We start from the raw sequence: 57,671 nt of genomic DNA on the forward strand, positions 1-57,671 counted from the left end.
GGGGGGCGCCGGGCGGGGCGCCGCGGGGGGGGGGCGGGGGGGGCCCCCCCCCCCCCGGGCCCGTCCGGGAGCAGCTGTCAGTCCTTCTTGCGGCCGCCGTCCGGGTCGGCGTCCCCGTCGTGCAGCTCGTCCTCGCGGCGCTTGAGGTCGTCCTCCCAGCGCTTGAGCATGTCCTCGTGGTCCTTGTTGCTCTTGCCGAGCGAGGCGAGGAACTCGGGGTCGTCGTCCGGGGCCACGAACCGGCTCCGGGCGGCCGCGCCGCGCTTGGGGCGGCCCGCCGCGAACCAGCCGACGGCGCCGAAGAGCGGGAAGAACAGGATCACGAACACCCACGCGAGCTTGGGGATGCCGCGCACGTCCTGCTCCTCGGTGCCCAGGCAGTCGATGAACGCGTAGACCACGATCGCGAAGATCACCAGGAATGGCGCGAGCCGCAGCATCGAAACAGAGCTCCTCTGGGGCTGAGCAGTACTACCGGGCAGGACGACCGGGCAAAGCTTGCGCGGGCGGGGCCTGCGCGGAGAGTCCTCCCAGCCTAACCGCCCCCATGGCCGTGCACCGGTGTCACATGCCCTGCACCTTCCCGGACGCCGACAGTTCGTAGACCAGCGTGATCTCACGCCGCTCACCCGGCGCAAGGGTCAACTCGTACCGCACGATCCCCTCGGCGTCGGCTCCCGCCGCCGGCGCCGGGTCGCACTCCTCGGGGCGCAGCCGCACCTCGACCGCGGACACCTCGGAGACCGGGATGCGCTCGCGCAGCACCACGGGCACCGCGGGGCCCTCGCCGGCCAGGTGCGACACGAAGACCTTCACGGTGCGCACGGTGACCGAGCGTCCGGTGAGGGCCTTGGTGGACTTGCGCTCCGAGGTGTGCCGGACCACGCGGAAGGTGTCCTCGCTGCCGAACGGCAGCCGGACCTCCTCGCCCTGGCCGGCGAACTTGAGCCGGCCGCGGCCCACGAACCCGCTGGACCGGACCAGGTCGACCGGCCCCGCCAGCAGCACGTGCCCGGCCTCGTTGGGGACGTGCACGACCTTGGTGACCAGCGGCGACAGCTCGGGCGTGGCGGCGTTCTCGGTGCGCGCGGCGGCCGTGAAGGAGGTCAGGTGCACGCGGTGCGGGCGGCCGTCCGACGGCACCGTCACCGGGGTCGGCGCGGCGAGCACCCGCACTTCGCCGCCGTCGTCGACGCCGGGCAGGTCGGCCGCGTTGTCGGCGACCGCGCCGACCTTGCCGATCTCCTCCTCGCGGATGTCGACCTCGACGGTCTTCTTCTCCTCGTCGCTCTTGTCGCGCAGCGCCAGCTCGTCGTCCACCAGCGAGGGCGGTGCGGCGGCGAGGGTGGGCCGGGCGGTGGACAGCGCCAGGCGTACGCCGGTCCAGTCCTCGCCGGTGCGCTGCCACACCATCGCGTCCGCGGCGAGCGTGAGGGACGCGCCGTCTGCGGCCAGCACCGCGCGGTACGCGGGCCGCCACAGCGCGCACGGCACCAGGTGCACGACGGTCAGCTGCACCGGGCCGGGCTTCTGCGCCTCGACGACCACCTCGATCACCGCGGAAAGGCCCTCCGGCGGCTCCTCGCTCGCGGCCAGCGCGGCGCGCGCCTCGGACAGCCGGGCGGTGGCGCGCTCCTGCTCGCGGTCGATGCGGTAGAGCTCCTCGTGGCGCTCTTCCGCGGCGGCGTCGACCGCCTCCAGGCGGCCTGCCCAGTCCACGGTGTCGAAGCGCACCGCCGACGAGTCGCCTTCGATGCCGGCGAACTCGCCGAGCGCCCGCAGCAGTTCCTCGCGCGCCTGGCGTACGACGGCGAACGCCGCATCGGCGCGCTGCCGGCGCCGGGCGAGCTCGCCCAGCTCCTGCTCGAGGTCGAAGACCAGGGTGCGCAGCTTGGAGGCGTCCTCGGCGGGGGTGGGCGGTGCGACGACCGCGGCGCGCACCACGCGGGCGTCGACCACGGTCACGCCGAGGTCGCCTACGCCGGACACGTCCACGGCGTCGGCGCGCAGCGAGCGGTCCACCGCCAGCGCGGTGACCGGGCCGATGCGCAGCCGCTGCACGCCCGCGGCCACCTCGACCGTGCCGGAGCGCTCGACCTGGGCCCGGTCCTCCAGGCAGGTGACCGACGTGATGGGGAGGGCGAGCGGCGCCTTCTCGGCGGCCTCGCCGCGTTCGCTCGGCCCGCCGGGTGCGCCGGGTCGGATCGTCGTCTCGGTCACGGTCATGCCCTCCGGTTTCCGCCGACGACGGCCTTGCCCGCGGGGATGCGGATCTCGTAGCGGCCCACCAGGGTGCGGGTGGAGTTGGCGGGCAGCCGCAGCCGCCATACGCGGGCGCCGCGCACCAGGCGGCCGTCGCGCAGTTCGTCGTCCACGGCCCAGGCGGGTTCGGCGGCGTGCTCGTCGATCCGGACGTCCTTCTCGTCGCTGACCGGCACGCGTTCGAGCACCTCCACGGCGATCTCGCGGGACAGGTGGTTCGCGAGGTCGATCTCGACGCGGTGGTCGAGCACCGTGGTGCGGTTGCCGAGGCCTGCGGTCGACTCGCGCATGTGGGTGCGCCGGGCGACCTGGACGCTCTCCACCACGCCGACGCCCACCCGCTGGCGTTCGCCCGGGGCGAGGGTCGGCAGCGGCACGGTGGTGAGGAACTCGCCGCCCACGCTGACGTCCGCGGGCCCGGCGAGCAGCGCGTGCGGCGACGCGTTGGTCACGTGCACGGTGCCGAACACCGACTCGTCGATCGAGGGCACGCACACGAACTGCGGTTCCAGGCCCACCTCGACGGTGCATACGGGAACGGTGTGCCAGGCGCCGTCCGCCTCGACGTCGGCCGGTGCGGCGACCTCGAACCGGTAGTCGTACGAGCCGGCCGAGGTGCGCACCAGCACCGCATGCGCGGGCAGCGGCAGGTAGGACACCGACGCGGCCCGGCGCCGGTACTCCTCGGCGGCCAGGTCCGCGCCGCCCGACGCGCGCAACTTGCCGCGCCCGGCGGGCTCGTCGGGGCCGGCCAGGACCAGGCCCGCGTAGTCGAGCAGGTCCGCGCCGGGCGTCGGCGGGCCCAGGTCGGGCTCCGGCGCGAAGCCGGCGGACAGTTCGGCGAGCGGCGGCGCGCCGCCGTAGGCCATGGTGTCCGCTGCCTCGGCCCGGGCTGCGGCGCCGGGGGCGGCCCGGCGGCGGGCCATGCGCGGTGCCGGGGCCGCTTGCGCGGGCGGCGGGGGCGGTGCGCCGCCGGGCTGCGGCATGGCGGATCCGGGGGCGATGGGCATCGGCGGCATCGCCATCATCGGAGCGGGCGGCGGGATGGGGCTGCGCTGCTCGTCCTGCCAGTACGCGCCGTCCGGCGGCCCGCCGGGGCCTCCGAAGGCCGGGACCGCCGCGAACGTGCCGGTCCGGTAGAGGTCTTCGCTGTCCGCGGCGCCGGCCGCGAGCGCGACCCCCGAGTAGCGGGGCGGGCGCTTGGCCGCGGCGGTGTCGTACCCGCCGAACAACTCGTCGAGGCCGACCGGGGGTTCGCGCCATCCGGACGGGGCGGGGGCGGCCTGGCGGCGGCCGATGCGCAGGGACCGCAGCTCGGGCAGGTCGGTACGCCGGTCGAGGTCGGCCGTCGACAGTGCGAGGCGCACCGCGGACCAGTCCTCGCCGGTGCGCTGGGCGACGGCGGCGCGCATCACCAGCGTGCCGGAGGTCATCGCGGTGTCGAGCCGCAGCTGGTACATCGGCACCCAGCAGGCGCCCGGCACCTGGTACTCCAGGTCCACGACCACGTCGGCGGCGTCCTGGACGGCGTCGGGCAGGTCGAGGGTGAGGACGGCGGCGCCGGTGGTGCGGCTCTGCTCGGTGCGCAGTGCGCCGGACGCCTCCTGGAGCCGGTGCGCGGCGACCTGGGCTTCGTGGTCGGCTCGGCGGCATTCCTCGTCGAGCGCCTGCAGGCGCCCGTGCAGCACGTCGAGCCGGTCGGCGACGAAGGCGGCGAGGGCGAGGACCGGTTCGACCGCGGCGGGCCGCGGGTACGGGTCCTCGCGGCGCGGCTTGGCGGGCACCGCGCGCAGGGCGGCGACCGTGTCGATGTCCGCGGCGAGCCGCTTGCGCCGCGCGGTGAGCTTCGCGGCGGCCTCGAAGGCCTCGTCGCGGATCCGCCGCAGCCGGGGCAGGTCCGCGGCCTCGACCACGACCGCCTCGATCCGCGGCCGCACGTCGGCGACCCGCAGCCCGGCCGGCCCGGACACGATGCTGCCGCGCAGCGACGGCGCCGAGGCGGACAGCGGCACGTCCCCCACCCGGATCCGCAGCTCGCCGCGATGCCCGGCAGGCAGCACGAACCGCGCCCGCCGCGTGCACACGGCCCCGCGCGCATAGACGACGACCGCATCGAGAACGGACTCCAGCGCCCGCCCCGACACGTCCGATTCGACCGCGACGACCATGTACGTCCTCCCCGAGGTGTGGCGGTGGCAACCAACGTAGAGGAGTCCGGAGGCCCCCGCTGCTTTCCCACGCAGCCCCGCCTCCCGCCTTGCGCGGAGTGCTCGCCGCGCGGCCGGGTGATGCCGCCGCGGTTCGGGGAGCGGGTGTGACCGATACTGGGTCGCATGGCATACGGGACCTTGCGCGCTTTCCTCAAGGCTTTGGAGAAGGAGGGCGACCTGCGGCGCATCCGCGTCGAGGTGGACCCGTACCTGGAGGTCGGCGAGATCACCGACCGGGTCAACAAGGCCGGCGGGCCCGCGCTGCTGTTCGAGAACGTGCGCGGCAGCTCGATGCCGCTGGCGATGAACGTGTTCGGCACCGACCGGCGGATGCTCAAGGCGCTCGGCCTCAAGTCGTACGCGGAGATCTCCGACAAGATCGGCGGACTGCTCAAGCCCGAGCTGCCGCAGGGCTTCTCCGGGCTGCGCGAGGCGTTCGGCAAGCTCGGGTCGGTGGCGCACATCCCGCCCAAGAAGGTGACCGCCGCGCCGTGCCAGGAGGTCGTGCTCAAGGGCGGCGACGTCGACCTCGGTGCGATCCCCGCACTGCACACCTGGCCCGAGGACGGCGGCTCGTTCTACAACCTGGGCCTGACGCACACCAAGGACCCGGACACCGGCGTGCGGAACCTGGGCCTGTACCGGCTGCAGCGGCACGACGACCGCACGATCGGCATGCACTGGCAGATCCACAAGGACTCGCGCAACCACTACCAGGTGGCCGCGCGGCGCGGTGAGCGGCTGCCGGTGGCGATCGCGTTCGGCTGCCCGCCCGCGGTGACGTACGCGGCGACCGCGCCGCTGCCCGGCGACATCGACGAGTACCTGTTCGCCGGCTTCGTGCAGGGCAAGCGGGTGGAGATGGTCGACTGCAAGACCGTCCCGCTGCAGGTGCCGGCCGAGGCCGAGGTGGTGCTTGAGGGCTGGCTGGAGCCCGGCGAGATGCGCGACGAGGGCCCGTTCGGCGACCACACCGGCTTCTATACGCCGATGGAGCCGTTCCCGGCGCTGACCATCGACTGCGTGACGATGCGCAAGGACCCGGTGCTGCAGTCGATCGTGGTGGGCCGGCCGCCGACCGAGGACGGGCCGCTGGGCAAGGCCACCGAGCGGTTCTTCCTGCCGCTCCTCAAGATCATCGTGCCGGACATCGTGGACTACGACCTCCCCGAGGCCGGCGGCTTCCACAACTGTGCGATCGTCTCGATCGACAAGAAGTACCCGAAGCACGCGCAGAAGGTGATGCACGCCATCTGGGGTGCGCACATGATGTCGCTGACCAAGTTGATCGTGGTCGTCGACTCGGACTGCGACGTGCACGACTACCACGAGGTCGCGTGGCGGGCGTTCGGCAACGTCGACTACGCGCGCGACCTCAGCATCGTGGAGGGCCCGGTCGACCACCTCGACCACGCGTCGTACCAGCAGTTCTGGGGCGGCAAGGCGGGCATCGACGCGACCCGCAAGCTGCCCGAGGAGGGCTACACGCGCGACGGCGGATGGCCCGAGATGGTGGCCTCGGACCCGGCCACGGCCGCACGGGTGACGCAGCGTTGGAAGGAATACGGGCTGTGAGTTCGGCTGCCGCTTTCCCCACCCCGTCGGACGACAGCTCTGCCGACAGCAGAGTCCGGTCGTTCCTGCGGCTGGTGATGATCGAGCACTCGGTCTTCGCGCTGCCGTTCGCGTACATCGCGGCGCTGACCGCGATGTTCGAGGTGAACGGGCATCTGCACTACTGGGAGCTGTTCCTGGTCACCGTCGCGATGGTGGGCCTGCGGACGTTTGCGATGGCGTGCAACCGCATCATCGACCGGGAGATCGACGCCCGGAACCCGCGGACCGCGACGCGCGAGCTGGTGACCGGCAAGGTGTCGGTGCGCACCGCGTGGACCGGTGCGCTGGTCGCGCTGTTCTTCTACCTGGTCGCGGCGGCGCTGCTGAACCCGCTGTGCTTCGCGCTCGCGCCGCTGGCCGTCGTGCCGATGGTGGTCTATCCGTACGGCAAGCGGTTCACGAACGTGCCGCACGCGATCCTGGGCTTCGCGCAGGCGATCGGGCCGATCGGCGCGTGGATCGCGGTGACCGGCGAGTGGTCGTGGGACGCGGTGGTGCTGGGCCTCGCGGTGGGCACCTGGATCGGCGGCTTCGACCTGATCTTCGGCTGCCAGGACGTGGCCGCGGACCGCGCCGAGGGCGTGAAGAGCGTGCCGGCCCGCTGGGGCATCGCGAACGCGCTGTACGCCTCGCGCATCACGCACGTGGTCACCACGGTGCTGTTCATCTGGTTCGGGGTGCTGACCGGGGCCGGGTTCTTCTGGTGGCTGGGTCTGCTGATCGTGGCCGCGGCGTTCGTCTACGAGCACTCGCTGGTCAAGCCGGACGACCTGTCCAAGCTGAACCGGGCGTTCTTCACCACGAACGGCTTCATCGGCATCGCGCTGTTCGTGTGCGCGCTGCTCGACCTGGTGGTCCGCGGCCTGCGGCCCTGACCCTGCGTTCCGCACGACGGCCCGCCTCCGGAGCTCCGGGGGCGGGCCGTTCGCGTTTCCAGGCAGACCAGGCAGACCGGGCAGACCAGGCAGACCGGGCGGGTCAGGCGGGTCAGGCGGCTGCGCCGGCGCCCGGGCCGTCGTCCCCGTCCTCGTAGTCGTCGTAGTCGCCGTCCCCGAAGCCCCCGCCGAAGAAGTCCTCCATGATCGCCTTCATGTCGACGGTCTGCTCCTTCGGCGGGGCCTTGACGGTGCTGTCCCCGTCGAGGGCCGAATAGCGGGTGTCGATCGACGTGTCGACCTTGCCGTCGTTGTCGTCGTCGGAGGTGAAGCGGACCGGCAGCGGGGTGCCGCGGGTGGGGATGTACATGGTCTCCACCCAGCTTTCGCCGTCCTCGTCGTAGCTGCGGATCAGCGGGATGACGTCGATGCCGTCGATGCGCACGGCGTCGCCGACGGAGAGCTTGACGTCGTCTTCGTCCGCGTATTCGTAGTCGTCGGGCATGTCGCTGCCACCGATGAACGAGCTGCCCAGCAGCCAGTCGAAGGAGCCGACGCTGAGGCCGGACTCGCCGGCCTTGGACTTGAGGTACTTGCCCTCGGTGAGCTTGCCGAATTCGAGGAACGACTCGCTGCCTTCGTCGTCGTCCGCGTCGTAGTCGGGCGCCTTCTTGGCGGTCTCGTAGAGCGTCGCGTACGTGCCGTCCTCGAACTTGGTGTACTCGGTCCCGGCGATCGTGAGGACGTGGATGTCGCTGCGGTCCAGCGTGAGGGACGCCTCGCTGTCCCCGGAGGCCGTGACCCGGGTCGAACCGGAGACCGGGACGCCGTACATGTGCCCCTTGAACTCGGTGCGCACGCCGCGGGTCTCGCTGTCCGCCTTGGCGACCCGCTTCATGAGGTCTTCCGCGGATATGCCGGTGTTGGCGTCGCCGGTGTTGCCGACCGGGGACCGGGCGGCCTGGCGGGCGTCGGCGGCCCAGCCGTTCGCGGCGCCGCCGCATGCGGTGGCCAGGAAGGCGAGCGGCAGCAGGGCGATCGCGGCGGGCCGCAGCCGGCCGCTGCGTATGCCGGTTCTCGGCGCAGACGGGGACGGCGACGACGACGGGGACGACGGCGCGGGCGAGGAGGACGGGGCGGGCTGGGCGGGCAAGGACGTCCTCCGGGGAACAGGGCGGGTCGGATGGTTCGGGGCGTTCACAGCAGGCCGAGGTCCTTGAGTTCCTCGGACAGCGGGCGGGGCCCGGCGGCTGCTGCGCGCGGGGTGCCGCCGGACGGCCGGGCTGGCGCGTCCGGGCGGCGGCGGAAGAGGTAGGCGGCGGCGACGCCGCCCGCGAAGCCGCCGAGGTGGGCCTGCCACGACACGCCGGACGCGGTCGGCAGCGCGCCCCACAGCATGGACCAGCCGAAGATCGCGGTGAGCACGAAGGCGAGCAGGACGTCCCGGATGCGCCGGTCGAAGAAGCCGCGCACCAGGAGGTAGCCGAAGTAGCCGAACACCAGGCCGCTGGCGCCCACGGTGATCGAGCCGGACGGCGAGGCCAGCCAGATCCCCAGCCCGCCGACCACCATGATCACCAGGCTGACCCAGGCGAACCGGCCTGCGCCGCGGGTGGCGGCCAGGAAGCCGAGCACGGCCAGGCCGAGGGTGTTGGCGATCAGGTGCGGGAAGCCGGTGTGCAGGAACTGCGCGGTGAACAGGTCCGGCCACAGCTCGCCCGTATCGCGCGGGGTGATGCCGTGCTGCAGGAGCGAATCGCCGGTGGCCAGGTTCCAGAACTGCAGGGCCCACATGACGGCGAGCAGTGCCGCGATCGTGGCGAAGGCGGTCGTCAGGCCCCGGAACGGGACCGGGGACGGAAGCGGTGACACCGCGGCCTCCAAGCGGGGGGAGGGGACCGCCCCCCCGGCGGCCCCGTGCCCCCCAGTCCAGCGGTCCGGGTGGTTTCCGGTCAACAGCCGATCGGCCGCGGGCTGCTTTGCTGTTCCGTTTTGCCGGGGTTTGCTCGGGCGTGTGCCAGGGGGTGGCGGGCGGGCCCGGGCTGGGGTTGGGAGAATGGCGCCATGCATGCACAGCGCCGACCGTGGATCGTCGGAGTGTCCGGTGCCTCCGGCACCCCGTACGCGGCGGCGGTGATCCGCGGCCTGCTCGACGCGGGCGAGGACGTCGACCTGGTGGTGAGCCGCGCCGCGCGGCTGACCATCCTGGACGAGACGGGCATCGGATTCCGCGATGCGCACTGGCGCGAGGACCTCGCCGCGTGGCTCGGGATGAGCGCCGGCGGCGGCGCCGCGGCCGGTTTCGCGGCGGACGCACTCGACCGGGTGGCCTATTGGGCGGCGGGCGATCTGGCGGCCGGCCCGTCGAGCGGTTCGTACCCGGCGAAGGGCATGGCGGTGGTGCCGGCCAGCACGGCGTCGGTGGCGGGCATCGCGCTGGGGCTGTCGAAGGACCTGCTGCAGCGCACCGCCGACGTGACGCTCAAGGAGCGCCGCCCGCTGGTGGTGGTGCCGCGCGAGACGCCGCTGACCGGGACGACGCTGCGGCACCTGGTCCGGCTGGACGACGCGGGCGCGGTGGTGCTGCCGGCCTCCCCGGCGTTCTATGCCGGGGCGCAGGACGTGCAGCGGCTGGTGGACTTCGTGGCCGGGAAGGTGCTGGACGTGCTCGGCGTGCCGCACACGCTCTACCGGCGCTGGTCGGGCGAGCTGGGCGGGGCCCGGCGGGCCGCGGCGGCGGAGGCGGCGGAGGGCGCGGCGTGCGCGTGACCGCGGCCGGCCCCCGGTGCCTGCACCCGTCCGGGTGCTCGTCGCACGCGTCCCGGAGCCTGCCTGGGAACCCGTCCCGGAATCTGCCGCGGAACCGGCCCCGGAGCCGGCCCCGGAACCAGCAAAGGCCCCCACGGAGGCGGGAGCCTGTGGTGGTCGTACGTGTCGCCGCGGTCCCGGGCGGGGGACCGGGCCGGCCGGATCAGCGGCCGGTGGCGCGGGCGACGAACTTCTTGACGCGGGTGAGCGTCGGACGCGGTCCGACCGGGCGCGAGCGCTCGGCCATCTCGTGCAGCTCCTGGATGTGCGCGCGGGCCATCTCAAGGGTGTACATCGCGGGTTTCACTCCTATGTATCAGCCTCGTGGGCTGAATGTTGTATCCACTTCGGAGGCTCGTGACCTCCGATGCCTTAGATTCTAAGGGATTGCCGGACAACTGTCCACTGAATTGCAGGACGATCGAGGAGACTGACATGGATGCGGTGGACCGCAAGCTCATCCAGGCGCTGCGGGTCAACGGCCGCGCCTCGTACGCGGAGCTGGGCCGCCTGGTCGGCCTGTCCGGGCCGAGCGTGACGGACCGCATCAACCGCCTCGAGCAGGCCGGGGTCATCACCGGCTACCGCGCGACGGTCGACCCGGTGACGCTCGGCCTCGGGGTGACCGCGCTGATCGGCCTCCAGCTGTCCGATGCGGCCGACCACGAGGACGTCAGCCGGCGGCTGCGGGACGTCGAGGAGATCGAGGACTGCTGGTTCATCTCCGGCGACGACTCGTTCATGCTCAAGGTCCGGGTGCCGGACGTGGCGGGCCTGGAGCACGTGATCCGGCGGCTGTCCGGCACGCGCGGCGTGGCCCGGACCCGCACCACGGTGGTGCTCTCCACGAAGTGGGAGTACCGCGCCGCCGATTTGCCGGGCGAGGCGGAGGCGTAGGCTCGTCCGCACGGTTCGTCCGGTTCCGACGGTTGGCCACGGCAAGGAGTAAGTGAGCGATGGACTCGGGTCTGCGCAAGGAGATCGAGGACAAGGTCCTCTCCGGCGAGCGGTTGAGCCGCGAGGACGGCATCGCGCTGTACGCGAGCGACGACCTGGCCTGGCTGGGCGGTCTGGCGCACCACGTGCGGACGCAGAAGAACGGCGATCTCGTCCACTTCAACGTCAACCGGCACCTGAACATGACGAACGTGTGCCAGGCGTCGTGCGCGTACTGCTCGTTCCAGCGCAAGCCGGGCGAGAAGGACGCGTACACGATGCGCATCGAGGACGCCGTGCGGCTGGCCAAGGAGATGGAGCCGGACGGCATCACCGAACTGCACATCGTCAACGGCCTGCACCCCACGCTGCCGTGGCGGTACTACCCGCGCTCGCTCAGCGAGCTGAAGAAGGTCCTGCCGAACGTCTCGCTCAAGGCGTTCACCGCGACCGAGATCCAGCACTTCGAGACCATCTCGGGCCTGTCCGCCTCGCAGATCCTCGACGAGCTGATGGAGGCCGGCCTGGAGTCGCTGACCGGCGGCGGTGCGGAGATCTTCGACTGGGAGGTCCGGCAGCACATCGTCGACCACGACACCCACTGGGAGGACTGGTCGCGGATCCACCGCCTGGCGCACTCCAAGGGCATGAAGACCCCGGCCACCATGCTCTACGGCCACATCGAGGAGCCCCGGCACCGCGTCGACCACGTCCTGCGCCTGCGTGAACTGCAGGACGAGACGGGCGGCTTCCAGGTCTTCATCCCGCTGCGCTACCAGCACGACTTCCACGACAGCCGGGACGGCATCGTCCGCAACCGGCTGCAGGCCCGCACCCAGATGGCCACCGGCGCGGAGGCGCTGAAGGTGTTCGCGGTGTCGCGCCTGCTGTTCGACAACGTCCCGCACGTGAAGTGCTTCTGGGTCATGCACGGCCTGTCCACCGCGCAGCTCGCGCTGAACCACGGAGCGGACGACCTGGACGGCTCGGTGGTCGAGTACAAGATCACGCACGATGCGGACGGCTTCGGCACGCCCAACAAGATGACGCGCGACGACCTGCTCGAACTGATCCGCGACGCGGGCTTCCGCCCGGTGGAGCGGAACACCCGGTACGAGATCGTCCGCGAATACGAGGGCCCGCAGCCGGGCCGCCGCGACACCCCCCAGCCGATGAAGTTCTGATCCGGCAGCGCTTTCCCTGTGCCCCCGGCCCGCGCCGGGGGCACAGGCGTTTCACGCTTGCGCTTCACGCTTGCGCTTCACGCTTGCGCTTCACGCTTGCGCTTCACTCCTGGGCTTCACTCCTGGGCTTCACCCCCGGGCTTTATTCCTCCGTGTCACTCCTGCGTGCGGAACCCTCCCGCCACCGCCGCCCGTTGTGGCCGCAGGGGACCCACCCCCTTTGCCTCCACCAGACCTCGCCTTCCACCGCCCGTTGCCCGTGCCCGAAGGCCCTCTCCCGCGGGACCTTTGCCGGATCCGGAGCGGCGTGTCCCCCGATAGCTTGTGAATGCATTCACAAGACCCGCTCCGGCCACCCGCCGGCGCGGCACCGGAAGGGGATTCCGCCGCCATGGCCGCCACCGCCCAGCGAACCGAGGCAGTCGCCGACATCACGTGGGAGGCCGCCGGCGTCGCCCCGCGCAACGCCCCGACTGCCGCCCCCGATCCGTCCCACGCGACCACGCCGTTCGCCCGCCGCGCGCTCGCCGCGCTGCGGATCCTCCTCGGCTGGATGTTCCTGTGGCCGTTCCTCGACAAGCTGTTCGGCCTCGGCTTCAGCACCGAATCGGCGAAGGCCGTGGTGAACGGCGGCTCGCCGACCGAGGGCTTCCTCAAGTTCGGTACGCAGGGCCCCTTTGCCCACATGTTCGACTCGGTGGCCGGCGCCTGGTGGCTCGACGCGGTCTTCATGCTCGGCCTGCTCGGCATCGGCGTCGCGCTGATCGCCGGCATCGGCCTCCGCATCGCGGCGGTCTCCTGCACGCTGATGATGCTCTTCATGTACCTGGTCACCCTGCAGCCGGCCACCAACCCGATCGTGGACAGCCACTGGCTCATGGCGATCGCCGCGATCGTGGCGGCCGCCACCTACGCCGGCAACACCTGGGGCCTGGGCCGCCGGTGGGGCTCGACCGCCCTGGTCCGCCGGTACGCCTGGCTCCGCTGACCCCGCACCGCCACCTCTGAGCAGTCGCCCCCCGGGCAGCCACCCTGCGGCAGCACCGCTTGGAGGTCACTCCCCTGGGGCGCTTGGGCAGCCATCCTCCGGCGGCACCAGCTGGCGCCACCCCGCCGCGGCCCCCAGCTTGCGGCCCCACTGCGCCCCCGCGGCCCCGCCGCCCCTCGTCCCGGCCCGGCCGGACCCTCCGGCACGGCGGTCCCGCCGGGCCGCGGCATGAGCGCGCCCCGCCGAGTGCTCTACTGGATGCCGGGCAGTGCGGCCCGCCGCCGTGCCGCCGAGCAGTGTCCGCCGACCGGCCGAAGGAACCGAACGTGTCCACCACGAACTCCGCCCCCCAGTCCGAGTCCCCGTCCGAGTTCCCGTCCGCGTCCGCGCCCGACCGCCTCGGTCCCGCCGAGCCCGCGGCCGCCCCCGCCGGAGCCTCCACCGGTCACCCCGCGCTGCGCTACACCCTCCTGCGCTTCGGCCTGTTCGCCGTCGTCGGCGCGGTCGTATGGCTGGTCTTCGTGCTGCTCGACGTGGCCGGCAGCGGCGGCGCGTTCGTGGCCATCGCCGGCATCTCGCTCGCGATCTCCGGCCTGATCAGCTACTTCGCCCTGAACGGCCAGCGCGACGCGATGTCCGCCGCGCTCGTCGAGCGCGTCGAGCGCGCCAAGGCCCGCATCGACGAGGGCGCCGCCGCCGAGGACCGGGCCGTCGAACTGGGCAACTCGCCCCGCACCGCCGAGCCTTCCTGACCCCCCGAGCGCGCCGAGCGCGCCCGAGCACCGCGGCCCCGCGACTCCCCCGACCCGCGGTCACCCCCCGACCCCGCCCCGCCCGCCGTCACCATCCGGAATGACTGCTGCGTACGGCGGGGTTGTGACATGTGCATGAACCACCCACCGTGAGCGATCCGTCCGTTCCGGTAATGGTTTTGTCGTTTTACTGATGGACTGCTTACACTCCACCTCATGTTCGGCACAGGCGACACGTATGCGACGCGCACGGCGGTGGGTTTCCCGCTCGTGGCGCGTCTGCACGTCGACCTGGGCCGATGCGCCACCGCACTGTGTTGCGGCGCCGGCGTCAGCTGACCGGTACGCGAACCACGCACCACCGCGCGTACCGCTTCGGCACGCCGCCTCCGACCGCTTCGCGGGCTTGCCGGACCACCGAGCACGACTCGGACTCCGGGCCCCGCACCTGACCGGTGGATGAGCGCAGTCCCGTTCCCCACATGCCACATCAGGCCTTGAAGCGGTCGCTTCCTCCGTCCCGCATGCCACGGTGCCCGGCACATCCGGCCGGCCGCTTCAGGAGCTCCCCTTGTCTGAAACCACTGCTGTGCGCAGGAAATCCCTGCCCAAGGTCCCCTTCTGGGCCCAGACCTTCATCGGCCTCGGCCTCGGTATCGTTCTCGGCTTCATCGCCAAGAACGGCAACGTCGAATGGCTCACGACGACGCTGACCGAGGTCGGCTCGATGTTCGTGCGCCTGCTCAAGCTCGCCGTCCCGCCGCTGGTCTTCACCGCCATCCTCGTCTCGGTGGCGAACCTGCGGAACGTCAACAACGCCGCCGGCCTCGCGCTCCGCACGCTCGGCTGGTTCCTGATCACCTCGCTGATCGCGGTCGGCGTCGGCCTCACGCTGGGCCTGCTGACCGACCCGGGCCAGGGGGTCGACAAGGCCGACCTGCCCAAGCCGGAAAAGGGCACCACCAACGGCGACTGGCTCGACTTCCTCACCGGCATCGTGCCGACCAACATCGTGGACGCGTTCGCCAAGCCGAACGTCCTGCAGATCGTGTTCCTCGCGGTCGTCCTCGGTGCGGCCATCCTGTCGGTCGGCAAGAAGGCCGAACCGCTCATCAACGGCGCCGAGATCGTCCTCGAGGTCGTCCAGAAGGCGCTGTGGTGGGTCATCCGCCTCACCCCGATCGGCACCGCCGGCCTCATCGGCTCCAAGGTGGCGACCTACGGCTGGGACTCGCTCAAGCCGCTGAGCACGTTCGCCATCGACATCTACGTCGGTTGCGCCATCATCCTGTTCGGCGTCTACCCGCTGCTGCTCGCCACGGTCGGCCGCGTCAACCCGGTGAAGTTCTTCCAGGGCGCCTGGCCCGCGATCCAGCTGGGCTTCGTGTCCCGCTCCTCGGTCGGCACCATGCCGGTCACGCAGCGCTCGGTCATCGGCCTGGGTGTCCCGAAGGACTACGCGTCGTTCGCGGTGCCGTTCGGCGCCACCACCAAGATGGACGGCTGCGCCGCGATCTACCCGTCGATCGCCGCGATCTTCGTCGCCCAGTACTACGGGATCGACCTGGGACCGAAGGAGTACTTCCTCATCGTCCTGGTCTCGGTCATCGGCTCCGCGGCCACCGCGGGTCTGACCGGCGCGATCGTGATGCTCACCCTCACCCTCGACACCGTCAACCTCCCGCTGGCCGGCGTCGCCCTGCTCCTCGCCATCGACCCGATCCTCGACATGATCCGCACCGCGACCAACGTCGCCGGCCAGGCGGTCGTCCCGGTCCTGGTCTCGGCCCGCGAGAAGACGCTCGACCTGGAGAAGTACAACAACCCGAAGAGCATCGACGCCGCGGACGACGACGCGTCCGACGCCGATGACACCACCAAGAACGTGCCTGCCCAGACCGACCGTCGGGAGCCGGTCAGCGTCTGAGCAAGCACACAGCAAGCGGCCCCGTTCCCCTCCGTGTCGTGGGGGACCGGGGCCGCTTCATTGTTCGGCCGCGCGGCTTAGTCGACGGGGTCCGGATCTTCGAGGACGGCCAGGGCGCCCAGCACGACGAAGGGCAGGACAAGCGCGGCCCAGACGATGACTCCGAAGGCGACGAACGGTCCACCGATACCGGAATCGATGTAAGCGGCCGTCGTCACTCGGTACGCCCACCCCACCGGAATGCCGACTGCCGCCGCGCCGACCATGACGAACCACAAGCGGCCGTCGAACCATCCCCGAAGGGCGAGAATCAAGATCGCGACGGAGGCACCGACGAACAGGGCCGTCCCCGCCAGTCCGAGTATGGCATCAGTGGCGCCTGCCACCAGTGGCTCGAAGACATACCTGCGGGGCAGGTCGTAGGCGGCTGCCGCCGGATCGTCCTGAACACCGACCTTCCACGCCACGGCTATCGGCAGAAGCAGCGACCACGCGAGAACCGACAGGCCTGGCCCGAAGCGTCGTGTCCTCCGCCAAGGGTCGATCTGGTGCACCGGTGTGTTGTGCGTCTGGCTCATAGGAGCAGCCTGTCGGCCCGGCCCATCGAAGCCCTGAGCACGAGTACTCAATTCGCTTTGCAGCCTGGAGGGGTGTTGCGGGCGCTTCATGCGGTGACTGAGGCTCTTGCCCCCGCCCGCCGAAGAACGTGCCCGCCCTGACCGGGTCGCCGTCGGCAGTGCACCGCGATCTCGATCACCCCATCGCCTTCCGCTTTGACGACGATGGGCGTGTTGTGGGTCGGAGTTGCTGTGACGCGCGGTGTCCCCGCGCGTTCCGTACAAACTGAGTAGCAGCGCTCAGGTGAACGGATGGCGTTGTCGGCACGCTTGGCGGCATGCCCACACCGCAGCCGTACCCGACTACGCCGCCGTCGGGCGCGCCCGCGCCGCTGACCCGGGCTCAGTTGGCGGCGATGCCTCCACCGTCACCGCGTTTGCCGCGGCATCCACCGCCGTCATGGGCGCCCCCGGTCGACGCCCATCAGATGGCGGACGACCTCTCGCCGAACGCCTGGTGGTACCTGCCCGGCCTCCTGATGACGCAGGTGACCCTGCCTGCACTCTTCCTACTGGCGTGCGACTCGCTATCGGTCGGTTTCGGCAGCGAGCCGCATTTCCGACAGCCCATCCTCGTCTGCGGTTTGGTGGCGTTCGCCGGAACCATCGAGCTTGTGGTCGTCTTCGTCCTCCGCATCCGCGCGAAGCGACGGGTCACGGTCGCGTGCCACGGGTGGTGAGCAGACCCTCCCTTACGCTGCGAGTGACTTTGCCGCAGCAACGTGCCTGCCCAGACCGACCGTCGGGAGCCGGTCAGCGTCTGAGCAAGCACACAGCAAGCGGCCCCGTTCCCCCTCCGTGTCGTGGGGGAGCGGGGCCGCTTCAGATCCGGATGAGGGAGCGTACGTGCTCGACTACACCCAGGCCCGCGCCATCGTCGAGGCTCACTTGATCGACGAGTTCGGTCCGCGGGAAGGCAACCCGTTCGTGATCCACCGGGTCGTCCCGCACCGCTGCGGCTGGGAGTTCATGTTCCAGCCGTTGAAGTGGCTGGAGGGCACCAGCACGCACGTGCTCAGGGGCGCTGCGGTCGGCGTCGGCCACTGCACCGTCACGCGCCACGATGCAAGCATCGAGCACACCGGTGTCGACTGGGACTTCCTCGCATGGCATCGCGCCTACGATGCCGCCACGGGTGAAGAACCGTCATGGGGCCGCGACTGCGGCTGCTGACGTACCGGGCGACTCACCTGCCGCCCGGACGCTTCGCATGCGTGATTTCTGCCGCGACAGTGACGGGTCACCCACCCTCTGTGCGGAGCGCCGGACCGACGGTTGGAAGTGCGTGGACAATCGGCTGCGCGGCCGATACCGTCCCGGTTGCCTTGAGGCGTCGCGGCGCCGGATGACATGCGCGGCGGGGGTTTCTGCGCATGCCCGGGCGGGACACCGGCTCTCGGCACGCGCCCACCGACGGGCGTCCGATTCCACCGGTCCGCACTTCGTCCGAGACCGGGACAGCCAGCCGACTTTCTGGGGGGACCTGTGAGTTACCAGCAGCCTATGAACCACCAGCAGCAGCCCATGAACTACCCGCAGCCGGGATACCAGCAGCCGATGGGCTACGGGGCGCCGGTCATCGGCAAGACCCGCAGCCCCTGGGGCACTTGGGGCCTCATGCTGGCCACCCTCGGCATCTACGGCCTGGTCTGGTACTACAAGATCAACCGCGAGATCCGGGACTTCGCCCGCGTCGAGGTCTCCCCGGGCGTGGCGGTCCTGGCCATGTTCCCCGGCGGCTACATCATCGTCCCGCCGTTCATCTCGCTGGCCAACACCGCGGGGCGCGTACGGCAGGCGCAGGCCGTCGGCGGCCGGCAGCAGGACTGCGGCGGGGGCATGGTCATCCTGCTCGCGATCCTCATGGCCACCCACATGCCGTACATCCAGCGCCGCCTGAACGACGTCTGGGCGATGTACGGCGGCGGCCAGCACCACTGATCCCCGTACCAAACTGATCCACGTACCAGTCGAGAAGCGGGCCGCTGAACCGGCGGCCCGCTTTTTGTCGGCCCCCTCCGGTTCCGCACCGGGTGATCGGCCCTCGAGCCGGCCGTTTCTGCACGGCCGACTGTCTTGTTCCCGTCAGGTGGTACGGCGATACTGCTCCGGACCTTAGAACGTGTTCTATCCACGATGCGGGTGGGGGCCGAGCAGATGCGGTCGATCGGCACGGAACGGGTGAGACCGGCAGGGCGCGCGGGCGGCCGGAGCCGGAGGCGGAGCGTGCGGCGCGTCGCGGTGCTGGCGGCGGTCGGGATCCTGGCGGCGGCCGGCTGCAGCCGCAGCGGGGACGACCGGCGCCCCGAGCGCTACGGGCAGGTCGCCGCCTCCGCGGCGCCCGCCCCCGCGGCCACGCCGACCACCGGGGCGCCGTCGCCCTCGGCCGGCGTCTCCTCGTCCACGAGCCCTGCCCCGTCCGGCAGTTCCTCCTCGGCGCCGCCGTCCGGCGACGTACCGGCGGGCGAGGCGTTCTTCGACGCGCCCACCCCGCTGCCCGGCGCCAACCCCGGCGACGTGGTGCGGCAGCGCCCGGTCGAGGCGAATTCCGAGGCCATCCAGGGCGCCGGCAAGGAACTCCTGGTCATGTACCGGACCACCGGACCGGACGGTCAGCCGGTGGCCGCCACAGGCACCGTCGCGCTGCCGAACGGCCCGGCGCCCGAAGGCGGCTGGCCGGTCATCGCCTGGGACCACGGCACCACCGGCATCGGGGCCAAGTGCGCGCCGTCGCGCGGGTTCGGGCCGTACCGGCAGGGCGCCGGCGAGATGCTCGCCGAGTTCGTGAAGCGCGGCTATGCGGTCGTGCAGCCGGACTACGTCGGCATGGGCGTCAACGGCGTCAAGCACCCGTACCTGAACGGGAAGTCCGCGGCGTACGCGACGTTCGACCTGGTGCGCGCGGCCCGCTCGATCGATCCGGGCGTCGGCAAGACCTGGTACGTCGCCGGCCACTCGCAGGGCGGCCACGCCGCGCTGTGGAGCGCGACCTACGCCGCCGAGTACGCCTCCGAACTCGACCTCAAGGGCGCCGTCGCGGTCGCGCCCGGCAACGCGTTCCAGCTGATGCCGGGCCTGGTCGCGAAGCGCGACGCCACCGCCGAGCCGTACATCGGCATCTTCCTGCTGCTGGTCAACGGCGCCTCCGCGGTGGACCCGTCGGTCAAGCCGGAGGACATCCTCGCGCCGGCCGGGCTGACCGCAGCCGAGGCGGCGTGGACCGGGTGCGCCGGCGAACAGGAGGCCGCGCTGCCGCCTATCGCGGACATCCTGAAGGCCGACGCCGACCTCGGCCCGATCACCGCGGTACTGGAGGCCAGCGCGCCGGAGAAAGCCAAGCCGGCCGTGCCGGTCTTCATGCTGCAGGGCGGACAGGACCCGCTCGCGGCCTTGAACCTGCCGATGGCGCAGTCGCTGTGCGCGGGCGGTGCGCAGATCGAGTACCGGCCGTACCCCGAACTCGCGCACGACCCCACCGAAGTGTCGGTGGCCGGCCTGGACATCGTCGCGTGGGTGGAAGCCCGGCAGGCCGGAACGGCACCGGAGAACGTCTGCACCTTCGCGTCCTGACGCGCCGCGCCCCGCGACGCGACACAACGTGGCCCTCGGCCCCGACTACGGGGACCGAGGGCCACTTGTCGTCGATCACGTCGATCACGTCGTTCAGGGATCGGATCGATCGGTGGTCGTGATCAGGCCGATCTTCCCGAGGTCCCACGCACGTTCAGCGCGCCGTACGCCGCTGCCGCAGCACCGCCCCCGCGATCCCCGCGCCCGCCAGCCCCACGAGGCTGATCACCACCACGGTCCACGAGTACGTCACCAGCGAGTCGGTGAAGACGTCGAACACCGCACCGGTCGCGTCCGAACCCAGGGTCGAGCTCTTGGTGGCCTCGTCGACCACCGGCGAGCGCGCCAGGTTGGCCGCGATCAGCAGGACGCCGGACGCCACCAGCGTGCCCATCGCGGCGAGCGCGAGCGCGCGCAGCCGGTGCACCGCGACCGCGACGCCGACCACGAGCAGCGCGATGGCCAGCGCGGGCAGCATCCAGCCCGCGTCGTCGATGCCCTTCAACGAGTCCTGCACGGCGGCTTGTTCGGGGATGTCGGCGAGCGACACCGGGATCTCGCGGGGCACCAGGGTGCGGTCGACCTTGACGCCGGCCTTGTTCAATTCCGCGAACAGCGGTTCAAGCGGCGTCTGGACCTTGATGGTCAGGTTGTCGCCCTGCACGTCGGTGACCGCGGAGTCCTTGCCGAGCAGGGTGGACACCACGATGTCGTGCGCGGTCGCGGCGCCCTGCCTCCAGGCCTGCCGGAACTCCTCGGTCTCCATCAACTGGCCGACCGCGGTGTCGACCATGCTCCGGGTCTCGGCCGGCAGCCGGGTCTTGACCAGGATCTCGTTGGAGATGCGGCTCCGGATCTCGTCGCGGATCGCCGGCTTCTCGATCAACTGGGCCGCGTTGTCGGCGAACCCGGACTCCGAGATCAGCTCTTCCTTCAGCCACGACGCGGTGATCGCGGGGATGGTCAGCAGCACGGTGAGCAGCAGGCACAGGAACGCCACGACACCGCGCAGCACTCCGTACTGCGGACGCCCGCCCGGCGCCCGCGTGCCGCGGCCCCCGCCCTGGCCACCCGACCCACCCGGTCCACCCGGTCCACCCGGTCCACCGGGCCCGCCCGCGCGTACCGGTCCCGGGACCCCGCCCGGCGCCGCGCCGTACTGCGGCTGCGGCGGGTAGCCCGAGTCGGACGAAGCCGGTGCGCCGGCCGGGGAGTACGCCGGTGCCGGGGGCGCCGCGGACCCGGACGGGCCGTACGGCGATCCCGAAGGCGTGCTGCCGCTGCCATAGCCGCCGTACGCCTGGGTCGGCGCCTCGTACACGCCCGGCCCCGAACCGCCGCCCTGCCCGCCCTGCTGCCCGGCCGGCCCGGGCCAGCCCGGCTGCGCCGGCGGCTGCTGCGGAGGCGGCGGGCTGCCGGGCGGCCGGTACCCCGAGCCGTGGTCGGGACCGGAGCCGCTCCGGGGTGTTCCGCCGTCGCCCGGATAGGACGTGGGACCGGGGTGCATGGAGGCCTCCGTCGGTGATCCGGGCTGGTCCCGGGTGCGTACGTCGGTGCAGCGGGTGCGGCGCCGCAAGCCGCGGTGCCGCACCTCGGCGCCGCAAGTCGCGGCGCCGCGGGTCGGTGCGGCTGTTCCGATGCCGCAGGGTCGTCTGCCGGCAGGTCGGAGGAGGCGTGCCGATGCCGTCCCCGTACCCCCTTGCCGTCGAGAATGCCAGGTTGCGGCCGGTCCTGGTGGGCCGCGGCCCTGGTTGTGGCAGGGCGGTGACACTCGCGGGGCCGCCCCTCGAAGTGCGCGGCGCGGCAGCGGGCATAGTCTCAAGGGGTGGACAACATGGACACGGCGCCCCGCGATCCGGGTGCCGCCGGAGCGCACGCCGGGCCGAACGCGAACGCCGACGGCAGGGACCACCTGCGCCGGCCGCGGGTCGGCCACATCCAGTTCCTGAACTGCCTCCCGCTGTACTGGGCGATGGCCCGCACCGGGGCGCTGCTCGACATGGAGCTCACCAAGGACACCCCCGACCACCTCAACGACGCGCTGGTCCGCGGCGACCTCGACGTGGGCCCGATCAGCCTCGTGGAGTTCCTGCGGCACGCCGACGACCTGGTGCTGCTGCCGGACATCGCGGTGGGCAGCGACGGCCCGGTGATGTCGGTGGTGATGGTCAGCCAGGTGCCGCTGTCGCATCTGGACGGTGCCAAGGTCGCGCTGGGCTCGACCTCGCGCACCTCGGTGCGGCTGGCCCGCCTGCTCCTGGAGGAGCGCGACGGGGTGCGCCCGGATTACTTCACCTGCCCGCCCGACCTGCCGCTGATGATGCAGGAAGCGGACGCCGCGGTGCTGATCGGCGACACCGCGCTGCGCGCCTCGCTGCACGACGCCCCGCGGCTGGGCCTGCGCGTCCACGACCTGGGCCAGGAGTGGAAGGAATGGACGGGCCTGCCGTTCGTCTTCGCGGTGTGGGCGGCCCGCCGCGACTTCCTGGCCGCGCACCCGGAGCGGGTCCGCGAAGTGCACCGCGCCTTCCTGGACTCCCGCGACCTGTCCATGGCGCAGGTCGACAAGGTGGCCGAACAGGCGGCGCGCTGGGAGGCGTTCGACGCGGCGACGCTGGAGCGCTACTTCGCCACCGCGCTGGATTTCTCGCTCGGGGAGCGCCAGTTGGCCGGCATCGCCGAGTTCGCGCGGCGCACCGCGCACGACACGGGTTATCCCGCGGATGTGCGGGTCTCGCTGCTCGAAGCATGAGATGTCGGTCATAAAGGCTTGTCCTGGTTGACGCGCGTCAACCAGGCTGGCCGCCCATGGGCAAGGTTTATCCAGAAGGCATCAGCGGACGGCTGAAGACGTTCATCCTCGATCAGCCGGTGTACTTCACCGCGACCGCGCCGCTCGACCCCGACGGCCACGTCAACGTGTCGCCGAAGGGCCACGCCGGTTCGTTCGCGGTGCTCGACGAGTGGACCGTGGCGTACCTGGACTGGACCGGCAGCGGCGCCGAGACGCACGCGCACCTGCGCGAGAACGGCCGCATCACGCTCATGTGGACGGCGTTCTCCGGCCCGCCCACCGTCGTCCGCCTGCACGGCCGCGGCGAGACGATACGCCCCGACGACGCACGCTGGCCCGGCCTCGCCGAGCACTTCGCGGACGCCGACCAGCCGGGCATCCGCGCCATCGTCGTGGTCCACGTCACACGCGTGTCGGACAGCTGCGGCTTCTCCATCCCCTTCATGGACTACGTTGGCGAGCGGCCGCTGCTGCGCAGCTACTGGGACGGCAAGAGCCCCGACGACGTCGAGGCCTACATGGCGAAGAAGAACCGCGACAGCATCGACGGCCTCCCGGCCCTGCCCGCGGCACAGGACTGCCCTGCGGCCGGTTAGGCTCGGAGCCGGTCCGAAGTCGTCCGTGGAGGGTCGTCCCGTGAGTGCAGTAGCCCCCGAGTCCGTAGGGTCCGACCTGCAGCCGGTGCTGGACCGGGCCGCCGCGGGCGGGCGGATCTCGCCCGAGGAGGCGCTGGAGCTCTACGTCCGGGCGCCCCTCCATGCGCTGGGCCGCGCCGCGGACGAGGCGCGCCGCCGCCGCTACGCGGGCACCGAGCACATCGCCACGTACATCATCGAGCGCAACATCAACTACACGAACGTGTGCGTCACGGCGTGCAAGTTCTGTGCGTTCTACGCGCCGCCGAAGAGCGACAAGGGCTGGTCGCGCGAGCTCGACGAGATCCTGCGCCGGTGCGCCGAGACCGTCGAACTGGGCGGCACCCAGATCATGTTCCAGGGCGGCCACCACCCGGACTACGGCGTCGAGTACTACGAGCGCTCGTTCGCGGCGATCAAGGCGGAGTTCCCGCAGCTGGTCATCCACTCGCTCGGTGCGTCCGAGGTCGAGCACATGGCCAAGGTGTCGGGCGTCTCGATCGAGGAGGCCATCACCCGCATCAAGGCGGCCGGCCTCGACTCGTTCGCCGGTGCGGGCGCCGAACTCCTGCCCGCCCGCCCGCGCCAGGTCATCGCGCCGCTCAAGGAGTCCGGCGAGCGCTGGCTCGAGATCATGGAGACCGCGCACGGGCTCGGCCTGGAGTCGACCTCCACGATGCTGATGGGCACCGGAGAGACCAACGCCGAGCGCATCGAGCACATGCGCATGATCCGCGACGTGCAGGACCGCACCGGCGGGTTCCGGGCGTTCATCCCGTACACCTACCAGCCGGAGAACAACCACCTGAAGGGCCGCACCCAGGCGACCCTGCTGGAGTACCTGCGCATCATCGCCGTGGGCCGCCTGTTCTTCGACAACGTGAACCACCTGCAGGGCTCGTGGCTGACGGTGGGCAAGGAGGCCGGCCAGCTGTCGCTGCACTACGGTGCGGACGACCTGGGGTCGGTCATGCTGGAAGAGAACGTGGTGTCCTCGGCGGGCGCGAAGCACCGGTCGAACCGCATGGAGCTGATCCACCTGATCCGCGCCGCGGGCCGTGTGCCGGCGCAGCGCGACACGACGTACAACCACCTTGCGGTGCACGAGGACCCGGCGCAGGACCCGGTCGACGACCGCGTGGTCTCGCACCTGGCGTCCACCGCACTGGAGGGCGGCACGGCCCACCCGGAGCTGACCATCGTCGAGGCCCGCTGACGCATCGACCGGCGGTGCGGCCGACCGCACCGCCGGTGGTCCGGCTGCCGATCCGGTACGTCCGCGGCGGGACTCCCGGACGGCCGCCCGCCCCGGCACACTGAACCCATGCCGCTCACCCTGCACGCCGCCCCCGTCGTCCTCTCCATGGCCGGCGGGCCGCCGCTGCGCGACGGCGCCGTGCTGGTGGACGGCGACCGGATCGCCGCCGTCGGCCCGGCCGCCGGACTCGCCGAGCGCTTCCCGGCGGCCCGCGTACGGCAGTGGCGCGGCGTGCTCACGCCTGGCCTCGTCAACGCCCACGCGCACCTGCAGTACACCGACTTCGGGCATCTGGCGGAGTCCGGCCTGCCGTTCCCGGAATGGCTCGCGGCCATCAACCGCGAGCGCGCCGGCTACTCCGAGGCCCGCTGGCAGGAGAGCGCGCGCCGCGGCGTGCACCTGATGCTCAAGTCCGGCACCACCGCGGTCGCCGACATCGTCACCCACCGCTGCGTGCTGGTCCCGGTGGCCCGCTCCGGCATCCGCGGGATCTCGTACATCGAGGTCATCTCGGACGGCCCGCGCTGGACCGAGAAGCGCCGCGCCCGCCTCTTGGACGCGCTCGCCACGCCGCTGTCCCGCACGCTCGGGGTGTCGCCGCACACGCCGTACACGGTCGGCACCGCGGTCTTTGCGGAGTCCGTGGCGATCGCCCGCGAACAGGGCCTGCGCGTCCACCCACACCTGGCCGAGTCGGCGCACGAGCTGGAGTTCGTCCGGTCCGGCACCGGCCTCTTCGAGACGGTCAACCGCGTCGTCGGCTTCGACCACGAACTCCTGGACGGCGGAAGCGGGCTGGCCCCCGCCGCTTACCTCGACTCGCTCGACGTCCTGGGCTCCGACGTGCACGTCGCGCACGGTGTGCACCTCGACGCCGCGGACCGCGAGATCCTGCGCAAGCGCCAGACGCCCGTCGCGCTGTGCGTGCGCTCCAACAAGATCCTGCAGGCCGGCGAGGCCCCGGTCGCCGACTACCTCGCCGAAGGCTCCCCGCTCGCCATCGGCACCGACTCGCTGGCCTCCTCCCCGTCCCTGGACCTCTGGGAAGAGGCAGCGGCAGTAAGGGAGTTGGCGGTACGCCAGGGCTACACCGCAGCGGACCTCGACCGCCGCCTCGTCGAGGCCGCGACGCTCGGGGGCGCCCAGGCCATGGGCCTTGCCGACGCCGGCCGCCTCGCCGAGGGCCTCCCCGCCGACTTCGCCGTCTTCGACGTCCCCGCCGACCCCGCCGACCCGGACCTCGACCCGTACGCATCCCTCCTCGCCCACGGCGCCGGCGCCTGCATCGGCACATCCCTGAACGGCCGCCTGGTCCACCGCCGCTGAAGTCCCGCCCGGACCGCGGCCGCAGCCCGTGCGCAGGCCGCGCGACGGGCCGCGGCGGAGGGTTGCAGGGGCGTCACGCTGCGGCACGCGGGACCCGCGTGTGCGGGCCGAGGCGCCCGACAGGCGAAGATGGTCCGGTGACCCGAGCCTCCCTGGACAAGAAGCCGCGCGACGTCGCCCAGATGTTCGACGACGTCGCGGAGAAGTACGACCTGACCAACACCGTGCTGTCCCTCGGCCAGGACCGCTTCTGGCGCAAGGCCGTGACCAGAGCCGTCGACGCCCGCCCCGGCGAGCGCGTCCTGGACCTCGCGGCCGGCACCGGCACCAGCTCGATGCCCTTCCACGAGGCGGGCGCCACCGTCGTGCCGTGCGACTTCTCCGTCGGCATGCTCCGCGAGGGGAAGCGCCGCCACCCCGAACTCCCGTTCACCGCGGGCGACGGCATGCGCCTGCCGTTCGCGGACGGCGTGTTCGACGCGGTCACCATCTCCTTCGGGCTGCGCAACATCGCCGACCCGGGCGTCGGCCTCGCCGAGATGCTGCGCGTCACCCGTCCCGGCGGGCGCCTGGTGGTGTGCGAGTTCAGCCACCCCACCTGGAAGCCGTTCCGCACCGTCTACATCGAGTACCTGATGAAGGCGCTGCCGCCGGTCGCCACCAAGGTCAGCAGCAACCCGGAGGCGTACGTCTACCTCGCCGAGTCGATCCGCGCCTGGCACGACCAGCCCGGGCTCGCCGCGCTCGTGCGCGACGCGGGCTGGGAGCGCGTGGCCTGGCGTGACCTGTCCGGCGGCATCGTCGCCATGCACCGTGCCTTCAAGCCCCTGGATCGTTAGGCACGGCATCGGACGCCGCGGCCCGGCCACCGGGGCCGGGCCCGGGCGTCCGCCGAGGAGATGCCGATGCGGCCGAAGCGGCCCCTGCGCCGGCCCGCGCTGCTGGTCGCCGCCGTACTCGCCCTGTCCGGCAGCACCGCCGCCTGCTCCGCGGGAGACGGCCCCGGACCGCACCCGCCCGGCGGCTCGGCGTCCGCACCGGGCGCCGCAGCCAAGGCCGGCGGGGCCTTCGACGTCGCCGCCGAGAACGCCCGGCCCGGCACCGACGCCTGGAAGACCGGCCTGCGGCTCGACCCGGCCCGGTCCATCGAGGGGTACGCGGACCGCATCGCGGTCCGGCCGGGCGAGGAGTTCCGGCTGTTCGTCTCGACCACCGCACCCGGCTTCACCGCCACCGCGTACCGCATGGGCTGGTACGGCGGCGCCAAGGGCCGCGAGGTGTGGAAGTCCGCCCGGGTGCCCGGCGCCAAGCAGCCCGCGCCCGTCGTCGACGCCGGCGTCAACACGGTGCACGCCGACTGGAAGCCGTCCCTTGCCGTGTCCACCGCGGACTGGCCCGAGGGCTCCTACCTGCTGCTCCTCGCCTCCGACGCGGGCTTCTCCACGTACGTGCCCGTGACGGTCCGCAGCGGCCAGGCCCGCGGCCGCACCGTGCTCCTCAACGCGGTGACCACCTGGCAGGCCTACAACGAGTGGGGCGGCCACAACCTCTACAACGGGCCCAAGGACTACAGCGACCGGGCCCGCATCGTCAGCTTCGACCGGCCGTACGACAGCAGCGGCGCGTCCGGGTTCCTCAACATGGAACTCCCGCTCGTGGCCCTCGCCGAGCGCATGGGCCTGCCCGTCTCGTACGCCACCGACGTCGACCTCGACGCCGATCCGGCGATGTTCGAGGGCGCCGCCGCGGTCATCACGCTCGGCCACGACGAGTACTGGTCCACCGGGATGCGCGAGCACGCCACCGCACTCCGTGACACCGGCACCAATCTGGCCTTCCTCGGCGCCAACGCGGTCAACCGGCATATCCGCTTCGGCCGGACCGCGCTCGGCGACCGCCGCCTGGTGGTCTGCTACAAGTCCGCCGCAGAGGACCCGATGCGCGCCGACGACCCGGCCGAGACCACGCAGGACTGGCGGCTGCCCCCGCACTCGCGTCCCGAGAACGTTCTCACCGGCACCTACTACCAGTGCTTCCCCGGCAACGCGGCGTTCGTGGTGTGGGACCCGGACGCTTGGATGTTCGCGGGCACCGGCGCGCAGCGCGGCAGTTCGTACAAGGGCCTGGTCGGCGTCGAGTACGACCGCGTGGTGCGCGACCCCGCACCGCCGCAGCCCCTCCAGGTGCTCAGCCACTCGCCGGTGGTGTGCGGCGGCAAGAACGACTTCGCCAACGCGTCCTACTACACGACCCCGTCCGGCTCCGCGGTCTTCTCGACCGGCACGATGCGCTGGGTGTGCGCGCTGGGCACCGGATGCGGCCAGTACCTCGACGACGCGGCCCGCCGGTTCGCGACCCAGGTGACCGAGAACGTGCTGCGCGTCTTCGCGGCCGGCCCGGCCGGCAAGGCCCACCCGGCGCGCGCCAACGCCGGGGAACTGCCCGGCTGAACGGACCACGCGGGAAACCCGGGGCGGATCGGCGCCGGGCGCAGCCGAATCCGCTTGTCCCGGTCGGTAGCGTGTCGGCATGCCTGAGCTGAAGTCCGTCAAGTCCGTCAACATCGGCACCGCCACGCCGACCGAGCACTCCGACATGGCCGTCACCGGCATCGACAAGCGCGCGGTCGACGGACCGGTCCGGCTCACCGCGCCCGCCGAGGGCAGCGGCGTGGCCGGCGACGCGATCTGTGACCTGCGCCACCACGGCGGTCCCGACCAGGCGGTGTACGCGTTCGCCTGGGAGGACCTCACCGCGTGGTCCGACCGCATCGAGGCGGAGATCCGCCCCGGCATCTTCGGCGAGAACCTCACCACGGTCGGCATCGACGTCACCGGTGCGGTGATCGGCGAGCGCTGGCGGGTGGGCAGCGCGCTGCTCGAGGTGTCGGTGCCCCGCATCCCGTGCCGCACCTTCGCCGGGTTCCTCGGCGAGCGCGGCTGGATCAAGCGCTTCACGCAGGACGCCCGCCCCGGCGCCTACCTGCGCGTCCTCGAACCGGGCGAGGTCCGGGCCGGCGACACCGTGGAGATCGTGCACCGCCCCGGGCACGGGGTGGACATCGGCACGGTCTTCCGCGCGGTGACCAGCGAGCCCGACCTGCTCGGCAAGCTGGTCGACATCGAGGAACTCCCGCAGAAGATCCGGGACAAGGCCCGCAAGCGCACCGACGCGGATTCCGGTGCGGACGGCGCCGACCAGGACATCCCGTCCCGCCTCACCGACGCGGACTGAACCGCGGCGCGCCCCGGTCCCGCACCCGCCCGCCGGGGCGAGGACCGGGGCGCACCTCCGCCCGCCCTAGACTTGGCAGCGCCGCACCGCAGCACGCGCACCACCCCGCGGCACCCGAAGCACCCCCGAGCCGCCGCCCGGCACACCTCAGGAGAGTCGAGTTGACCGAGTCCGTGTCTGCCGAGTCCGCCGCAACCGGTGCCGAGCGGGCCGATTCCGCGCATGAAGCCGACGTCATCGTCGTCGGCGCCGGCCCCGCAGGGTCCACCACCGCGTACCACCTGGCCAAGGCCGGGCGCAGCGTGCTGCTGCTGGAGAAGACGTCGTTCCCGCGCGAGAAGGTGTGCGGCGACGGCCTGACGCCGCGGGCCGTCAAGCAGCTCGTGTCGATGGGCATCGACATCTCGCCGGAGGCCGGCTGGCTGCCGAACCGCGGCCTGCGCATCCTCGGCGGCGGCATGAAGCTGGAGCTCGACTGGCCCGACCTGGCCGCGTTCCCGAACTACGGCCTGGTCCGCAAGCGCACCGACTTCGACGACATCCTGGCCCGCCAGGCCGCCGCGGCCGGCGCCAAGGTGCACGAACTCACCAACGTGACCGGCCCGGTGCTCGACGAGCGCACCGGCCGGATCGTCGGGGTCCGGGCCAAGGTCGGCCCGGCCAAGGAGGAGCAGGTCTTCCGCGCCCCGATCGTGGTCGCCGCGGACGGCAACTCCACGCGCCTGTCCCTCGCGATGGGCCTGCACCGCCGCGAGGACCGCCCGATGGGCGTCGCGGTGCGCACGTACTTCAAGTCGCCCCGCCACGAGGACGACTACCTCGAGTCCTGGCTCGAGCTGTGGGACAAGCGCGACGGCCGCAACGACCTCCTGCCGGGCTACGGCTGGATCTTCGGCATGGGCGACGGCACGTCCAACGTCGGCCTCGGCCTGCTGAACACTTCGGACTCCTTCAAGGACATCGACTACCGCGAGCTGCTCAAGGCGTGGGTCGCGGGCATGCCCGAGGAGTGGGGCTACACCGAGGAGAACCAGGAAGGCCCGATCCGCGGCGCCGCGCTGCCGATGGGCTTCAACCGCCAGCCGCACTACACCAAGGGCCTGCTGCTGGTCGGCGACGCGGGCGGCATGGTCAACCCGTTCAACGGCGAAGGCATCGCGTACGCCATGGAGTCCGGCGAGATCGCCGCCACGGTCATCGCGCAGGCCCTGGCCCGCAAGACCGCCGAGGGCCGCGAGCGGGCGCTGTACGACTACCCGCGCATCCTCAAGCAGACCTACGGCGGCTACTACACGCTGGGCCGGCTCTTCGTGAAGCTGATCGGCGAGCCCAAGGTCATGAACTTCGCGACCAAGCACGGGCTTCCGCACCCGCTGATGATGAAGTTCGTACTCAAGATGCTGGCCAACCTCACCGACCCGCGCGGCGGCGACGCGATGGACCGCATCATCAACGGCATGGTCAAGATCGCCCCGGCGGCCTGACCCTCCGCAGACGCAGAAGCGGGCCCTCCGATCCGTTCGGAGGGCCCGCTTGCGCTTTCACCTCAGGTTGTCCGCAGGCCCCGCCTTCACCTCAGGCTGTCCGCAAGCCCCGCCCTCGGGCCGTACTCACGCCGCACTTTCCACCGCGACGCCGGCGTCCACCGGCTCGGCCACCGACGCATCGTCCTCGCGCCGGCTGTGGAAGTACGCCCGTACGCCCGGCTCGACGGCCGCCATGCCGCACGCGGACCAGCGCAGCACCCGTCCCGGCTCGTCCACCAGATGCTCCGCGGGACGCAGCCCGGACAAGAGGTAGTTCCGGTCGCCGTACTGCCGCAGCTCCGGCGGCCCGTGCTCCAGTACCTCGACCGTGGTGTCCGCCGCGGCGACACCGCCGTCGCCCAGCCAGGCCCCGGCCCGCGCGACCCACGCGTCGTACTCCGCGACCAGTTCCGCCGACCACTTCAGGCCCAGGTTGCTGCGGTAGGAATCCAGCCACGGTGTGGACGGTGTGTCGTACCGCTGCCTTACCGCCCAGCCGAGCACCGAGTCGCCGCCGCCGACGATCGCCCGGTCGAACAGCCCTGGCCCGCCGCCCTCTTCGAACAGCGAACGGCAGGCGCCCCACACCAGCCCCATCGCACCGCGGCCGCCGGGCACCAGGGCACTGACCCGGGTCATCGACAACTCGTCCCGGGTGTCCCGGTGCCGGACCACCCGGAAGCCCTGCACCAGCCGCGCCCGCCGCAGCGCGTCCGCGACCGCGGCGGCCCACTCGCGGTGCACGATCACATCGCTGTCCGCCCACACCACATGCGTGTACTCGGCCGGCAACTGCCGTACCGCCAAGTTGATCAAGCGTTCCTTGTGCCATAGGAACGGGCATTCGGCATCCCAGAACGCGACCTGGGCGTCCAGCGGGTGTGTCCCGCCCGCGCCGGCCAGGTAGACGTCCTCGGCCAGGCCGGCCGATCGGTACGCCGCAAGAGTGCGGGACAGCTTCCGCTCATGGGAGCCGTAGCCCGCGGGGTTGAAATAAGGGATGACGACCGCAAGTCTGACCATGCCGAAACCGCCCCTCGCCCGGATTCGTCGCGTGCCGGAACGACCCTCGGCCAAGCCCTCTGCACAGGCCGACAAAAGCCGCAAAAAGCACACGCGGCCGTCGCCTGCCCCCAGGCATGCCGAACGTCGGGAAACATCGCCTACACGGCGGAATGATCAACGGAGAAAACGAACATGACCTGCGACGAAACCCCTGGCCAAGGTCCGCCGCAGGTCCATGATGACGCATCGGTCTCGGCCTAGGTAATAGCTTTCACTCCGGTTATCGCAAAGTCCGCCGCGCACCGATCCGACCCGCCCCCGAACCCACCCCGAACCGGACCGGAACCGACCGGACACGAGCACCCGGACCCCCGCGAATCCGTTCGCGTGCGGCCCTCCCGAAGGCGAGGATGGGCGCATGGTCCGGATCGAGCTGGTGCAGGGCGACATCACCGACGAGCGCGTCGACGCCATCGTCAACGCCGCGAACTCCTCGCTGCTCGGCGGCGGGGGAGTGGACGGCGCCATCCACCGCAAGGGCGGCCCCGCGATCCTGGCCGCCTGCCGCGACCTCCGCGCCTCCCACTACGGCCGCGGCCTCGCCACCGGCCAGGCAGTAGCCACCACAGCGGGCGACCTGGCCGCCCACTGGGTCATTCACACCGTCGGCCCCGTCTGGTCGAAAGACGAAGACCGCTCCGCCCTCCTGGCCTCCTGCTACCGAGAATCCCTCCGGGCAGCCGACCGACTCGGCGCCCGCACCATCGCCTTCCCGGCCATCTCGGCCGGGACGTTCGGCTGGCCCCTGGACGATGCGGCACGCATCGCCGTGCAGACCGTCGCCCCGCTGCGCGCTCCCGAAACCGCAGTCGAGCTGGTGCGGTTCGTCCTGTTCGACGCCGCTGCCTTCGCGTCCTTCACGCAAGCCTGGGAGGACTACTACGGCTGACCGGAACCGGCCCCTCCGAGGGCGGGTCTACAGGGCTGCGGCCCGCCGCAGGAGATCATCGCGGCGGGCGCGGACCTCGGCCAGCAGCGGAGCGTTCGCTTCGATCCAGCGCTTCTCGTACGCGATCGCCACCGCGTTGAAAATACCGACCAGGTTCGTCGCCAACTTGCACTGGGTGTCAGCGCGCGCAGTGGCTCGCTCTTCCTCGCCTACCGGCTCGGAGGGGCCGTCGCTCCACTTTTCCTGCCGCGAGGCCTCCGCCGGATTCGGGTAGTCGAACCCCTTCTGCTTCATGCACTTGCTCCATGCCGACTCGGCCGCCACCAGGCGCGGGTCCTCCACAGGAGTCACCGTCTCCAACGTGGGGCTGATGTCGACACCCAGCGCCGACGACGCGTCCGAGCGCACCTTGTCGCAGCCGCCTTCAGGGACGGGCTTGCCGGCGAACTCGGTGAGGCGCGTGAAGCCGTCGGTGGTACCGCTGGCCAACCGGTCCACGTCATCACGTTCCTTCGGCGGCGGTGGTGACGTGACCTCGGGCGGGTAATGCCGTAGTCGAAACCCTTCGTGCCACGTCTCCGACGGATCGAAAATCCCGTAGTCCCCGAACGAATTCGGATGCACATCCCACGGGCCGGCCTGCCGCGGGGGCTCTGCGGCAGGCGAGTAGTCCACGCCGTAGCTCCGGATGCAGTCCGCGAAGGCCTTGGCCGCCACCTTGCCAAGCGCGGCTTTCTCGGCCTCGCTCAACTGATAGGCATCCACCGGGTGGACCACTTGGGACGGGTCGGTGATCACGGATATCGGCCCGATTTCCGGCACATCGGCTTTCTTCTCGGCATCCGCACACCCGGCGGCGCCGACCACCAGGGCACCGATTGCGATAGCCGACCAGACTGATCGAGGCGATATCAACACGCACTCCCCTCACATGATGGCGGTCGCTCAGACCGCGGGTTTGGCCTGCCGCAGGACTTCGTCCACGCGCTTGCGATAATCGGAGAGTGCCACCGCGTTGCGCTCGATGTACAGGTTGTCGTACGCGATTGTGACCGCCAGTACGACCCCGACGAGATTGGTCGAGACTTTGCATCCGTTGTCAGCCGCTGCTGTGGCGCGCTGCTCCGAAGTGATCTCGGCTGTATGCCACTTGTCGTCCAGGTACGCCGCCGAAGGGTCCGGGTATTCGTACCCGTGCTCGCGCATGCAGCCGCGCCACGCATCCACAGCCGCCTTGATGCGTGGGTCGTCGGCCGGGACTTTTGGACCTCCAAACGGAAGAACGCCCACGTTCGGGGAGACAGAGATTCCGCCGATCGAGTCCCGCCCGACCTTGAAGCATCCACCATCGGGAACGGGACGCCCGGCAAATTGGGCAACCTTGGATTGCGTGACGGGGTCCACGCCATTGAACACGCCGGCTTCGGCCGGGCTCAGCCCCGGCTGCTCCGGCATCGGGCCCGCGGGCCCACTGAGCTCGGCACGAACCCGGTAGCCGTCCATCCAGACCTGCTGCGGATCGAATGCACCGAAGACCTCGTCGATGGTGCGGCGTATGTGCTCCGCGTTTTCGAGACCGATGACCTGTGCGGGGGTGAAAGTGATTCCGAAGCTGCGCATGCATTCGGCCATCGCGTCGTTCGCGGCCTGATTGACCAACTGCGATTCCCAGCCGGTCGGGATGTAGCGGTCGATCGGCCGCAGGATCTGCGCGGGATCGGTGACGGTCGTAATGCTGCCGATCGGAGGCGCCTGCGGTTCCCGCTCGGCACCGCCGCCGCACCCAGCGACGGCAAAAGCCGTCAAGGTCAGGGTGCAGAGAGATGTCACAGTCCTTTTGCGCACGCTTCTTCGACCTCCTTTCGACTGCAGGACCGAGAATCGGGCGTGCGGGTGCACCGCCGCGATTCGCGTCGCGGCGGTGCACCCGCACGTCGTAATCAGCAGGGCTGTGTGCATCCACCGCGGCTGTTAATCCACAGCGCGGTCGTCACGGCAGTGTCTGCCGAGTTGGGGTCGTACCACTGCCCGGGATAGATGTGCGGGCTGTAGTACGAGGACCCGATGTGATACCAGACGAACGCATCCTGCGTTCCGGCAGAGTAGTGCCGGGTACTGGTGTAGTACTTTCCGTTCACGCCGCCTGCGCCCTTGTAGCAGATGTCTCCTGCCATGGTCCAGATGCGGAACGGGGTGGTGTCCGATGCAGTGCACCTGGGGTTGGTAATCGCCGAAGCCGGTGTCGAAGCGATTACTCCGGCCGTCGCCATGGTGCCTGCGATCGCCACGACCGCGGTCGCCTTGCGCATTCCCATAAAGTTCCCCCGAACTATGGTCTGCAGCGGGCGTCGGAGCCCGCCGATGCAACGGACAGGTTGTCGAGGTGCGCGTGACGGTGTCAAGTGCCTGGAATTCACCGGTGACCATCTTGGGAGGCATTCGTCGGGATGGTTGGGGCGGCCCGCAACTACGAGCGTTTGTCCCGGTATCAGCAGCGGCAAACGCTTGCTTCCTGGGTTTGCCGGAGGCATAATTCGACGCTCTTTGGCGACTGTCCGGATGGATGGTGGCGGCACGATGATCTTCGGGGAGAGATTGTGCGTTCATCCGATTCCGCCGGGGTGGCCGACGTCGGTGAGGATGCCATCGAAGTGAGCGACAGGGAATTCGGAATACCGGACTCCGCTTCACGCATGATCCGGCGCCAGCGGGTGGTCATCGGTATTGCGGTGGGTGCGGCGGTGCTTTCCCTTGCAGGGCTGGTGGCGTCGACGTTTGTGAAGTCGCCGGCGCAGGCGAAGTCCGAGGCCGGGCCGCCGAAGGCGTCGGTGCTGACGGCGACGGTCGAACGGCGGTTGCTGACGGACACGTTGGCCGTCCGGGGCAACGTGGTGACGACCGCGCAGATCGAGGTCACGCCGACTGCGCCGGTCGGGGCTGCTGCGCCGTTGGTGACCGGCACGCGCGCGCAGGCCGGTGCGCGGCTGCAGGGCGGGGACGTGGCCGTGGAGGTGTCCGGGCGGCCGGTGATCGTGCTGGCCGGTGCGGTTCCGGCGTACCGGGACCTCAAGCCGGGGGGCGAGGGGGCGGATGTCGCCCAGTTGCAAGCTGCGCTCACGGCCATGGGGCTCGGTGTCGGTGCCGATACGCGCGGGCACTTCGGTCCCGGGACCAAGGCGGCGCTGACCAAGCTGTACGAGCGTCTCGGATACGCGGTCCCGACCACGGGCGGCTCCGACCCACAGGCCGACCGGAAGGCTCTTCAGGCGGCGCAGACTTCGGTCGACGAGGCGCAGCGGGCGGTCGACAACATGAAGCGGCAGATCGCGGCGGGTGCGGGTACGCCTTCGGGGGCGCCGAGCCCGGGGGCGCCCGGAGGAACGCCCGGGCCTTCGGGTGACGGCAGTGAGCCTCTGTCCGAGCAACTGCGCTACCTGCAGAAGGCGTTGACGGCCGCCAAGCAGAATCAGGCGGAGCTGGTCGCCACCACAGGCCCGTATCTCCCGGTCGCCGAAGCGGTGTTCGTTCCGCAATTTCCGGTGAAGCTGGTGAAGTTGAACGCCAAGGTCGGCGACAAGGTGACCGCACCTCTTCTCACGCTCTCCTCGGGCAGCCTGGAGATCACCTCGGAACTGCCCCAGGACCAGGTGGGCCTGATCAAGCCCGGCATGGCGGTGCGGATCGACGCCGAGTCGATCGGCGGGCACGCGACCGGGACGGTCGCGCGCATCGGTGGGGGACAGGCAGCTGCAGGCCAGCATGCCGGGCCGAGCGCGGGCTTCCCGGGTGCCCCGACCGCGGCACCCGCGAACCAGCAGGGCGGCTCCTCCCGCACCCCGTTCACCGTGGCCCCGGAGAAGGCTCTCGAGCCGAACTGGGACGGCCAGAACGTCCGGCTCACCATCACTCAGGCATCGACGCCCGCTCCGGTGCTGGTCGTCCCGGTCTCGGCGCTCTCGACAAGTGCCGACGGCCGCACGACCGTCACCAAGCGCGACGCAGCCGGACGTACCGCCCAAGTGGAGGTCAAGGCCGGGCTGTCGGGCGATGGCTACGTCGAAGTGATCGCGGCGGGACCGGCGCAGCTGGAGGCCGGCGACACTGTCGTGGTCGGCGCATGAGCCTGCTGCGGCGGCGGAACCGGCAGGCGCGGTCTGCCGGAGACGATGCCCTTGGTCGGCCGATGACGGACACCCCGGTCATCCGCTTCGACGGCGTCGGCCTCACCTACCCGGGTCCGCCGCCCGTGACCGCGCTGCGCGACTGCCGGATGACCGTCGAGCGCGGCGAGTTCGTCGCTGTCGTCGGCCCTTCCGGCTCGGGCAAGTCGACGTTCCTCAACCTCGCCGGCCTGCTGGACCGCCCCACCACCGGAACGTACGAGCTCGACGGCATCGACGTCCGCTCGCTGTCCGAGACCGAGCGGACCGCGCTTCGCGGACGCCGCCTCGGCTTCGTCTTCCAGGCGTTCCATCTTCTTCCCTACCGCACCGCGCTGGAGAACGTCGCGCTCGCGCAGCTCTACAGCCGTGTCTCCGCCGCCGACCGCCGCAAGGCCGCCGCCGAGGCATTGCGGCGTGTGGGCCTCGGCCACCGCATGCACGCACTGCCGACGACGCTCTCCGGCGGTGAGCGCCAACGCGTCGCCATCGCAAGGGCGTTGGTCAACCGTCCCAGTCTCCTCCTGTGCGACGAGCCGACCGGCAGCCTCGACACCTCAACCGCAGGGACCGTCATGGACCTGCTCGCCGAGCTCAACTCGGCCGGACTCACCATCGTCGTGATCACCCACGACCTGCACGTCGCGGGCCGAGCAGACCGCATCCTCGCGATCCGGGACGGACGGCTGAGCGCCGACCGACCGTCCGGGCAGGCCGCCTCAGCCCCGCAGGAGCCGCATGCCCACGCCGGATAGCCGTCGCGGACGACGCGCACGCGGCATCGAACCCTCCGGAATCCGGCGCCGCGACCTGGCCGCCGAAGCGCTCGCCGGGGTTCTGCAGCGACCTGCCCGCTCGGTCCTCACCATGCTCGGAACGGTCCTCGGCATCGGGGCCTTCGTGGCCGTCCTCGGCCTGACCGCGACGGCCGGCGGTCAGATCGACAAGCGGTTCGACGAGCTCAGCGCCACCCAGGTCACCGTCGCCGACGTCGGCACAGGTGTCCCCGACGACCCGACGCTGTCCTTCCCTGCCGACGCGGACCAGCGCATCGGCGCCCTCAACGGCGTCGTCGCAGGCGGCGTCTTCTGGCCGATCGACCAGGCCCGCCCCAGATTCGCCGCCACCCCCGACGCGGACGCCCCCGGTGCCGGGTACGGAGACGGCATCCGGCTCTACGCGGCCAGCCCCGGGGCGCTGGCCGCGATGGAGCCCACCCTGCGCACCGGCCGGACGTACGACCGGTTCGCCGAGAGCCGCCGCGAACGCGTCGCCGTGCTCGGCCCCGGGGCCGCCCGCAAACTCGGCATCACCCGGCTCGACGGCAACCCGGCCGTGTTCGTGAACGGCAGCCCCTACACCGTGGTCGGCATCATCGCGGACACCCGCCGCATGCCGGAGCTGCTGTCCTCGGTCTTCATCCCCGCCGCCACCGCCGTCCAGGGCTTCGGCGAACCCGTCGGCCCGCGCGCGTCGATGATCGTCCACACCCGTATCGGCGCCGCCCGGCTCATCGCCCGCCAGGCACCCGTGGCCCTGCGCCCCGACGGCCCGCAACTGTTCAGCGTGACGCCGCCGCCGGACCCCCGCGACCTGCGCGAGGACGTCGGCCGCGCGCTCGACAGCCTCTTCCTTCTTCTTGCCTCGGTCAGCCTCGTCATCGGCGCGGTCGGCATCGCGAACACCACGCTCGTCGCGGTCCTCGAGCGGACCCCCGAGATCGGCCTGCGCCGCACGCTCGGAGCCCGTCCCCGGCACATCGCGCTGCAGTTCCTTGCCGAATCCACCGCACTGGGCACCCTCGGCGGCCTCATCGGCACCAGTTGCGGCGTCGCTGTCGTCCTGGCCACTGCGGTCGGCAATGACTGGACGGCCATCCTCGAACCGTGGGTGGTCGTGCCCGCGCCGCTGATCGGCAGCGCCGTCGGCCTTGTCGCCGGCCTCTATCCCGCACTGCGCGCCGCCCGCATCGAACCCGCGGACGCCCTCCGCCGCTGAGCTAGTCCTTCCTAGTCCTTCGGCATCGTGGCGAAGGCGCGTTTGAGGCCGGTGGAGAGGCGGGGGGCGACGCGCTTTTCGACGAGGACGTGGATGAGCCAGGCGACCACGAGGACCCAGAGCATCACCATGAACACGACCAGGTGCGGATTGAAGCGGCCGCGGAGGGCGATGATGAGCGCCCAGCCTGCCTCGCAGTGGATCAGGTAGACGGGGAACGTCAGGGCGCCGAGGGTGGTGAGCCAGGGGTAGCGGATGCGGTCCAGGTAGCCCAGCGCGAGGACGGCCATCACGACGTAGAAGAGCGTCACCAGTGCATGCGTCGGCCAGGACGGCATGTTGTGGTGCATCATCCACTCGGTCGACTCCTGGCGGGCGATCACGCTGTGCTGGGAGAACGCGAAGGCGAAGGCGACGATCCCCCAGAGGAGCAGGGTCGGGCCGTTGCGGCGCATCAGGAAGAAGGCGATGCCCGCGATGAAGAAGGGGGCGGACTCCGGGATCAGCAGGATCTCGAGCGTCCTGTTGTCGATGGCCGTGGCGAGCGTCGCCGCGGTCATCCAGAGGGCGCAGAAGACGATCACCCGCTGGTAGGTGACGCCCCGCCAGACGACGATCGCGAAGAGCAGGTAGAACCTCAGCTCCACCCAGAGTGTCCAGTAGACCGCGTCGACGGCCGGTGCCCCCAGGGGTTCCTGGAGCATCGTCAGATTGAGCAGCCGGTCCCAGACCGAGACGGCCGAGACGCCCTTGCCCTCGGCGACGGTGTACACGATCAGTGTCGTGACGACGATGGCCGCCCAGTAGGCGGGGTAGAGGCGCGTGATGCGGGACGTGACGAACTGCCCGATGCTCCGGCCCCATGAACTCATGCAGATGACGAAGCCGCTGATGAGGAAGAAGAACTCGACGCCGAGCCAGCCGTAGCCGCTGACCACCACGAGGGTGCTGTCGAAGAGCCGCTGCGGTTCGCCGATGCCCCACGCGTACGGCGCGATCACGAAGTGGTGCAGCATGACGATGGCCGCTGCTATGAACCGCAGGCCGTCCAGGGCCGCGAGCCGGCCCCCTGCCGCCCTCGGCGCCGCCGGGGCCGTCGGGGACTTGGGGGTCTCCGGAGCCGATGCTTCCGCCGGTGCCGGCGCATCCGCCGGGGCCGCCGGGGGCGGCGATATCTGGCGGGAACCAGGGGACTTCAGCCTGGCTTCACGCGACAGCAGCGAAAAGTTCACGGGGGATTTATATCGGGCCACTAGCGAATCCACAGTGCATGTCGGAACTGTTACATATCCGAGCTGCGCGGTCGGGGTGCCTCCGGGGTCGGCGGATCGGCTCTGGGAGCGGCATCCCGCAGGTTCGCGGGCTTCCGGGCGGCGGGACGAGTGTGAGCGGGAACACCCGGCGCCCTGCCCGGGATCGGGGCCGATGCCCCTCTGTCCAGCCGTAAGCAAGTTGAAACCACAAATGCCTTCTTATTGACCTGCAAGTTGGCTAGCTTCTGATGCCCCATGCTGCTATACGGGCGCATGGTCACAGGGGGTTGTTCCATCAACACGCACAGACGCCCGCGGTTCCAGTACAGGTCGGCGGGACAGCTGATCACCGCGTTGGGCATCGTTCTCACACTCACCGCAGGCCTGTTCTGGTACACGCTGGCGGAGCGCGGCGAGGCCGCGCAGACCCTTCCGCCCGGGTTCTCGGTCCGCGAATCGACCACCGGACAGCAGGGCCTGACCACGGACTTCGTGTTCACTCCCGACGGCGGCTACATAACCATCGGCAAATCGGGCCACGTCGCGTACGTGTCCGCCGGCGGCCAGGTCACCCCGCTGAAGGACATACCGGTCGACGACACGCTCGACCTCGGGCTGACCGGCATGGCGCTCGCACCCGACTTCGCGACCAACCGCACCATGTACACCGCGTACACCACCACGGACGGAAAGCTGCGCCTGAGCCGCTGGAAGGTCGACGGCCAATCCGCGCCCACCGGGCTCAGCGACGAGTTCGTGATGGTCGAGGCCCCGGCCCGCTTCACCGCCCACGCGATCACCGGCGTCCTCGCCGACGCGGACGGCTACGTCTGGCTGAGCATCGGCGACAACGCCGACTTCGTGCCGGTCGACCCGCGGGCGTTGGACGCGCAGAAGCCCGATTCCCCGTACGGCAAGCTGATGCGCCTGGACAACCAGGGCCGCGGCGTCCCCGGCAACCCGGGCTACAACGCCGCCGCCCCGGACTCGTGGGCCAGCCGCATGTACGCGTCCGGCTTCCGCAGCCCCTTCCGGCTGTCCCTCGACCCGGTGACCGGCGCCCCGCTGGTCGGCGACGTCGGCTGGGGCACGTGGGAGGAGATCGACCTGGTCCGGGCCGGCGACAACTACGGATGGCCCTGCTGGGAAGGCGACTTCCCGACCGCCGGCTACACCGACCTGCCGGGCTGCAAGGGCGTCGCGGCCAGCAAGCCGCTGTACGCCTACAACCACGACGGCAAGGGGGCGAGCGTCACCGGCGGCGTGGTCTACACCGGTATCTCGTACCCGGAGCAGTACCGCAACAGCTACTTCTTCGGCGACTACTCGCAGCGGATGATCCGCACGATGAAGATCCGCGACGCGCAGGGCGCGCAGCTCGCGAACCCGGTGGCCGAGGTGTTCAGCCACGACCCGAACACGGACTGGCGGTCGACCAGCACGGGTCCGGCCAAGTTCGCCGCGGCCCCGGGCAACGGCGACATCGTCTACGTCGACCTGTACACCAACTCGGTCAAGCGCCTGGTCTACGAGGCGGGCAACCGCGCGCCGGTGGCCAAGGCCACCACCACCGTCGACCCCGCGCAGCTGACCGTCACCTTCGACGCGAGCGACTCGAACGACCTGGACGGCGACCCGCTCACCTACGCCTGGGACTTCGGCGACGGCGAGTCCGGCACCGGCCCGGTGGTGACGCACAAGTACGAGGAGCCGGGCGACTACGAGGCGACCGTGACGGTCACCGACACCGGCGGCAAGACCGGTACATACAAGGTGAAGGTCGTCCCGGCCAACCACGCGCCGAAGATCGAATGGACCGCGCCCGCCGCGGACCGCAAGTTCAAGGTCGGCGAGAAGGTGCGCATCGAGGCGCAGGCCACCGACACCGAGGACGGCGCGCTGAACCTGCGCTGGGAAGTCGTCATGGCGCACTGCTACGGCGGCACCTGCCACGCGCACAATGACAGCGGCCACGAGGGCGGCACCTTCGACCGGGCGTTCCCGGACCATGGCGACGACACGCACATGCAGCTGACCGCGATCGCGACCGACTCCAAGGGCGTGACCACCCAGCGCGTCTACGCGGCCTGGCCCAAGCTGGTGACCCTGACGGTCAAGGCGGACACCCCGGTGACCGTGACGCTCAACTCGCACCAGGCCGCGAGCGTGCCGGTCGTGGTGGGCTCCAAGGTGACGATGACCGCGCCGGAGACCGCCACCGACGGTGTGGCCACCTTCGCCCGCTGGGGCGACGACGAGACGGAGCGGGCCCGCGAGGCGGTCATGCCCGACCACGACTGGGAGCTGACGCTCGACTACGCGACGCCGATCGACAAGCGGCTCGCCGCCGAGCCCGCGGTGGCCGCCCTGCTGGGCGCCCCGACCGGCCCCGAGGTCGGCGACGCGGACCTGCGCTCCCGGGAGTTCGCCAAGGGGCGCGCGTACTGGAGCCGGGCGGCCGGCGTGCACGTCATCCGTGGCGAACTGCTCGCGAACTACCTCGCGCAGGGCGGCGCGGCGAACTTCGGCCCGCCGACCACCGACGAGCTGACCGCCCCGGACGGGGTCGGCAAGTACCACCAGTTCGGTCCGGGGGCCTCCGCGTACTGGAGCCCGCGCACCGGATCGCACATGGTGTGGGGTGCCATTCACGCCAAGTGGCGGGCGCTCGGCGGCGAAGGCGGTTCGCTGGGGTACCCCGCCACCGACGAGGGCAACACCGGCAGGCCCGGCGGCCGGTACAACAACTTCGAGAAGGGCAGCATCACCTGGTCGGCGACGACCGGGGCGCACGCGGTGAGCGGCGCGTTCGGTGCGAAGTACGCGCAGTACGGCTGGGATGCGGGGATCCTCGGGTTCCCGGTCAGTGACGAGGCGCCTACCGGGCGTCCCGGCGGCCGCTACATCAACTTCCAGAACGGCGTGATCATCGTGTCCGACGTCGGCGGCGCCCGCGCCGTCTACGGCGGCATCTTCACCAAGTGGGGCCAGACCGGCTGGGACGGCGGCTACTTGGGCTTCCCGCTGACCGACGAGGCGAACACCGGGCGCCCGGGCGGCAGGTACGCCGTCTTCCAGGGCGGCACCATCTACTGGTCGGCGCAGACCGGCCCGCAGGTGGTCATGGGGGCGATCGCGCAGAAGTACGCGGAGTACAACTGGGATTCGGGCGGCCTCGGCTTCCCGACCACCAGTGAGGCCTCGACCCGCAACGGCGCGGCCCGCTTCAACCACTTCCAGGGCGGCGCCATCTACTGGTCCCCGCAGACGGGCGCGCACGCCATCTACGGCGGCATCCGGGTGCGTTGGGACGCCAAGGGCGCCGAGACGTCCTACCTCGGCCTGCCGACCAGCGAGGAGTACTCGGTGAACGGCGGCCGGCGGCAGGACTTCCAGTTCGGCTACATCGTCTGGACGCCGGCGAACGGCGGGACGCTGACCGACCGGAGGTACTGACGCGGCGGCCGCGTGCGTTCCCGCGCACGCGGCCTGCCGGAACCGCGGAAGGCGGTCCTGACCAGGCAGTCGAGCAGGAAACCGAAGAACCCCCGGGCGGCCCGCCGCCCGGGGGTTCTTCGCGTCCGGGGTGGTGAGGCTCGCCTAACACGTCGTCCGATGTTGATCAAATTTGATGATCCGCCAAATCCCCTGATATAGGCGCGAGTCAAGCGTTGGTCAAGATCGACATCTAACGGGTTGCTTCCCTAGCACTGTGTGTCCGAATCCTTGCGGTAGGTCGAAACAAGCTCGGGCGCAATCGTTTCTGATCGATCATCAGGTGGTGAAGATCACACCATGATCGAATTGGGCTCGTGTCGCAGATCACATCGGAAGAGGCGTAGGATCGGCGCCGTTCCGGGTGCTTGTGAACCTGGTCACATGCTCACAAGCGGGTGGGCGTGACCGGTCCCGATGGACGGAAGGGAGCAGTGCGGCAATGAACCTGTACGCGCCGATCCTGGTGCTCGGCGGCATCGCCGCGGCCTTCGGTGTCGTCTCCCTCGTCGCCGGCGCGCTGACCGGGCCCAAGCGGTACAACCGGGCCAAGTTGGAGGCGTACGAGTGCGGCATCGAGCCGACACCGCAGCCGGCCGGCGGCGGCCGCTTCCCGGTGAAGTACTACCTGACGGCGATGCTCTTCATCATCTTCGACATCGAGATCGTCTTCCTCTACCCGTGGGCGGTCTACTTCGACGCCCTGGGCATCTTCGGTCTCGTCGAGATGGCCCTGTTCATCCTCACCGTGTTCGTCGCCTACGCCTACCTGTGGCGGCGCGGCGGCCTCGAGTGGGACTGACGGGCGACCGAGCCCAGCGCACGCACGACAGATCCGCATCCCGCAGGTACTGACGGCAGAGGTCCAGATGTTCCACGTGATCCAGGCGATCCAGGTGCTCCAGGAGAGGCCATCCGATGGGTATTGAGGAGAAGCTGCCCAGCGGCTTCCTGCTCAGCACGGTCGAAGATCTGGCCGGCTACTTCCGCAAGAGCTCGTTCTGGCCCGCCACCTTCGGCCTGGCGTGCTGCGCCATCGAGATGATGGCCACCGGGGCCGGCCGGTACGACCTCGCGCGGTTCGGCATGGAGGTCTTCCGGGCATCGCCGCGGCAGGCCGACCTGATGATCGTGGCCGGCCGGGTGAGCCAGAAGATGGCGCCGGTCCTGCGCCAGATCTACGACCAGATGGCGGCCCCGAAGTGGGTGCTGTCGATGGGCGTCTGCGCCTCCTCCGGCGGCATGTTCAACAACTACGCGATCGTCCAGGGTGTCGACCACATCGTGCCCGTGGACATCTACCTCCCCGGCTGCCCGCCGCGCCCCGAGATGCTGATGGACGCCATCCTCAAGCTCCACGAGCAGGTGCAGCACATGCCGCTCGGGGTGAACCGCGAGCAGGCCGCGCGCGCCGCCGAGCAGGCCGCACTGACGGCGGTGCCCACCATCGAGATGCTGCCGCTCGTCGAGACGAGCAGCGGGATGAAGGGGCTGCCGCGATGAGCGACGCACCCGGCGCGGAAAACGCGTCGCCCGGAAGCGGAGTTCCCGTACCGCGCGGTTCGGCGAGCGAGGTGCTGGACGTCCGGCACGGCATGTTCGGCCCGAAGGGCACCGGCGACACCTCCGGCTACGGCCGCCTGGTACGCACCGTCGCCCTGCCCGGTGCCGCGGTGCGCCCGTACGGCGGACCGCACGCCGCGGACGGCGACGAAGGCCGCGCCGAAGGCGAATTCGACGTCGTCGCCGACGAGTTGGAAGGCGCCCTGGCCGAGGCCGGGATCGCCTACGACGACGTCGTCGAGCGCGTGGTCGTGGACCGCGGCGAAATGACGCTGCACGTACGCCGCGACGGCCTCGTCAAGACGGCGCTGACGCTGCGCGACGACGCCGCACTGCGCTTCGAACTGTGCACCGGCGTCAGCGGCGTGCACTACCCGACCGACGAGGGCCGCGAGTTCCACGCGGTCTACCACCTGCGGTCGATCACGCACAACCGGCTGGTGCGCCTGGAGGTCGCGGCCCCGGCCGCGGACCCGCACATGCCCTCGCTCGTGAAGGTGTACCCCACCCTCGACTGGCACGAGCGCGAGACGTACGACATGTTCGGCATCGTCTTCGACGGGCACCCGGCGCTCACCCGCATCCTCATGCCGGACGACTGGCCCGGCCACCCGCAGCGGAAGGACTACCCGCTCGGCGGTGTGCCCGTCGAGTACAAGGGCGCCCAGATCCCGCCGCCCGACCAGCGGAGGTCGTACAGCTGATGGCCGAGCAGACCAACACCCACGCCACCGCGCCCGGCGCCGCGGAGACCGAGGCGGCCGCCGAGGCCAAGGCCCGGGAGACCACCGAGGGCCGGGTCTACACCGTCACCGGCTCCGACTGGGACGAGGTGGTGCAGGCCGCCGCCGACGCGGACGAGCGCATCGTCGTCAACATGGGCCCGCAGCACCCGTCCACGCACGGCGTGCTGCGGCTGATCCTGGAGATCGACGGCGAGACGGTCACCGAGGCCCGCTGCGGCATCGGCTACCTCCACACCGGCATCGAGAAGAACCTCGAGTACCGGACCTGGACCCAGGGCGTCACTTTCGTGACGCGCATGGACTACCTCGCCCCGCTGCACAACGAGGCGGTCTACTGCCTCGGCGTCGAGAAGCTGCTCGGCATCGCCGACCAGATCCCCGAGCGCGCCGAGATCATCCGGGTGCTCCTCCTGGAGCTCAACCGCATCTCCTCGCACATGGTCTGCCTGGCCACCGGCGGCATGGAGATCGGCGCGCTGACCGTCATGACGTTCGGCTTCCGGGACCGCGAACTCATCCTCGACGTCTTCGAGATGATCACCGGCCTGCGCATGAACCACGCGTACATCCGGCCCGGCGGCCTGGCCCAGGACCTGCCGCCCGGCGCGGTCGACAAGATCCGCGAACTGGTCGACGTCCTGCCCGGCCGGATCCGCGAGTACGAGCTGCTGCTCAACGACAACCACATCTTCAAGGGCCGCACCGAGGGCATCGGCTACCTGGACCTGGCCGGCTGCATGGCGCTCGGCGTCACGGGCCCGTGCCTGCGCTCCACCGGCCTGCCGCACGACCTGCGCAAGACCCAGCCGTACTTCGGCTACCAGAACTACGAGTTCGACATCCCCACCGCGGACACCTGCGACGCCTACGGGCGCTACCTGGTCCGCATCGCGGAGATGAAGGAGTCGCTCAAGATCGTCGAGCAGTGCCTGGAGCGGCTCAAGCCTGGTCCGGTCATGGTCGAGGACAAGAAGATCGCCTGGCCCGCGCAGCTCGCCCTCGGCCCCGACGGCCTGGGCAACTCGCTGGACCACATCCGCACCATCATGGGCACCTCCATGGAGTCCCTGATCCACCACTTCAAGCTGGTGACCGAGGGCTTCCGGGTCCCGCCCGGCCAGGCGTACGCCGCGATCGAGTCGCCCAAGGGCGAACTCGGCGTGCACATGGTCAGCGACGGCGGCACCCGGCCGTACCGCGTCCACTACCGCGACCCGTCCTTCACCAATCTGCAGGCCATGGCCGCCATGTGCGAGGGCAGCCAGGTCGCGGACGTGATCGTGGCCGTCGCGAGCATCGACCCCGTCATGGGAGGTGTCGACCGATGACCGACCTGGGCATGCCCCGCCTGCCCGCGCCGGGCTACCCCGCCGACGTACGCGCCCGGTTGGAGACCGACGCGCGGGAACTCATCGGCCGATACCCGCAGTCGCGGTCCGCCCTGCTCCCGCTCCTGCACCTGGTGCAGGCCGAGGAAGGGTACGTCAGTCCCAGCGGCATCGAGTTCTGCGCCGAGATGCTGGGCCTGACCACCGCGGACGTCACCGGCGTCGCGACCTTCTACACCATGTACCGGCGGCAGAACGGCGGCGACTTCCACGTCGGCGTCTGCACCAACACGCTGTGCGCGGTCATGGGCGGCGACGAGATCTTCGCGACCCTCAAGGACCACCTCGGGGTCGGCAACAAGGGCACCACGCCCGACGGTTCGGTCACCCTCGAACACATCGAGTGCAACGCGGCCTGCGACTACGCCCCGGTGGTGATGGTCAACTGGGAGTTCTTCGACAACGCCACCCCGGCGTCCGCCAAGGACCTCGTCGACGAACTCCGGGCCGGCAAGCAGGTCAGCCCGACCCGCGGCGCACCGCTGTGCACCTTCAAGGAGACCTCGCGCATCCTGGCCGGTTTTCCGGACCCGCGCGCCGAGGCGGTCGACCAGGGCGGCGCGGGCGGCACGCCCAGCCTCGTCGGCCTGCGCATCGCCAAGGGCCAGGACCCCGACGCACCCGCCACCACGCAGACCGGGAAGGGGGCGTGACCGACATGACCGAAGCGACCGACCCCGCGATCCTCACCCCGGTCCTGTCCGCGCCGTGGGACGACATGCAGCCCTGGCGGCTGGACACGTACCTGAAGCACGACGGGTACCAGGGCCTGAAGAAGGCCCTCGCCAAGCACCAGGACGAGGTCATCCAGACCGTCAAGGACGCCGGCCTCCGCGGCCGCGGAGGCGCGGGCTTCCCCACCGGCATGAAGTGGGGCTTCATCCCGCAGGGCGACGGCAAGCCGCACTACCTCGTGGTCAACGCGGACGAGTCCGAGCCGGGCACCTGCAAGGACATCCCGCTCATGTACGCCAACCCGCACGTCCTCATCGAGGGCGTGATCATCGCGGCGTACGCGATCCGCTCCAACCACGCCTTCATCTACCTGCGCGGCGAGGTCGTACCGGTACTGCGCCGCCTGCAGGAGGCGGTCAAGGAGGCGTACGCCGCGGGCTACCTCGGCGAGAACGTCCTCGGCTCCGGGTTCGACCTCGAACTCACCGTGCACGCCGGTGCCGGCGCGTACATCTGCGGCGAGGAGACCGCGCTCCTCGACTCCCTCGAAGGACGCCGCGGCCAGCCCCGCCTGCGCCCGCCGTTCCCCGCGGTCGAGGGCCTCTACGCCTCGCCGACCTGTGTGAACAACGTGGAGTCGATCGCCTCGGTGCCCGCCATCATGCACAAGGGCGTCGAGTGGTTCCGGTCCTTCGGCTCGGAGAAGTCCCCCGGCTTCACGCTCTATTCGCTCTCCGGGCACGTCAAGCGCCCCGGCCAGTACGAGGCGCCGCTCGGCGTCACCCTGCGCCAGCTGCTCGACCTGGCCGGCGGCGTCCGCGAAGGCCACCGCATCAAGTTCTGGACCCCGGGCGGCTCGTCCACCCCGATGTTCACCGACGAGCACCTCGACGTGCCCCTCGACTACGAGGGCGTCGGCGCGGCCGGCTCGATGCTCGGCACCAAGGCCCTGCAGATCTTCGACGAGACGGTCTGCGTGGTCCGCGCGGTGCTGCGCTGGACCGAGTTCTACGCGCACGAGTCCTGCGGCAAGTGCACCCCGTGCCGCGAGGGCACGTACTGGCTGGTGCAGATCCTGGAGCGGCTGGAGAAGGGCGAAGGGACCGAAGCGGACCTGGAGACCCTGCTCGACGTCGCCGACAACATCAACGGCAAGTCGTTCTGCGCCCTCGGCGACGGTGCGGCGAGCCCGATCTTCTCCTCGCTCAAGTACTTCCGCGACGAGTACGTCGAGCACCTCGCCCATCGCGGCTGTCCCTTCGACCCGGCGGCCTCGACCGTCTGGGCCTCGAACCTGACAGGAGCGCAAGCCTGATGACCGTCACCACCAACGCTCCGGCGGGCGGCGCACCGGCGCCCAAGCCGCAGGAGGACCTCGTCACCATCACGGTCGACGGGATCGAACTCAGCGTGCCCAAGGGCACGCTGGTCATCCGGGCCGCCGAGCTCCTGGGCATCCAGATCCCCCGGTTCTGCGACCACCCGCTGCTCGACCCGGTCGGCGCCTGCCGCCAGTGCCTGGTCGAGGTCGAGGGCCAGCGCAAGCCGCTCGCGTCCTGCACCACCACGGTCACCGACGGCATGGTGGTCCGCACCCAGCTGTCCTCGCCGGTCGCCAAGAAGTCCCAGGACGGGGTGATGGAGCTGCTGCTCATCAACCACCCCCTGGACTGCCCGGTGTGCGACAAGGGCGGCGAGTGCCCGCTGCAGAACCAGGCCATGACCTCCGGGCGTTCGACCTCCCGGTTCGGCGAGGTCAAGCGCACCTACCCCAAGCCGCTGCCGATCTCCTCCGAGGTGCTCCTCGACCGCGAGCGCTGCGTGCTGTGCGCGCGCTGCACGCGGTTCTCCGAGCAGATCGCGGGCGACCCGTTCATCGCGCTGATCGAGCGCGGTGCGCTGCAGCAGGTCGGGATCTACGAGAACCAGCCGTTCGAGTCGTACTTCTCCGGGAACACCATCCAGATCTGCCCGGTCGGGGCGCTCACCTCGGCCGCGTACCGGTTCCGGTCCCGGCCGTTCGACCTGGTGTCCGCCCCGACCGCGTGCGAGCACTGCGCGTCCGGGTGCTCGCTGCGCGCCGACCACCGGCGCGGCCGCGTCATGCGGCGCCTCGCGGGCGACGACCCCGAGGTCAACGAAGAGTGGAACTGCGACAAGGGCCGGTTCGCCTTCCGCTACCCGACGCTCGGCGACCGCATCACCGGGCCGCTGCTGCGCAATGCGGAGACCGGCGAACTGGAGCCCGCGTCCTGGCCGGAGGCACTCGCCGCCGCGGCGGCCGGCCTGAACGCCGCCCGGGAGCGGGCCGGCGTGCTGGTCGGCGGCCGGGTCACCGTCGAGGACGCCTACGCGTACGCCAAGTTCGCGCGCGTCGCGCTGGGCACCAACGACATCGACTTCCGGGCCCGCGAACACAGCACCGAGGAAGCCGAGTTCCTGGCCTCCGAGGTGGCCGGCACCGGCATGGGCGTCACCTACGCCGACCTGGAGCGCGCACCGATCGTGCTGCTCGCCGGGTTCGAGCCGGAGGACGAGTCGCCGATCGTGTTCCTGCGGCTGCGCAAGGCCGCCCGCAAGGGCACCCTCAAGGTGTTCTCGATCGCCCCGTTCGCCAGCGCCGGCCTGGTCCGCATGGACGGCGCGCTGCTGCGTGCCGCACCCGGCAGCGAGACCGACTGGCTCGATGCGCTGGCCACCGGCGCCGGACTGGACGAACTCGGCCAGGACGCCGCCGACCTGCTGCGTACCGGCGGCGCGGTGATCCTGGTCGGCGAGCGCCTCGCGGGCATCCCGGGCGCGCTCACCGCCGCCCTCGCCCTGGCCGAGGCCACCGGAGCCCGCCTCGCGTGGGTGCCGCGCCGGGCCGGCGAGCGCGGCGCGCTGGAAGCGGGCGCGCTGTACAACCTGCTGCCCGGCGGCCGGCCGGTCAGCGACCCCGAGGCCCGCGCCGAGGTCGCGGCCGCCTGGCGGGTGCCCGAACTCCCCGGCGGCTACGGCCTGGACACCGCGGCCATCCTGCGCGCGGCCCGGGACGGCAAGCTCGCCGCCTTGGTGGTCGGCGGCGTCGAGCCCGGCGACCTGCCGGACCCGGCCGGTGCGCTGGCCGCGCTGGAGGCCGCCCCGTTCGTGGTCAGCCTCGAACTGCGGCACAGCGAGGTCACCGCGCGCGCGGACGTCGTCTTCCCGGTGGCCGCGGCCGCCGAGAAGGCCGGCACCTTCCTGGACTGGGAGGGCCGCGAGCGGCCGTTCGCCTCGGTGCTCAAGCACGACCAGGTCGCCGGCGGCACCGGGACCGCGATGCCGGACCTGCGCGTCCTGCACGCCATCGCCGACGAGATGGACCACGTCCTGGGCCTGCCCGACGTCAACGCCGCCCGGCGCGAACTGCGCGCCCTGGGCGGCTGGGCCGGCGAGCGCGCGGCCGGACCCGAGGCCCGCGAGCGCCGCCCGGCCCCGCGTCCGGCGGCCGGCGAAGCGGTCCTGGCGTCCTGGCGCCTGCTGCTCGACGACGGCCGCGGCCAGGACGGCGAGTCCGCGCTGGCCGGCACCCGGCGCCGCCCGACCGCCCGGCTCAGCGCCGCGACCGCCGCCGGGATCGGCGCCGCGGACGGCACCGAGGTCACCGTCTCGACCCGGCACGGCGGCGAGATCACGCTGCCGCTCGCGGTCACCGAGATGGCCGACGGCGTGGTGTGGCTGCCCGCCAACTCGCCCGGCTCCGCGGTGCACCGCACGCTCGGCGTGGTGCCTGGCGAGGTCGTCCGGCTGAAGGCCGCGGTCCTCCCGCAGCAGCGGGCCACCGACGGCGCGGCCGGCCGCACCGAGCTGGGCCCGAACGGGTACGGCGGCGACGGTCCGCCGAACGGCACCGGGGCCAACGGCGCGACCGCCCGGCAGCCCGGCGAGGGTGACGGCGAGGAGACCCTGTGAACGTCCAACTTGCGGCCGGACCGGTCGGGTTCGGCACCGACCCGTGGTGGCTGGTGGCCTTCAAGGCGCTGCTGGTCTTCGCGTTCTGCGTGGTCATGACGCTCTTCGCCATCTGGTGGGAGCGCAAGGTCGTGGCCTGGATGCAGATGCGCATCGGCCCCAAGCACGTCGGCCCGCAGGGTCTGCTGCAGTCCCTCGCGGACGGCGTGAAGCTGGCCTTCAAGGAAGACATCATCGTCAAGGCCGCGGACAAGCCGGTGTACATCCTGGCCCCAGTGGTCGCGATGGTCCCGGCGTTCATGGCCTTCGCCGTCATCCCGATGGGCGGCGAGGTGTCGATGTTCGGGCACCAGACGCAGCTGCAGCTCACCGACCTGTCGGTCGGCGTGCTGTACATCCTGGCCACCGCGTCCGTGGGCATCTACGGCATCGTGCTGGCCGGCTGGTCCTCCGGCTCGACGTACCCGCTGCTCGGCTCGCTGCGCAGCACCGCCCAGATGATCTCGTACGAGGTCGCGATGGGCCTGTCGTTCGCGGGCGTCTTCCTCTACGCGGGCTCGATGTCCACGTCGGAGATCGTCCTCGCGCAGAGCGACACCTGGTACGCGGCGCTGCTGCCGGTGTCGTTCGTCATCTACGTCATCGCGATGGTCGGCGAGACCAACCGCGCCCCGTTCGACCTCCCCGAGGCCGAGGGCGAGCTGGTCGGCGGCTTCCACACCGAGTACTCGTCGCTGAAGTTCGCGCTGTTCTTCCTCGCCGAGTACGTCAACATGGTGGTCGTCTCCTCGCTGGCCACCACGCTGTTCCTGGGCGGCTACCGGGCGCCCTGGCCGATCACCGAAGTGTGGGCGGGCGCGAACAGCGGCTGGTGGACGCTGCTCTGGTACTTCCTCAAGGTCCAGTTGTTCCTGTTCTTCTTCATCTGGCTGCGCGGCACGCTGCCCCGGCTGCGCTACGACCAGTTCATGAAGCTCGGCTGGAAGGTCCTCATCCCGACCTCGCTGCTGTGGCTGATGCTGGTCGCGACGGTCCGGGCGATGAAGAACGAGGGCTACGAGTACGGGAAGATCCTGCTCGGCATCGCCGGTGCGATCGTCGTCCTCCTCGTGCTCTCCGTGGTGTGGGACATGATCCGCGGCGCCGAGGACGAAGAAGAGAAAGCCGAGCCGCTGCCCGGTACGCCGGGGGCGAGCGAACCCTTCGACCCGATGGCCGGCGGCTTCCCCGTACCGCCCTTGCCAGGACAGCAGTTGCCGCCGGTGCCGCGCCGCAATGTGCGGCGCGCGGTGCCGGTCGGCGTGGGCGCCGCCGGTGCCGCGGACGAATCCGCGGCGGACGCGTCCGCCGAACCGGGCCCGTCCACTCCGGGCGCCGACCCGAACCCGACCCCGAACGCGACGGACAAGGAGGTATGACCGTGGGCAACTTCCTGGGACCCGTCGCCGGTTTCGGTGTCACCTTCGCGACGATGTTCAAGAAGGCGAACACCGAGTTCTACCCCTTCGAGAAGAAGCCGACCGCGCCGCGCTACCACGGGCGGCACCAGCTCAACCGGCATCCGGACGGCCTCGAGAAGTGCGTGGGCTGCGAGCTGTGCGCCTGGGCCTGCCCGGCCGACGCGATCTTCGTCGAAGGTGCGGACAACACCGAGGAAGAGCGCTTCTCGCCGGGCGAGCGGTACGGGCGCAACTACCAGATCAACTACCTGCGGTGCATCTTCTGCGGACTGTGCATCGAGGCTTGCCCGACCCGCGCGCTCACCATGACGAACCAGTACGAGCTGGCCGACAGCACCCGGGCCAGCCTCATCTTCACCAAGGAGCAGCTCCTCGCTCCGCTGCACGAGGGCATGGTCGCCCCGCCGCACGCGATGTACCCGGGCATGGAGGAGCGCGACTACTACCTCGGCAAGGTCACCGAGGCCGCGCCGGGCACGGTGACCCAGGGGGCCGCCGCCGGGGACGCGGCGGTCGGGGACGTCCCCGACGAGCATGAAGCGGGTGTCCGATGAGCATGGCCAGTGGCGGGTTGTCCGAGGGCGTGGTCCTCGCGGAACAAGTCACCCGCACCTCCACCGGCGAGGCCGTGCAGTTCTGGGTCCTCGCCACCATCGCGGTGCTCGGCGCGCTGGGCACGGTCTTCCTCAAGAAGGCGGTGCACAGCGCGCTCACGCTGGCCGCGACGATGGTGTGCCTGGCCATCTTCTACATGGCCCAGGGCGCGGTGTTCCTCGGCATCGTGCAGATCGTCGTCTACACCGGCGCGATCATGATGCTGTTCCTGTTCGTCCTCATGCTGGTCGGCGTCTCCTCGGCGGACTCGCTCAAGGAGACGCTGCGCGGCCAGCGGGTCGCCGCGGTGCTCTGCGGGCTCGGCTTCGGGATCCTGCTCATCGCGGGCATCGCGAACGCCTCGCTCGGGGACTTCGCCGGCTACGGCGCCGGCGGCGTCTCGCCGTCCGGTGCGGTGGAGACCGACCAGGAAGCCGTCGCGCTCATCAACCAGGGCGAGAACGTCAAGGGCATCGCGCACCTCATCTTCACCCGCTACCTGTGGGCCTTCGAGATCACCAGCGCGCTGCTCATCACCGCGGCGCTGGGCGCGATGGTCCTGGCGCACCGCGAGCGCCTCACGCCGCGCAAGACGCAGCGTGAGCTGTCCGAGGAGCGGGTGCGGGACAACGTCAACCTCGCGCCGCTGCCCGCGCCGGGCGTCTACGCCCGGCACAACGCGGTCGACATCCCCGCGCTGCTGCCGGACGGCAGCATCTCGGAGCTGTCCGTCAACGCCACCCTGCGGGCGCGCGGCCAGGTCCGCGACGTCAGCCGCGAACCGGTGCACCAGGTGGCGGAGTTGGAGGAGAGCGCCGAGGTCTGGATGGAGCAGCGCGGCGACGTCCCGACGGCGCGCCACGAGGGCGAGGAAGCGGGCCCCGAGGCGGACGGCACCGGGGAGGGCGCGGCGGACGTGGACCCTGACGAGGCCGGGGCGGAGCGCACCGACGGCGACTCCGTCGCGGCCGGCGCCGGATCGAAGGAGTCGCGGTCATGAACCCGGCGAACTATCTGTTCTTGTCGGCCTTGCTGTTCACCATCGGGGCCGCCGGCGTGCTGCTGCGCCGCAACGCGATCGTGGTGTTCATGTGCGTGGAGCTGATGCTCAACGCGACCAACCTGGCGTTCGTGACGTTCGCCCGCATGCACGGCAACTACGACGGCCAGATCATCGCGTTCTTCACGATGGTCGTCGCGGCCGCGGAGGTCGTGGTCGGATTGTCCATCATCATCGCGATCTTCCGGTCCCGCCGGACGGCCTCGGTGGACGACGCCAACCTGATGAAGTGGTAGGGGACTGGTGACGCAAACCTCGGTTTCCTCCGTGTACTTGGCCTCCACCGAAGGCGGCGCGGGGATGCACTCGGTCGCCGCGAGCGGCGTGTTCTCGGCCACCTGGCTGGTGATCGGGCTGCCGCTCCTGGGCGCGGCCGTCCTGCTGCTCGGCGGCAGGCGTACGAACCGGTTCGGGCACTGGCTCGGCACGCTGTTCGCGCTCGGCTCCTTCGCGGTGGCCGCCGCGCTGTTCGCGGCCATGCTCGGCGAGTCCGGCGCGGACCGGTCGATCGACCAGCACCTGTGGAACTGGGTGGCGGTCGGCGACTTCCAGGCCGAGATCGGCCTGCACCTCGACCAGTTGTCGATGGTGTTCGTGCTGCTGATCACCGGGGTCGGCTCGCTGATCCACATCTACTCGATCGGGTACATGGAGCACGACGAGAACCGGCGCCGGTTCTTCGCGTACCTGAACCTGTTCCTGGCCTCGATGCTGCTGCTGGTCCTGGCCAACAACTACCTGCTGCTGTACGTCGGGTGGGAGGGTGTGGGCCTCGCCTCGTACCTGCTCATCGGCTTCTGGCAGCACAAGCCTTCGGCGGCCACCGCCGCCAAGAAGGCGTTCATCATGAACCGGGTCGGCGACTTCGGCCTGGCCGTGGCGATCTTCCTGATGTTCACCGCGTTCGGGACGTTCTCCTTCGACGAGGTGCTCGGCGGCTCGGCCGCGGCGTCGGACGGCACGATGACCGCGATCGGCCTGATGCTGCTGCTCGCCGCGTGCGGCAAGTCGGCGCAGTTCCCGCTGCAGGCCTGGCTCGGCGACGCGATGGAGGGCCCGACCCCGGTCTCCGCGCTGATCCACGCGGCCACCATGGTGACCGCGGGCGTGTACCTGATCACCCGGTCCGCGGAGATCTTCAACGCCTCGCCGGACGCGCAGCTGGTGGTCACCATCGTCGGTGCCATCACGGTGCTGTTCGGTGCGATCGTCGGCTGCGCCAAGGACGACATCAAGAAGGCCCTGGCGGCCTCCACGATGTCGCAGATCGGCTACATGATCCTGGCGGCCGGCCTCGGGCCGATCGGCTACGCGTTCGCGATCATGCACCTGGTGACGCACGGCTTCTTCAAGGCCGGGCTGTTCCTCGGTGCGGGCTCGGTCATGCACGGCATGAACGACGAGGTCGACATGCGCCGCTACGGCGGCCTGCGCAAGTACATGCCGGTCACGTTCGTCACGTTCGGGCTCGGCTATCTGGCCATCATCGGATTCCCGCTGCTGTCCGGGTTCTTCTCCAAGGACAAGATCATCGAGGCGGCGTTCGCGAAGGGCGGCACCACGGGCTACGTGCTCGGCTCGGTGACGCTGGTCGCGGCCGCGCTGACCGCGTACTACATGACGCGCGTGATGCTGATGACCTTCTTCGGGCGCGAGCGCTGGAAGGAGGCCCCGGTCGGGGCGCCGGCCGACTGGCACGAGCCGCACCCGCACGAGTCGCCGGTGTCGATGACGCTGCCGATGATCGTGCTGGCCTTCGGCTCGGTGTTCGCCGGCGGGCTGTTCGTGCTGAACGACGCGTTCGTGAACTGGCTGACCCCGGTCACCGGCTTCAGCCACGGCGAACTGCCGTTCAGTGTGTGGGTGGTGACCGGCATGGCCACCGCGATGGTGGCCCTCGGCGTGGCGGTGGCGTACGTGCAGTACGCCCGCCGCGAGGTGCCGGCCGTCGCCCCGCAGGGCTCGCTGGTCACCGTCGCGGCCCGCAAGGACCTGTACCAGGACTCGATCAACGAGGGCCTGGTCATGCGGCCCGGCCAGTACCTGACCCGGCTGCTGGTCTGGCTGGACGGCCGCGGCATCGACGGATTCGTGGGCGGGCTGGCCGCGTTCATCGGCGGCACGTCCTCGCGGGTCCGCAAGGTCCAGACCGGCTTCGTGCGGTCTTACGCGCTGTCGATGTTCGGCGGCACGGCCGTCGTGGTGGCGGCGACCCTGATGGCGAGGATGGCGTGATGGCCCGTCGGTTCGGTTGCAGGGCAGGACTCGGCGCAGGACGCGGCGCGGCGGAGGGATTGCGATGAACGGCGACTTCCCCTGGCTGACCGTGATGGCCGCCCTGCCCTTCGTGGGCGGCCTCGTGGTCGCCGCGCTGCCGGCCGGCAAGCGGGTGCTGGCCAAGAACACCGCCCTTGCGGTGACCCTGGCCGAACTCGTGCTGGCCATCATCGTGACGGTGAAGTTCTCGCCGGACGGCGACCGCTTCCAGTTCACCGAGTCGTACGCGTGGATCAAGTCGTTCGGCGTGCACTGGTCGCTCGGCGTGGACGGCATCGGCCTGGTGCTGATCCTGCTCACCGCGGCGCTCATGCCGATCCTGGTGCTGGCCTCGTGGCACGACGCGGACACCCCGCAGGTCTCCGCGTCCGGCGAGGCCCCGTCGGGCAAGGCCGCGCCGCGCTCCACGCACGCGTTCTTCGCGCTCATGCTGATGGTCGAGGCGATGGTGGTGGTGTCGTTCGCGGCCACCGACATCTTCGTCTTCTACATCTTCTTCGAGGCCATGCTCATCCCGATGTACTTCCTCATCGGCGGCTTCGGCGGGGCGCAGCGCTCGTACGCGGCAGTGAAGTTCCTGCTCTACAACCTGCTCG

At 71.0% G+C, this 57,671-nt stretch carries 51 protein-coding genes (1 of these 51 cut by a window edge); 38 read left to right on the plus strand and 13 right to left on the minus strand.

From position 1 onward, the window contains the following. Positions 1-77: 77 nt before the first annotated feature. The 3 genes from LZ495_RS20180 to LZ495_RS20190 all read right to left on the minus strand — a co-directional run bounded on the left by LZ495_RS20180 (position 78) and on the right by LZ495_RS20190 (position 4,430). Positions 78-440, minus strand: coding sequence for a PLD nuclease N-terminal domain-containing protein (locus LZ495_RS20180; protein WP_235053833.1), 363 nt, complete (start codon positions 438-440; stop codon positions 78-80). A gap of 124 nt (positions 441-564) precedes the next feature. After that, on the minus strand, positions 565-2,226 hold the full coding sequence (locus LZ495_RS20185) for a DUF4139 domain-containing protein (protein WP_235053835.1): 1,662 nt from the start codon (positions 2,224-2,226) through the stop codon (positions 565-567). Next, the gene (locus LZ495_RS20190) at positions 2,223-4,430 is read right to left on the minus strand and encodes a DUF4139 domain-containing protein (protein WP_235053836.1); all 2,208 of its coding nucleotides are present in this window, start codon (positions 4,428-4,430) and stop codon (positions 2,223-2,225) included. The genes LZ495_RS20185 and LZ495_RS20190 overlap by 4 nt, the downstream gene beginning before the upstream one ends. 165 nt (positions 4,431-4,595) lie before the next feature. Between LZ495_RS20190 and LZ495_RS20195 the strand changes: the two genes are divergently transcribed. Further along, positions 4,596-6,047 (plus strand): menaquinone biosynthesis decarboxylase, encoded by a 1,452-nt coding sequence (locus LZ495_RS20195; protein WP_235053837.1) that lies wholly within the window; start codon positions 4,596-4,598, stop codon positions 6,045-6,047. Beyond that, positions 6,044-6,964, plus strand: coding sequence for a menaquinone biosynthesis prenyltransferase MqnP (gene mqnP / locus LZ495_RS20200; protein WP_235053839.1), 921 nt, complete (start codon positions 6,044-6,046; stop codon positions 6,962-6,964). The genes LZ495_RS20195 and mqnP overlap by 4 nt, the downstream gene beginning before the upstream one ends. Before the next feature lie 112 nt (positions 6,965-7,076). Here mqnP and LZ495_RS20205 read toward each other — a convergent pair whose 3' ends face one another. Together LZ495_RS20205 and LZ495_RS20210 are read right to left on the minus strand one after the other, a co-directional pair. After that, entirely contained in the window at positions 7,077-8,117 is a 1,041-nt protein-coding gene (locus LZ495_RS20205) for a hypothetical protein (protein ID WP_235053840.1), read from the minus strand. Positions 8,118-8,161: 44 nt separating this feature from the next. Then, positions 8,162-8,836: a rhomboid family intramembrane serine protease gene (locus tag LZ495_RS20210; protein WP_235053841.1), complete on the minus strand. Its 675-nt coding sequence runs from the start codon at positions 8,834-8,836 to the stop codon at positions 8,162-8,164. Positions 8,837-9,028: 192 nt separating this feature from the next. Between LZ495_RS20210 and LZ495_RS20215 the strand changes: the two genes are divergently transcribed. Further along, on the plus strand, positions 9,029-9,733 hold the full coding sequence (locus LZ495_RS20215; RefSeq protein WP_235053842.1) for a UbiX family flavin prenyltransferase: 705 nt from the start codon (positions 9,029-9,031) through the stop codon (positions 9,731-9,733). Positions 9,734-9,935: 202 nt separating this feature from the next. Here LZ495_RS20215 and LZ495_RS44110 read toward each other — a convergent pair whose 3' ends face one another. Then, positions 9,936-10,067, minus strand: a complete 132-nt coding sequence (locus tag LZ495_RS44110) for a hypothetical protein (protein ID WP_268823073.1) — start codon at positions 10,065-10,067, stop codon at positions 9,936-9,938. Positions 10,068-10,207: 140 nt separating this feature from the next. On the opposite strand from LZ495_RS44110, the gene LZ495_RS20220 reads away from it, so the two are divergent. The 5 genes from LZ495_RS20220 to LZ495_RS20240 all read left to right on the plus strand — a co-directional run bounded on the left by LZ495_RS20220 (position 10,208) and on the right by LZ495_RS20240 (position 15,559). Beyond that, entirely contained in the window at positions 10,208-10,669 is a 462-nt protein-coding gene (locus tag LZ495_RS20220) for an Lrp/AsnC family transcriptional regulator (RefSeq protein ID WP_235053843.1), read from the plus strand. Between the two features lie 59 nt (positions 10,670-10,728). Further along, entirely contained in the window at positions 10,729-11,892 is a 1,164-nt protein-coding gene (gene mqnE / locus LZ495_RS20225) for an aminofutalosine synthase MqnE (RefSeq protein WP_235053844.1), read from the plus strand. A gap of 391 nt (positions 11,893-12,283) precedes the next feature. Further along, a complete protein-coding gene (locus tag LZ495_RS20230) occupies positions 12,284-12,880 on the plus strand; it encodes a DoxX family membrane protein (protein ID WP_235053846.1) in 597 nt (198 codons plus the stop codon). Positions 12,881-13,206: 326 nt separating this feature from the next. Beyond that, the gene (locus LZ495_RS44930) at positions 13,207-13,632 is read left to right on the plus strand and encodes a DUF4229 domain-containing protein (RefSeq protein ID WP_235053848.1); all 426 of its coding nucleotides are present in this window, start codon (positions 13,207-13,209) and stop codon (positions 13,630-13,632) included. 571 nt (positions 13,633-14,203) lie between these two features. Further along, entirely contained in the window at positions 14,204-15,559 is a 1,356-nt protein-coding gene (locus LZ495_RS20240) for a dicarboxylate/amino acid:cation symporter (protein ID WP_235053850.1), read from the plus strand. A gap of 77 nt (positions 15,560-15,636) precedes the next feature. Here the strand turns inward: LZ495_RS20240 and LZ495_RS20245 are convergent, their stop codons facing one another. Then, positions 15,637-16,137, minus strand: coding sequence for a hypothetical protein (locus LZ495_RS20245; RefSeq protein WP_235053851.1), 501 nt, complete (start codon positions 16,135-16,137; stop codon positions 15,637-15,639). A gap of 467 nt (positions 16,138-16,604) precedes the next feature. Here LZ495_RS20245 and LZ495_RS20250 point away from each other — a divergent pair, with 467 nt between their 5' ends. From LZ495_RS20250 to LZ495_RS44935, 4 genes are all read left to right on the plus strand, one after another. Further along, positions 16,605-16,856, plus strand: coding sequence for a hypothetical protein (locus LZ495_RS20250; protein WP_235053852.1), 252 nt, complete (start codon positions 16,605-16,607; stop codon positions 16,854-16,856). Positions 16,857-17,022: 166 nt separating this feature from the next. Further along, complete coding sequence (locus tag LZ495_RS20255) at positions 17,023-17,349, plus strand: hypothetical protein (RefSeq protein ID WP_235053854.1); 327 nt, start codon at positions 17,023-17,025, stop codon at positions 17,347-17,349. 330 nt (positions 17,350-17,679) lie between these two features. Further along, positions 17,680-18,117, plus strand: coding sequence for a DUF4234 domain-containing protein (locus LZ495_RS20260; protein WP_235053856.1), 438 nt, complete (start codon positions 17,680-17,682; stop codon positions 18,115-18,117). 285 nt (positions 18,118-18,402) lie between these two features. Further along, positions 18,403-19,746: a lipase family protein gene (locus LZ495_RS44935; RefSeq protein ID WP_235053858.1), complete on the plus strand. Its 1,344-nt coding sequence runs from the start codon at positions 18,403-18,405 to the stop codon at positions 19,744-19,746. A 154-nt stretch (positions 19,747-19,900) separates the two neighbouring features. On the opposite strand, the gene LZ495_RS20270 is transcribed toward LZ495_RS44935, so the two are convergent. Continuing rightward, the gene (locus LZ495_RS20270) at positions 19,901-21,253 is read right to left on the minus strand and encodes a hypothetical protein (protein WP_235053859.1); all 1,353 of its coding nucleotides are present in this window, start codon (positions 21,251-21,253) and stop codon (positions 19,901-19,903) included. A 327-nt stretch (positions 21,254-21,580) separates the two neighbouring features. On the opposite strand from LZ495_RS20270, the gene LZ495_RS20275 reads away from it, so the two are divergent. The 8 genes from LZ495_RS20275 to LZ495_RS20310 all read left to right on the plus strand — a co-directional run bounded on the left by LZ495_RS20275 (position 21,581) and on the right by LZ495_RS20310 (position 30,477). Then, positions 21,581-22,498, plus strand: coding sequence for a menaquinone biosynthetic enzyme MqnA/MqnD family protein (locus LZ495_RS20275; protein ID WP_235053861.1), 918 nt, complete (start codon positions 21,581-21,583; stop codon positions 22,496-22,498). A gap of 56 nt (positions 22,499-22,554) precedes the next feature. Then, positions 22,555-23,136, plus strand: coding sequence for a pyridoxamine 5'-phosphate oxidase family protein (locus LZ495_RS20280; RefSeq protein WP_235053863.1), 582 nt, complete (start codon positions 22,555-22,557; stop codon positions 23,134-23,136). 40 nt (positions 23,137-23,176) lie between these two features. After that, entirely contained in the window at positions 23,177-24,391 is a 1,215-nt protein-coding gene (gene mqnC / locus LZ495_RS20285; RefSeq protein ID WP_235053865.1) for a cyclic dehypoxanthinyl futalosine synthase, read from the plus strand. A gap of 108 nt (positions 24,392-24,499) precedes the next feature. After that, complete coding sequence (locus LZ495_RS20290) at positions 24,500-25,759, plus strand: amidohydrolase family protein (RefSeq protein ID WP_235053866.1); 1,260 nt, start codon at positions 24,500-24,502, stop codon at positions 25,757-25,759. 137 nt (positions 25,760-25,896) lie between these two features. After that, positions 25,897-26,598 carry a demethylmenaquinone methyltransferase gene (locus tag LZ495_RS20295; RefSeq protein WP_235053868.1) on the plus strand — a complete coding sequence of 234 codons (702 nt, stop codon included), beginning with the start codon at positions 25,897-25,899 and terminating at the stop codon, positions 26,596-26,598. Positions 26,599-26,664: 66 nt separating this feature from the next. Then, entirely contained in the window at positions 26,665-28,209 is a 1,545-nt protein-coding gene (locus LZ495_RS20300) for a N,N-dimethylformamidase beta subunit family domain-containing protein (protein ID WP_235053869.1), read from the plus strand. A gap of 79 nt (positions 28,210-28,288) precedes the next feature. Beyond that, complete coding sequence (locus LZ495_RS20305) at positions 28,289-28,993, plus strand: MOSC domain-containing protein (protein ID WP_235053870.1); 705 nt, start codon at positions 28,289-28,291, stop codon at positions 28,991-28,993. Positions 28,994-29,154: 161 nt separating this feature from the next. Continuing rightward, positions 29,155-30,477 carry a geranylgeranyl reductase family protein gene (locus tag LZ495_RS20310; protein ID WP_268823075.1) on the plus strand — a complete coding sequence of 441 codons (1,323 nt, stop codon included), beginning with the start codon at positions 29,155-29,157 and terminating at the stop codon, positions 30,475-30,477. Positions 30,478-30,603: 126 nt separating this feature from the next. Here LZ495_RS20310 and LZ495_RS20315 read toward each other — a convergent pair whose 3' ends face one another. Beyond that, on the minus strand, positions 30,604-31,542 hold the full coding sequence (locus LZ495_RS20315) for a hypothetical protein (protein ID WP_235053871.1): 939 nt from the start codon (positions 31,540-31,542) through the stop codon (positions 30,604-30,606). Positions 31,543-31,942: 400 nt separating this feature from the next. On the opposite strand from LZ495_RS20315, the gene LZ495_RS20320 reads away from it, so the two are divergent. After that, positions 31,943-32,473 (plus strand): O-acetyl-ADP-ribose deacetylase, encoded by a 531-nt coding sequence (locus tag LZ495_RS20320; protein ID WP_235053872.1) that lies wholly within the window; start codon positions 31,943-31,945, stop codon positions 32,471-32,473. Positions 32,474-32,500: 27 nt separating this feature from the next. Here LZ495_RS20320 and LZ495_RS20325 read toward each other — a convergent pair whose 3' ends face one another. From LZ495_RS20325 to LZ495_RS20335, 3 genes are all read right to left on the minus strand, one after another. After that, positions 32,501-33,391 carry a hypothetical protein gene (locus LZ495_RS20325; RefSeq protein WP_235053874.1) on the minus strand — a complete coding sequence of 297 codons (891 nt, stop codon included), beginning with the start codon at positions 33,389-33,391 and terminating at the stop codon, positions 32,501-32,503. A gap of 27 nt (positions 33,392-33,418) precedes the next feature. Further along, entirely contained in the window at positions 33,419-34,318 is a 900-nt protein-coding gene (locus tag LZ495_RS20330) for a hypothetical protein (protein ID WP_235053876.1), read from the minus strand. Positions 34,319-34,413: 95 nt separating this feature from the next. Next, positions 34,414-34,782 (minus strand): hypothetical protein, encoded by a 369-nt coding sequence (locus LZ495_RS20335; RefSeq protein WP_235053878.1) that lies wholly within the window; start codon positions 34,780-34,782, stop codon positions 34,414-34,416. Positions 34,783-34,920: 138 nt separating this feature from the next. Here LZ495_RS20335 and LZ495_RS20340 point away from each other — a divergent pair, with 138 nt between their 5' ends. The 3 genes from LZ495_RS20340 (at position 34,921) to LZ495_RS20350 (ending at position 38,631) form a co-directional block, all read left to right on the plus strand. Beyond that, positions 34,921-36,594, plus strand: coding sequence for an efflux RND transporter periplasmic adaptor subunit (locus LZ495_RS20340; RefSeq protein ID WP_235053880.1), 1,674 nt, complete (start codon positions 34,921-34,923; stop codon positions 36,592-36,594). Positions 36,595-36,656: 62 nt separating this feature from the next. Beyond that, a complete protein-coding gene (locus LZ495_RS20345; protein WP_235053881.1) occupies positions 36,657-37,388 on the plus strand; it encodes an ABC transporter ATP-binding protein in 732 nt (243 codons plus the stop codon). Continuing rightward, positions 37,372-38,631: an ABC transporter permease gene (locus tag LZ495_RS20350; RefSeq protein WP_235053883.1), complete on the plus strand. Its 1,260-nt coding sequence runs from the start codon at positions 37,372-37,374 to the stop codon at positions 38,629-38,631. Before LZ495_RS20345 ends, LZ495_RS20350 begins: the two co-directional genes overlap by 17 nt. An 11-nt stretch (positions 38,632-38,642) precedes the next feature. Here the strand turns inward: LZ495_RS20350 and LZ495_RS20355 are convergent, their stop codons facing one another. Beyond that, positions 38,643-39,863, minus strand: coding sequence for an acyltransferase family protein (locus LZ495_RS20355; RefSeq protein WP_235053885.1), 1,221 nt, complete (start codon positions 39,861-39,863; stop codon positions 38,643-38,645). A 375-nt stretch (positions 39,864-40,238) separates the two neighbouring features. Here LZ495_RS20355 and LZ495_RS20360 point away from each other — a divergent pair, with 375 nt between their 5' ends. From LZ495_RS20360 to LZ495_RS20425, 14 genes are all read left to right on the plus strand, one after another. Beyond that, positions 40,239-43,340, plus strand: a complete 3,102-nt coding sequence (locus tag LZ495_RS20360) for a PQQ-dependent sugar dehydrogenase (RefSeq protein ID WP_235053887.1) — start codon at positions 40,239-40,241, stop codon at positions 43,338-43,340. Between the two features lie 481 nt (positions 43,341-43,821). Next, positions 43,822-44,181 (plus strand): NADH-quinone oxidoreductase subunit A, encoded by a 360-nt coding sequence (locus LZ495_RS20365; protein WP_235053889.1) that lies wholly within the window; start codon positions 43,822-43,824, stop codon positions 44,179-44,181. 116 nt (positions 44,182-44,297) lie between these two features. After that, on the plus strand, positions 44,298-44,882 hold the full coding sequence (locus LZ495_RS20370) for a NuoB/complex I 20 kDa subunit family protein (protein WP_235053891.1): 585 nt from the start codon (positions 44,298-44,300) through the stop codon (positions 44,880-44,882). Then, positions 44,879-45,646: an NADH-quinone oxidoreductase subunit C gene (locus LZ495_RS20375; RefSeq protein ID WP_235053892.1), complete on the plus strand. Its 768-nt coding sequence runs from the start codon at positions 44,879-44,881 to the stop codon at positions 45,644-45,646. The genes LZ495_RS20370 and LZ495_RS20375 overlap by 4 nt, the downstream gene beginning before the upstream one ends. Continuing rightward, on the plus strand, positions 45,646-47,016 hold the full coding sequence (locus tag LZ495_RS20380) for an NADH-quinone oxidoreductase subunit D (RefSeq protein WP_235053893.1): 1,371 nt from the start codon (positions 45,646-45,648) through the stop codon (positions 47,014-47,016). Before LZ495_RS20375 ends, LZ495_RS20380 begins: the two co-directional genes overlap by 1 nt. Further along, a complete protein-coding gene (gene nuoE, locus LZ495_RS20385; RefSeq protein ID WP_235053895.1) occupies positions 47,013-47,729 on the plus strand; it encodes an NADH-quinone oxidoreductase subunit NuoE in 717 nt (238 codons plus the stop codon). The genes LZ495_RS20380 and nuoE overlap by 4 nt, the downstream gene beginning before the upstream one ends. Before the next feature lie 5 nt (positions 47,730-47,734). Further along, complete coding sequence (gene nuoF / locus LZ495_RS20390; protein ID WP_235053897.1) at positions 47,735-49,066, plus strand: NADH-quinone oxidoreductase subunit NuoF; 1,332 nt, start codon at positions 47,735-47,737, stop codon at positions 49,064-49,066. Further along, on the plus strand, positions 49,066-51,684 hold the full coding sequence (locus tag LZ495_RS20395) for an NADH-quinone oxidoreductase subunit G (RefSeq protein WP_235053899.1): 2,619 nt from the start codon (positions 49,066-49,068) through the stop codon (positions 51,682-51,684). Before nuoF ends, LZ495_RS20395 begins: the two co-directional genes overlap by 1 nt. Then, complete coding sequence (gene nuoH / locus LZ495_RS20400; RefSeq protein WP_235053901.1) at positions 51,681-53,102, plus strand: NADH-quinone oxidoreductase subunit NuoH; 1,422 nt, start codon at positions 51,681-51,683, stop codon at positions 53,100-53,102. The genes LZ495_RS20395 and nuoH overlap by 4 nt, the downstream gene beginning before the upstream one ends. Next, on the plus strand, positions 53,099-53,698 hold the full coding sequence (gene nuoI / locus LZ495_RS20405) for an NADH-quinone oxidoreductase subunit NuoI (protein WP_372498609.1): 600 nt from the start codon (positions 53,099-53,101) through the stop codon (positions 53,696-53,698). Before nuoH ends, nuoI begins: the two co-directional genes overlap by 4 nt. Further along, entirely contained in the window at positions 53,695-54,738 is a 1,044-nt protein-coding gene (locus LZ495_RS20410; RefSeq protein WP_235053905.1) for an NADH-quinone oxidoreductase subunit J, read from the plus strand. The genes nuoI and LZ495_RS20410 overlap by 4 nt, the downstream gene beginning before the upstream one ends. Continuing rightward, positions 54,735-55,034, plus strand: coding sequence for an NADH-quinone oxidoreductase subunit NuoK (nuoK, locus tag LZ495_RS20415; protein ID WP_235053906.1), 300 nt, complete (start codon positions 54,735-54,737; stop codon positions 55,032-55,034). The genes LZ495_RS20410 and nuoK overlap by 4 nt, the downstream gene beginning before the upstream one ends. A gap of 64 nt (positions 55,035-55,098) precedes the next feature. After that, complete coding sequence (nuoL, locus tag LZ495_RS20420; protein WP_235053933.1) at positions 55,099-57,033, plus strand: NADH-quinone oxidoreductase subunit L; 1,935 nt, start codon at positions 55,099-55,101, stop codon at positions 57,031-57,033. 64 nt (positions 57,034-57,097) lie between these two features. Continuing rightward, a protein-coding gene (locus tag LZ495_RS20425) for an NADH-quinone oxidoreductase subunit M (protein ID WP_235053908.1) crosses the window boundary here: on the plus strand, positions 57,098-57,671 show its 5' portion. 1,067 nt of this gene lie beyond the right edge of the window; 574 of the gene's 1,641 nt are visible here — the first part of the coding sequence; it begins with the start codon at positions 57,098-57,100; the stop codon falls past the right edge of the window.

It is taken from the genome of Yinghuangia soli (assembly GCF_021502675.1).
Lineage (GTDB): Bacteria > Actinomycetota > Actinomycetes > Streptomycetales > Streptomycetaceae > Yinghuangia > Yinghuangia soli.

Excerpts from the sequence above, each read along its gene's own strand:
- LZ495_RS20180 (WP_235053833.1), bottom strand. The coding sequence starts at position 440 with ATGCTGCGGCTCGCGCCATTCCTGGTGATCTTCGCGATCGTGGTCTAC.
- LZ495_RS20185 (WP_235053835.1), bottom strand. The coding sequence starts at position 2,226 with ATGACCGTGACCGAGACGACGATCCGACCCGGCGCACCCGGCGGGCCG.
- LZ495_RS20190 (WP_235053836.1), bottom strand. The coding sequence starts at position 4,430 with ATGGTCGTCGCGGTCGAATCGGACGTGTCGGGGCGGGCGCTGGAGTCC.
- LZ495_RS20195 (WP_235053837.1), top strand. The coding sequence starts at position 4,596 with ATGGCATACGGGACCTTGCGCGCTTTCCTCAAGGCTTTGGAGAAGGAG.
- LZ495_RS20215 (WP_235053842.1), top strand. The coding sequence starts at position 9,029 with ATGCATGCACAGCGCCGACCGTGGATCGTCGGAGTGTCCGGTGCCTCC.
- LZ495_RS44110 (WP_268823073.1), bottom strand. The coding sequence starts at position 10,067 with ATGTACACCCTTGAGATGGCCCGCGCGCACATCCAGGAGCTGCACGAG.
- LZ495_RS20220 (WP_235053843.1), top strand. The coding sequence starts at position 10,208 with ATGGATGCGGTGGACCGCAAGCTCATCCAGGCGCTGCGGGTCAACGGC.
- mqnE (WP_235053844.1), top strand. The coding sequence starts at position 10,729 with ATGGACTCGGGTCTGCGCAAGGAGATCGAGGACAAGGTCCTCTCCGGC.
- LZ495_RS20230 (WP_235053846.1), top strand. The coding sequence starts at position 12,284 with ATGGCCGCCACCGCCCAGCGAACCGAGGCAGTCGCCGACATCACGTGG.
- LZ495_RS20245 (WP_235053851.1), bottom strand. The coding sequence starts at position 16,137 with ATGAGCCAGACGCACAACACACCGGTGCACCAGATCGACCCTTGGCGG.
- LZ495_RS20250 (WP_235053852.1), top strand. The coding sequence starts at position 16,605 with ATGGCGGACGACCTCTCGCCGAACGCCTGGTGGTACCTGCCCGGCCTC.
- LZ495_RS20260 (WP_235053856.1), top strand. The coding sequence starts at position 17,680 with ATGAACCACCAGCAGCAGCCCATGAACTACCCGCAGCCGGGATACCAG.
- LZ495_RS20270 (WP_235053859.1), bottom strand. The coding sequence starts at position 21,253 with ATGCACCCCGGTCCCACGTCCTATCCGGGCGACGGCGGAACACCCCGG.
- LZ495_RS20275 (WP_235053861.1), top strand. The coding sequence starts at position 21,581 with ATGGACACGGCGCCCCGCGATCCGGGTGCCGCCGGAGCGCACGCCGGG.
- LZ495_RS20280 (WP_235053863.1), top strand. The coding sequence starts at position 22,555 with ATGGGCAAGGTTTATCCAGAAGGCATCAGCGGACGGCTGAAGACGTTC.
- LZ495_RS20290 (WP_235053866.1), top strand. The coding sequence starts at position 24,500 with ATGCCGCTCACCCTGCACGCCGCCCCCGTCGTCCTCTCCATGGCCGGC.
- LZ495_RS20300 (WP_235053869.1), top strand. The coding sequence starts at position 26,665 with ATGCGGCCGAAGCGGCCCCTGCGCCGGCCCGCGCTGCTGGTCGCCGCC.
- LZ495_RS20305 (WP_235053870.1), top strand. The coding sequence starts at position 28,289 with ATGCCTGAGCTGAAGTCCGTCAAGTCCGTCAACATCGGCACCGCCACG.
- LZ495_RS20315 (WP_235053871.1), bottom strand. The coding sequence starts at position 31,542 with ATGGTCAGACTTGCGGTCGTCATCCCTTATTTCAACCCCGCGGGCTAC.
- LZ495_RS20320 (WP_235053872.1), top strand. The coding sequence starts at position 31,943 with ATGGTCCGGATCGAGCTGGTGCAGGGCGACATCACCGACGAGCGCGTC.
- LZ495_RS20335 (WP_235053878.1), bottom strand. The coding sequence starts at position 34,782 with ATGCGCAAGGCGACCGCGGTCGTGGCGATCGCAGGCACCATGGCGACG.
- LZ495_RS20340 (WP_235053880.1), top strand. The coding sequence starts at position 34,921 with ATGGTTGGGGCGGCCCGCAACTACGAGCGTTTGTCCCGGTATCAGCAG.
- LZ495_RS20345 (WP_235053881.1), top strand. The coding sequence starts at position 36,657 with ATGACGGACACCCCGGTCATCCGCTTCGACGGCGTCGGCCTCACCTAC.
- LZ495_RS20350 (WP_235053883.1), top strand. The coding sequence starts at position 37,372 with ATGCCCACGCCGGATAGCCGTCGCGGACGACGCGCACGCGGCATCGAA.
- LZ495_RS20365 (WP_235053889.1), top strand. The coding sequence starts at position 43,822 with ATGAACCTGTACGCGCCGATCCTGGTGCTCGGCGGCATCGCCGCGGCC.
- LZ495_RS20370 (WP_235053891.1), top strand. The coding sequence starts at position 44,298 with ATGGGTATTGAGGAGAAGCTGCCCAGCGGCTTCCTGCTCAGCACGGTC.
- LZ495_RS20375 (WP_235053892.1), top strand. The coding sequence starts at position 44,879 with ATGAGCGACGCACCCGGCGCGGAAAACGCGTCGCCCGGAAGCGGAGTT.
- LZ495_RS20380 (WP_235053893.1), top strand. The coding sequence starts at position 45,646 with ATGGCCGAGCAGACCAACACCCACGCCACCGCGCCCGGCGCCGCGGAG.
- nuoE (WP_235053895.1), top strand. The coding sequence starts at position 47,013 with ATGACCGACCTGGGCATGCCCCGCCTGCCCGCGCCGGGCTACCCCGCC.
- nuoF (WP_235053897.1), top strand. The coding sequence starts at position 47,735 with ATGACCGAAGCGACCGACCCCGCGATCCTCACCCCGGTCCTGTCCGCG.
- LZ495_RS20395 (WP_235053899.1), top strand. The coding sequence starts at position 49,066 with ATGACCGTCACCACCAACGCTCCGGCGGGCGGCGCACCGGCGCCCAAG.
- nuoI (WP_372498609.1), top strand. The coding sequence starts at position 53,099 with ATGACCGTGGGCAACTTCCTGGGACCCGTCGCCGGTTTCGGTGTCACC.
- LZ495_RS20410 (WP_235053905.1), top strand. The coding sequence starts at position 53,695 with ATGAGCATGGCCAGTGGCGGGTTGTCCGAGGGCGTGGTCCTCGCGGAA.
- nuoK (WP_235053906.1), top strand. The coding sequence starts at position 54,735 with ATGAACCCGGCGAACTATCTGTTCTTGTCGGCCTTGCTGTTCACCATC.
- nuoL (WP_235053933.1), top strand. The coding sequence starts at position 55,099 with ATGCACTCGGTCGCCGCGAGCGGCGTGTTCTCGGCCACCTGGCTGGTG.